Annotated in this window: 41 protein-coding genes and 3 tRNA genes; 23 read left to right on the top strand and 21 right to left on the bottom strand. The window is 68.5% G+C overall.

Translation table 11 applies throughout. The annotated features are described in order from the left end of the window. Positions 1–55 precede the first annotated feature (55 nt). From C516_RS0116530 to purB, 5 genes are read right to left on the bottom strand one after another with little or no spacing between them, the layout of a single operon-like run. On the bottom strand, positions 56–790 hold the full coding sequence (locus C516_RS0116530; protein ID WP_018719531.1) for a secretin N-terminal domain-containing protein: 735 nt from the start codon (positions 788–790) through the stop codon (positions 56–58). Then, positions 787–1281: a DUF7931 domain-containing protein gene (locus tag C516_RS20660; protein ID WP_018719530.1), complete on the bottom strand. Its 495-nt coding sequence runs from the start codon at positions 1279–1281 to the stop codon at positions 787–789. Before C516_RS20660 ends, C516_RS0116530 begins: the two co-directional genes overlap by 4 nt. A gap of 43 nt (positions 1282–1324) precedes the next feature. Beyond that, positions 1325–1768 carry a GNAT family N-acetyltransferase gene (locus C516_RS0116520; RefSeq protein ID WP_018719529.1) on the bottom strand — a complete coding sequence of 148 codons (444 nt, stop codon included), beginning with the start codon at positions 1766–1768 and terminating at the stop codon, positions 1325–1327. Further along, entirely contained in the window at positions 1758–2942 is a 1185-nt protein-coding gene (locus C516_RS19930) for a cupin domain-containing protein (protein ID WP_018719528.1), read from the bottom strand. Before C516_RS19930 ends, C516_RS0116520 begins: the two co-directional genes overlap by 11 nt. A gap of 1 nt (position 2943) precedes the next feature. Further along, a complete protein-coding gene (gene purB, locus C516_RS0116510) occupies positions 2944–4311 on the bottom strand; it encodes an adenylosuccinate lyase (RefSeq protein WP_018719527.1) in 1368 nt (455 codons plus the stop codon). A 97-nt stretch (positions 4312–4408) separates the two neighbouring features. On the opposite strand from purB, the gene C516_RS0116505 reads away from it, so the two are divergent. After that, positions 4409–5803: a class II fumarate hydratase gene (locus tag C516_RS0116505; RefSeq protein WP_018719526.1), complete on the top strand. Its 1395-nt coding sequence runs from the start codon at positions 4409–4411 to the stop codon at positions 5801–5803. Here the strand turns inward: C516_RS0116505 and C516_RS19925 are convergent. Next, positions 5794–6624 carry a RibD family protein gene (locus C516_RS19925; protein WP_018719525.1) on the bottom strand — a complete coding sequence of 277 codons (831 nt, stop codon included), beginning with the start codon at positions 6622–6624 and terminating at the stop codon, positions 5794–5796. The two genes, C516_RS0116505 and C516_RS19925, sit on opposite strands and share 10 nt — an antisense overlap. A 109-nt stretch (positions 6625–6733) precedes the next feature. Here C516_RS19925 and C516_RS0116495 point away from each other — a divergent pair, with 109 nt between their 5' ends. From C516_RS0116495 to C516_RS0116460, 8 genes are all read left to right on the top strand, one after another. Further along, positions 6734–8077: an MFS transporter gene (locus tag C516_RS0116495; protein ID WP_018719524.1), complete on the top strand. Its 1344-nt coding sequence runs from the start codon at positions 6734–6736 to the stop codon at positions 8075–8077. A gap of 91 nt (positions 8078–8168) precedes the next feature. Next, positions 8169–8807, top strand: coding sequence for a UvrY/SirA/GacA family response regulator transcription factor (uvrY, locus tag C516_RS0116490; RefSeq protein ID WP_018719523.1), 639 nt, complete (start codon positions 8169–8171; stop codon positions 8805–8807). Positions 8808–8823: 16 nt separating this feature from the next. Further along, positions 8824–10653: an excinuclease ABC subunit UvrC gene (gene uvrC, locus C516_RS0116485; RefSeq protein WP_018719522.1), complete on the top strand. Its 1830-nt coding sequence runs from the start codon at positions 8824–8826 to the stop codon at positions 10651–10653. An 81-nt stretch (positions 10654–10734) separates the two neighbouring features. Beyond that, entirely contained in the window at positions 10735–11307 is a 573-nt protein-coding gene (gene pgsA / locus C516_RS0116480) for a CDP-diacylglycerol--glycerol-3-phosphate 3-phosphatidyltransferase (RefSeq protein ID WP_018719521.1), read from the top strand. A gap of 51 nt (positions 11308–11358) precedes the next feature. Further along, positions 11359–11434: transfer RNA gene (locus C516_RS0116475), tRNA-Gly, on the top strand. A gap of 134 nt (positions 11435–11568) precedes the next feature. Further along, positions 11569–11642 (top strand) — tRNA-Cys (locus C516_RS0116470). A 28-nt stretch (positions 11643–11670) separates the two neighbouring features. Continuing rightward, a tRNA-Leu gene (locus C516_RS0116465) sits at positions 11671–11756 on the top strand. A 387-nt stretch (positions 11757–12143) separates the two neighbouring features. Further along, on the top strand, positions 12144–12797 hold the full coding sequence (locus tag C516_RS0116460; protein ID WP_018719520.1) for an SDR family oxidoreductase: 654 nt from the start codon (positions 12144–12146) through the stop codon (positions 12795–12797). A 232-nt stretch (positions 12798–13029) separates the two neighbouring features. Here C516_RS0116460 and C516_RS0116455 read toward each other — a convergent pair whose 3' ends face one another. The 3 genes from C516_RS0116455 to C516_RS0116445 all read right to left on the bottom strand — a co-directional run bounded on the left by C516_RS0116455 (position 13030) and on the right by C516_RS0116445 (position 16458). Further along, positions 13030–14271 (bottom strand): MFS transporter, encoded by a 1242-nt coding sequence (locus tag C516_RS0116455; protein WP_018719519.1) that lies wholly within the window; start codon positions 14269–14271, stop codon positions 13030–13032. A gap of 132 nt (positions 14272–14403) precedes the next feature. Continuing rightward, positions 14404–15141, bottom strand: a complete 738-nt coding sequence (locus tag C516_RS0116450) for an SDR family NAD(P)-dependent oxidoreductase (protein ID WP_018719518.1) — start codon at positions 15139–15141, stop codon at positions 14404–14406. A 252-nt stretch (positions 15142–15393) separates the two neighbouring features. Continuing rightward, positions 15394–16458: an NAD(P)-dependent alcohol dehydrogenase gene (locus tag C516_RS0116445; RefSeq protein WP_018719517.1), complete on the bottom strand. Its 1065-nt coding sequence runs from the start codon at positions 16456–16458 to the stop codon at positions 15394–15396. Positions 16459–16667: 209 nt separating this feature from the next. Between C516_RS0116445 and C516_RS0116440 the strand changes: the two genes are divergently transcribed. Together C516_RS0116440 and C516_RS0116435 are read left to right on the top strand one after the other, a co-directional pair. Continuing rightward, positions 16668–17609, top strand: a complete 942-nt coding sequence (locus C516_RS0116440; RefSeq protein ID WP_018719516.1) for an AraC family transcriptional regulator — start codon at positions 16668–16670, stop codon at positions 17607–17609. A gap of 324 nt (positions 17610–17933) precedes the next feature. Beyond that, complete coding sequence (locus tag C516_RS0116435) at positions 17934–18947, top strand: zinc-dependent alcohol dehydrogenase family protein (RefSeq protein WP_018719515.1); 1014 nt, start codon at positions 17934–17936, stop codon at positions 18945–18947. Between the two features lie 66 nt (positions 18948–19013). Here C516_RS0116435 and C516_RS0116430 read toward each other — a convergent pair whose 3' ends face one another. Continuing rightward, the gene (locus C516_RS0116430; RefSeq protein WP_018719514.1) at positions 19014–19874 is read right to left on the bottom strand and encodes a DNA ligase; all 861 of its coding nucleotides are present in this window, start codon (positions 19872–19874) and stop codon (positions 19014–19016) included. 384 nt (positions 19875–20258) lie between these two features. Here C516_RS0116430 and C516_RS0116425 point away from each other — a divergent pair, with 384 nt between their 5' ends. After that, complete coding sequence (locus C516_RS0116425; protein WP_018719513.1) at positions 20259–21311, top strand: lipase family protein; 1053 nt, start codon at positions 20259–20261, stop codon at positions 21309–21311. 80 nt (positions 21312–21391) lie between these two features. Here the strand turns inward: C516_RS0116425 and C516_RS21225 are convergent, their stop codons facing one another. From C516_RS21225 to C516_RS19910, 7 genes are all read right to left on the bottom strand, one after another. After that, the gene (locus C516_RS21225; RefSeq protein WP_156831284.1) at positions 21392–22060 is read right to left on the bottom strand and encodes a hypothetical protein; all 669 of its coding nucleotides are present in this window, start codon (positions 22058–22060) and stop codon (positions 21392–21394) included. An 85-nt stretch (positions 22061–22145) separates the two neighbouring features. After that, on the bottom strand, positions 22146–22610 hold the full coding sequence (locus tag C516_RS0116415) for a hypothetical protein (RefSeq protein WP_018719511.1): 465 nt from the start codon (positions 22608–22610) through the stop codon (positions 22146–22148). A 760-nt stretch (positions 22611–23370) separates the two neighbouring features. Continuing rightward, positions 23371–23799: a hypothetical protein gene (locus C516_RS21220; protein ID WP_156831283.1), complete on the bottom strand. Its 429-nt coding sequence runs from the start codon at positions 23797–23799 to the stop codon at positions 23371–23373. 64 nt (positions 23800–23863) lie between these two features. Further along, positions 23864–24370 (bottom strand): DUF2569 family protein, encoded by a 507-nt coding sequence (locus C516_RS19920; protein ID WP_018719510.1) that lies wholly within the window; start codon positions 24368–24370, stop codon positions 23864–23866. A 25-nt stretch (positions 24371–24395) separates the two neighbouring features. Beyond that, complete coding sequence (locus C516_RS19915; protein WP_018719509.1) at positions 24396–25664, bottom strand: IS91 family transposase; 1269 nt, start codon at positions 25662–25664, stop codon at positions 24396–24398. Positions 25665–25931: 267 nt separating this feature from the next. Then, the gene (gene mtgA, locus C516_RS0116400) at positions 25932–26648 is read right to left on the bottom strand and encodes a monofunctional biosynthetic peptidoglycan transglycosylase (RefSeq protein WP_018719508.1); all 717 of its coding nucleotides are present in this window, start codon (positions 26646–26648) and stop codon (positions 25932–25934) included. A gap of 317 nt (positions 26649–26965) precedes the next feature. Next, positions 26966–27871 carry a GGDEF domain-containing protein gene (locus tag C516_RS19910; protein WP_018719507.1) on the bottom strand — a complete coding sequence of 302 codons (906 nt, stop codon included), beginning with the start codon at positions 27869–27871 and terminating at the stop codon, positions 26966–26968. A gap of 494 nt (positions 27872–28365) precedes the next feature. Between C516_RS19910 and C516_RS0116390 the strand changes: the two genes are divergently transcribed. Further along, positions 28366–29313: a DMT family transporter gene (locus C516_RS0116390; protein ID WP_018719506.1), complete on the top strand. Its 948-nt coding sequence runs from the start codon at positions 28366–28368 to the stop codon at positions 29311–29313. Position 29314: 1 nt separating this feature from the next. After that, positions 29315–30169 (top strand): bifunctional transcriptional activator/DNA repair enzyme AdaA, encoded by an 855-nt coding sequence (locus C516_RS19905; protein ID WP_018719505.1) that lies wholly within the window; start codon positions 29315–29317, stop codon positions 30167–30169. 67 nt (positions 30170–30236) lie between these two features. On the opposite strand, the gene C516_RS0116380 is transcribed toward C516_RS19905, so the two are convergent. Beyond that, complete coding sequence (locus C516_RS0116380; protein ID WP_018719504.1) at positions 30237–30779, bottom strand: DUF6624 domain-containing protein; 543 nt, start codon at positions 30777–30779, stop codon at positions 30237–30239. 36 nt (positions 30780–30815) lie between these two features. Then, complete coding sequence (locus tag C516_RS0116375) at positions 30816–31460, bottom strand: LysE family translocator (protein WP_018719503.1); 645 nt, start codon at positions 31458–31460, stop codon at positions 30816–30818. Between the two features lie 180 nt (positions 31461–31640). On the opposite strand from C516_RS0116375, the gene C516_RS0116370 reads away from it, so the two are divergent. The 7 genes from C516_RS0116370 to C516_RS0116340 all read left to right on the top strand — a co-directional run bounded on the left by C516_RS0116370 (position 31641) and on the right by C516_RS0116340 (position 38694). Next, on the top strand, positions 31641–32531 hold the full coding sequence (locus tag C516_RS0116370) for a heme/hemin ABC transporter substrate-binding protein (RefSeq protein ID WP_018719502.1): 891 nt from the start codon (positions 31641–31643) through the stop codon (positions 32529–32531). Continuing rightward, positions 32518–33579, top strand: a complete 1062-nt coding sequence (locus tag C516_RS0116365; protein ID WP_211210644.1) for a FecCD family ABC transporter permease — start codon at positions 32518–32520, stop codon at positions 33577–33579. The genes C516_RS0116370 and C516_RS0116365 overlap by 14 nt, the downstream gene beginning before the upstream one ends. A gap of 1 nt (position 33580) precedes the next feature. After that, entirely contained in the window at positions 33581–34348 is a 768-nt protein-coding gene (locus tag C516_RS0116360) for a heme ABC transporter ATP-binding protein (RefSeq protein WP_018719500.1), read from the top strand. Between the two features lie 53 nt (positions 34349–34401). Then, positions 34402–35031, top strand: a complete 630-nt coding sequence (locus C516_RS0116355; protein ID WP_018719499.1) for an O-methyltransferase — start codon at positions 34402–34404, stop codon at positions 35029–35031. Positions 35032–35125: 94 nt separating this feature from the next. Then, positions 35126–37129: a TonB-dependent receptor domain-containing protein gene (locus tag C516_RS0116350; protein WP_018719498.1), complete on the top strand. Its 2004-nt coding sequence runs from the start codon at positions 35126–35128 to the stop codon at positions 37127–37129. A gap of 106 nt (positions 37130–37235) precedes the next feature. Then, the gene (locus C516_RS19900) at positions 37236–37784 is read left to right on the top strand and encodes a PadR family transcriptional regulator (protein ID WP_169509159.1); all 549 of its coding nucleotides are present in this window, start codon (positions 37236–37238) and stop codon (positions 37782–37784) included. A gap of 208 nt (positions 37785–37992) precedes the next feature. After that, positions 37993–38694 carry a response regulator gene (locus tag C516_RS0116340; protein ID WP_211210642.1) on the top strand — a complete coding sequence of 234 codons (702 nt, stop codon included), beginning with the start codon at positions 37993–37995 and terminating at the stop codon, positions 38692–38694. An 8-nt stretch (positions 38695–38702) separates the two neighbouring features. On the opposite strand, the gene C516_RS0116335 is transcribed toward C516_RS0116340, so the two are convergent. After that, positions 38703–39077 (bottom strand): hypothetical protein, encoded by a 375-nt coding sequence (locus C516_RS0116335; RefSeq protein ID WP_018719494.1) that lies wholly within the window; start codon positions 39075–39077, stop codon positions 38703–38705. A gap of 508 nt (positions 39078–39585) precedes the next feature. Between C516_RS0116335 and C516_RS0116330 the strand changes: the two genes are divergently transcribed. Then, positions 39586–40719, top strand: a complete 1134-nt coding sequence (locus tag C516_RS0116330; protein ID WP_018719493.1) for a PAS domain S-box protein — start codon at positions 39586–39588, stop codon at positions 40717–40719. Positions 40720–40764: 45 nt separating this feature from the next. Next, positions 40765–41376, top strand: coding sequence for a GGDEF domain-containing protein (locus C516_RS19895; RefSeq protein WP_018719492.1), 612 nt, complete (start codon positions 40765–40767; stop codon positions 41374–41376). Positions 41377–41711: 335 nt separating this feature from the next. Here the strand turns inward: C516_RS19895 and C516_RS19890 are convergent. After that, a partial coding sequence (locus tag C516_RS19890) for a transposase (RefSeq protein ID WP_040409661.1) occupies positions 41712–41980 on the bottom strand: 269 nt, incomplete at its 5' end.

Raw genomic sequence — 41980 nt, 5'->3', positions numbered from 1 at the left:
CCGGTCGCCGGATGCAGCGGAGCTTGTGTGTTTCGGGGGCGAGGGGGTTACACCGCTAGTCCAGCCGGTCCACCCGCAGCTCGATACGGCGGCCGTCACCGCCGGCCCGCCAGGTCTTCACATTCTTCCGGTTGTCGCCGGTGTCCGTGCCCGTGCGGGCGAGTGTCAGCCACTCGCCGAGAGGGCCGGTCACGGTGGTGATGAGGGTGTCGGTGTCGATATCGGCGCCGTCGCGGCGGTCGCGGCGCACCGTGATCCGCACGTGTACCCGCCCGCCGGTGAGCTGGGGTGTCACCGTGAACCCCCGGGGCAGGTCGCGGTAGTCCGGCACCTCGCCGAAGCCGGTGCCGTCGCTGCCCGCCCAGTACCAGCGCTTCGGCTCTGCTTCCAGCCGGCCCGTATCGATCACCGCCCGCCCGCCCTCGCGCACCCGCACGCGCTGAACCGCCGCGGCGGCGGTGCCGGCGCTGTGGCGTTCGGTGTTGCCGTTTGCCGCGGTGCCGGTGTCCGGGGCGATGCGTACGCTTACCCGCAGCTCGGCCAGGGGATGGTCCAGGGCGCTGACCGTGTCGCGCAGGGCGTCGACGGTGGCGGCGGGGCCGCGTATCACCAGCCGGTCGCCGTCGGCGGCGATCCGGGCGTCCTCGCCGGCGATGGTGCGCAGGGTGGGCAACAGCTCGGCGGCATTGCGGTGCTCCAGCGGGATAACGGCGGCGGTGTCCGCGGCGAGGGCCGCGGTGGCGGCGAACAGCAGGGCGAGGACGAGGCCGGTGCGGCGCAGGGCGGTCACAGCGACAGCCCCCGCAGCTCGGTGTCCGGCTCGCTCATGGCGTACGCGGACTCCACTTCCTCGAGGTAGGCCTTGACCCGTGCGGGGGCATCCTCGATGACCACGCCCTCCGGGCGGCTGGCCTGGGGGCGGTAGATGGCGTGGCGATCATCCACCACGAACAGGCTGCGGGGCGAGCGCGCGTGCGTGCGGCTCAGGCGGCGCAGCTCGAAGTAGCTGGTCAGCCGGCGGGCGAGGGGGATGAGGCGGCGGCTGTGGCGCACCGCGGCGTAGGGGTCGCCGACCATGATCCGGATGCGGGCGCCGCGGTGGTCGAGGCAGAAGCGCTCGAGGATGGCGGTGAACGCCTCGCGGTCGTAGAGCCGCGGCTCCAGGTCGGGGGAGATGATCTCGACCTGTGTGGTGGCGTGGCCGCCGAGGCGGTCGGTGGCGGCGGTCAGCGCCTCGAAGTCGGCGAGCTCGCGCTGCTCCCCGGGGGATGCCTCCTGCATGACCGTCTCCTCTGCCGTGGTGTCGTGCCCGTGGACCCGGCGGTCACGCCGTGCCGTCCAGCCGGCGCCGCATCATGCGGTGAGGGATGCCGGCGTCATCGAAGACCCCGCCGTAGGCGACGAAGCCCATGCGTTCATAGAATGGCCCGGCGGTGAGTTGCGCGGCAAGCACGACCTCGGCGGCCCCCCGCGACCGGGCCAGGGATATCGTGTATTCGAGCACGGCGCGGCCGACGCCGTGGCCGCGCCAGGCGGCGGCGACGGCCATGCGGCCGATGTGGTCATCGGGCGTGAGCCGGGCGGTGGCGATGCAGCGCCCGCCGGCGTCCACGGCGACGACGTGGCGGCTCGGGGCGTCGAGGTCGTCCCACTCCAGGGCCTCGGGCACGTCCTGTTCCTCGATGAACACGGTCCGCCGCAGCGGCGCCGCCAGGGCGTGTACGGCGCTCCAGTCGCCGTCGCTGACCGTGAACGGCTCAGTCGTCATCCATCGAGTCCTCGAATTCGTCGTCGAAGAGCAGGTGGCCGGCGCGCCGCCACTCGCCGAGCAGCGCGAGCGCGCCGGTGCGGGCGGTTTCCCCGTCCGGCAGGGACGAGGCCTCCACCGGCTCGCGCGCGGCCAGCCGCGCCCAGAGTGCATCCGCCCCCCCGGGCGGCTGCACCGGCTCGCCCTGGAGGTAGTAGCACGGGCCGTCGGCGGTTTCGGCGCAGAGCAGTCGTGCCGCGGGGTTGAGGCGCAGGGTCGCGCCGGCGTCCAGGCGGGCGGCGAGGGTGGCATCGTCCTCCTCGCCGCCGCCAATCTCCGCGAACGCGCTCTTGGGACGGGTGAGGTTGCGCGCGAGCCAGTCGTCCAGCACCGCGTCCGGCGCCGATGCGGCCTCGCGCATGAGCCGGCGCAGCTGCGCCAGCGCCTCCGCGGGCAGGCGCCCGCGGGCGGCGTCGAAGCCCTCGGGGTCGCGGTATCGGCCGGGGTCGCGGGGGTCCTCGCCGCGCTCGCGCGCCCACTGAGCCAGCAGCTCGGCGCCGGAGGGCGCGCGGAAGCCCACGGAATAGGTGATGCAGTCGTCCTCGGCGATGCCGTAGTGGGGCACGCCGGGGGGAACGTAGAGCATGTCCCCGGGCCCGAGGACCCACTCGTCGGTGGTCTCGAAGTCGGCGAGCAGGCGCAGGTCCGGGTGGCCGCGCAGCCGCTCCGCCTCCGGGGCTGGCCACTGGAGGCGCCAGCGCCGGTGGCCCTGCCCCTGGACGAGGAAGACGTCGTAGCGGTCCAGGTGGGGGCCGACGGTGCCGCCGGGGGCGGCGTAGCTCACCATCAGGTCGTCAATGCGCCACTGGGGCAGGAAGCGGAACGGCGCGAGCCAGTCGGTGAACGCCGGCAGGTGCTTGTCCACGTCCTGCACCAGCAGCGTCCAGTCGTCGTCCGGGGTGTCGCTGAAGAAGGCCGGCTCGAAGGGCCCGTGGAGGAGCATCCAGTCCTCCTGGGCCGTCTCGCCGATCACCACCCGGGACTCCACGTCCGGCTCGGTGGCGAGCCCGGCGAGCTCCTCGGGGGTGATGCTCGCCGGCTGCTCCGGGAAGGCGCCGCGCACGACCAGCGGCCGCTGCTGCCAGTACTCCGCGAGGAAGGTCGCGGTGTCGATGTCGCCGAACAGTCCCGCCATCTCAGACCGCCCGGGCCTGCTCCGCTGCGAGGCCGACGTAGCGCGCCGGGGTGAGGGCGGCGAGCTCGGCGCGCACGGCCTCCGGCAGCTCCAGACCCTTGACGAACTCGGCCATGCCGGCCTGGTCCACCCGGCGGCCCCGGGTCAGCGCCTTGAGCTTCTCGTAGGGGGAGTCGATGCCGTAGCGGCGCATCACCGTCTGGATCGCCTCGCCGAGGACCTCCCAGTTGCCGTCGAGGTCGGCGGCGAGCCGGGCCTCGTCCGCCTCCAGCTTGCCCAGGCCCTTCTCCAGCGCCTGGCAGGCGATGAGGGTGTGCGCGAGCCCCACGCCGAGGTTGCGCAGGGTGGTGGAGTCGGTGAGGTCGCGCTGCCAGCGTGAGATGGGCAGCTTGCGCGCGAGGTGGTCCAGCAGCGCGCTGGCGACGCCCAGGTTGCCCTCGGCGTTCTCGAAGTCGATGGGATTGACCTTGTGGGGCATGGTCGAGGAGCCGACCTCGCCGGCCACGATCCGCTGGCGGAAGTAGCCCAGTGCGATATAGCCCCAGACGTCGCGGCAGAGATCCAGCGCGATGGTGTTCCAGCGTGCCTGGGCGTCGAAGAGCTCGGCGATGTAGTCGTGGGGCTCGATCTGGGTGGTGTAGGGGTTCCAGGCGAGCCCGAGGGCGCAAACGTAGCGTTCGGCAAACGCGGGCCAGTCCACTTCCGGGTAGGCTACGGTGTGGGCGTTGTAGTTGCCCACCGCGCCGTTGATCTTGCCCATGATGCGCACGCCGGCGAGCTGCTCGCGCTGGCGGCGCAGGCGCACGACGACGTTGGCGATCTCCTTGCCCAGCGTGGTCGGCGAGGCCGGCTGGCCGTGGGTGCGCGAGAGCATGGGCAGCTCGGCGAAGGCGTGGGCGAGCCCGCGCAGGTGTTCGTCGACCGCGTCCATGGCCGGGAGCATCACGGTGTCCCGCGCCTCGGTGAGCATCAGCGCGTAGGCGAGGTTGTTGATGTCCTCGGAGGTGCAGGCGAAGTGGACGAACTCGCGGATGGCCGCGAGCTCGGCGTTATCCGCCATGCGTTCCTTGAGGAAGTATTCCACCGCCTTCACATCGTGATTGGTGGTCGACTCGATCGCCTTGATGTGCTCGGCGTCGGTGACGTCGAAGCCGGAGACGATGGCATCCAGCGCGGCGCTGGCGTCCCCCGAGAGGGCCGGGACCTCGGCGATGCCCGGCTCGGCGGCGAGCGCCTGGAGCCACCGGACCTCGACGACGACGCGCTGGCGGATGAGTCCGTACTCGCTGACCAGCGGCTGCAGGGCCTCGGTCTTGCCGCCGTAGCGGCCGTCGACGGGGGAGATGGCGGTCAGTCGCGTCAGGTCCATGGTGGTCTCGGCTCTCCGGTTGGTAACGGGCGGTCGGGCCACGAATTCTACCCCCAGCGGCGGGGTCTCGCATCCGTGTCAGGGAGGCATGAGTTATATGGGTGATCAGGACTTTCGTGTCGAGCGCGACAGCATGGGCGAGCTCAACGTCCCCGCGGACGCGCTCTACGGGGCGCAGACGCAGCGGGCGGTGCAGAACTTCCCCATCAGCGGGCTGACGCTGCCGCGGACGTTCATCCGCGCCCTGGGGCTGATCAAGGCGGCGGCGGCCCAGACGAACGCGGACCTCGGGCTGCTGGAGCGGGATGTTGCCCATGCGATCGTCGCCGCGGCGGGCGAGGTCGCCGCCGGCGAGCACGACCGCCATTTCCCGGTGGACGTGTTCCAGACCGGCTCGGGCACGAGCACCAACATGAACGCCAACGAGGTGATCGCCCGCCTGGCGACGGAGGCGCTGGGCGACACCGTCCACCCCAACGATCACGTCAACATGGGCCAGAGCAGCAACGACGTGATCCCCACGGCCATCCACGTGAGCGCCGCGCTCGCCGCCCGCGAGACGCTGATCCCGGCGCTGGAGCACCTGGCCGGGACGATGGAGACGCGTGCCGACGAGCTCGCCGGGGTGACCACCACCGGCCGTACCCATCTCATGGACGCCATGCCGGTGACCCTGGGCCAGGAGATCGGCGGCTGGGCCGCGCAGATCCGCCACGGTATCGAGCGGCTGGATGACGGCCTCAAGCGTCTCCACGCGCTCGCCCAGGGCGGCACCGCCGTGGGCACCGGTATCAACGCCCACCCCGAGTTCGGCGCCGGCGTGGCGCAGTGGCTCGCCGCGGAGACGGGGATCCCGTTCAATGCCGCGGACAACCGCTTCGCCGCCCTCAGCGCCCAGGACGCCGCGGTGGAGCTCTCCGGGCACCTGCGCACGGTCGCGGTGAGCCTGATGAAGATCGCCAACGACCTGCGCTGGATGAACAGCGGCCCGCTGGCCGGGCTCGGCGAGATCGCCCTGCCGGCGCTGCAGCCGGGCAGCAGCATCATGCCCGGCAAGGTCAATCCGGTGATCCCGGAGTCCGTGGCCATGGTCGCCGCGCAGGTGATGGGCAACGACGCGACCGTGGGCATCGCCGGGCAGAGCGGCAACTTCCAGCTCAACGTGATGCTGCCCGTGATCGCCTACAACCTGCTCCAGAGCGAGACGCTGCTGGCCAACGCCTCGCGCTCGCTGGCCGACGATGCCATCGCCGGCTTCACCGTCAACGAGGCGCGGCTGGCCGAGGCCCTGGAGCGCAACCCGATCCTGGTGACCGCGCTCAACTCCGTGATCGGCTACGAGAAGGGTGCCGCCGTCGCCAAGCGCGCCTACCAGGAGGGCCGGCCGGTGCGCGAGGTCGCCCGGGAGATGACGGACCTCTCGGAGGCGGAGCTGGACCGGCTGCTCGATCCGCAGACGCTCACCCGGGGCGGCCTGCCGGATCAGTCGTAGCGGTCGTAGCGGGCGAACTGCTGGCCCCCTGGGCCCGGCCCGTGGGGGTCGTGGTAGAGCCAGCGCAGGGTCCACTCCCGTGCCGGCTCCAGTCGCCCGCCCTCCAGGATGCCGGCGTAGTCGGTGCCGCCGATGAGGCGGTGGACCGTGGTGACGAACAGGGCATCCAGGCGGTCGTCCGCCACCAGGGCGTGCAGCACCCACGGCCCGGTCACCGAGTACGCCCGGCGGTAACCGCGGCCGGCGAGCGCGTCCATCGCCCTGCCGCCGCTCACGCGGGGGCCGCTGTCGAGCCGGATCACTTCGGCACCGGCGGCCGCGAGACGGCTGGCGCGCATCTCGTCCGCGTCGCGGGTGGTGAGCACCATCACCCGGCGCCCCTGTTCGAGCAGCGTCTCCGGCAGGGTGAAATCCAGGCTCGTGCTGAGCACGGCGACGTCGGGCTGCGGCGCAAGCCCGTGTTCCCGGCGCCAGGCCCGGCAGTCGGCGAAGGCCTCACCGCTGTCCACGGGCAGGACGTCCTGGGCGTGGCCGGCGGCCAGCTCGCGGAAGTAGCGCCCGGAGGAGAGCAGCACGTCCGCTCGCGCGGCAAGCTCCTGGAACAGGCGCCAGTCCCGCGGGTTGGCCACGTTCGCGGGGACACGTTCGCGCCCGTCCGCCCCGCGCACGGAAATGCGCCCGTCCAGGCTGCGTACGAAATTGGCGTAGACGAACAGGCGATCGTCCCCGTCCTCCGGCGCGAGCCCGGCGTCCAGGTAGGTGCCCGCCAGGGGGCGTGGATCCGCGGGCGCGGGGTGGATGCGGTGGATCTCGCGCTCCACGATGTTCTCCCGTTGCCTGTAGTATGGGCGGAGCATGTTAACTGTAGCGCACACCGGCGTGCTTTCGATCAATAACGCCGGGTGCCGATGACTGGGGGGACGACGGGGCTTGAGCATCCTATCCGAACGCCTGGAGCGCGCTTACTACGTGCTCAGCGGCGACGACAGCGACGAGCGCGCCTGTGCCGCGATCCCGGATTCCGCCTGTACGGCGCTGCCGCGCAACTACCTGCTCAATGTCGGCAACGGCGCGTGCACCAAGCTCGCCGAGCAGATTGCCGGTCCGAACCTGGTGCTGCCGTGGCTGCTGGGGGCGCTGGGTGCACCGGCGTCCATCATCGGGCTGCTCATGCCGGTCAAGCAGTTCGCCGCGCTGCTGCCCCAGCTGTTCGTGGCGGGGCGCATACGCAGTGTGGCGCGGCGGAAATGGGTGTGGACCGCGGCGGGGCTGATCCAGGCGGTCGCGCTGCTGGTGATCGCCGCCGCGGCGCTGGTGCTGCCGCCGCTGGCGGCCGGCGTGGTGGTGCTCGCGGTGTTCGCGCTGTTCAGCGCGGCGAGCGGTACCGGCTCCGTCGCGTTCCAGGACGTGGCCGCCAAGACCGTGCCCAAGGGCCGGCGCGGGCGGATGCTCTCCAACCGCGCGATGATCGGCGGCGTGCTGACCATGGCCGCCGGGCTCGTGATCCAGCGCTGGGTCGGCGCCGACAGCGCGGTGGTGACGTACACCCTGCCGGTGGTGGTGGCCGCCGGCCTGTGGGCCCTGGCGGCGGTGCTGTTCGCGGCGATCCGCGAGCACCCCGGCGCCACCGAGGGTGGCCGGCGGCTCGCCGACGAGATCGGCGCCGGGGTGAGGCTGTTCGCACGGGTGAGCGGCTACCGGCGTTTCCTCGGCGTGCGCGCGCTGCTGCTGTCCGTGGAGCTGGCGATGCCGTTCTACGCGCTCTACGCGCAGTCCCTGTTCGATAATGGCGCCGCGGTGCTCGGGCTGTTCGTGCTCACCGTGGGGCTCGGCAACGTGCTGAGCTCGCCGGTCTGGGGCCGCTTCTCGGACCGCTCCAGCCGTACCGTGCTGATCGCCAGTGGTTGCCTGGCGGCGGCGATTGCCGTGGTCGCGCTCGCCATCGGTGCGCTACCGCAAGCGTGGCGCTCGCCGTGGCTGTACGCGGTGGTCTTCGTGCTCCTCGGCATCGCGGAGCAGGGCGTTCGCCTCGGGCGCAAGACCTATCTCGTCGACGCCGCGCCGGCGGACGACCGTCCGCTGTATGTAGCCTTCGCCAACACCGGCGTGGGCGTGCTGGCGCTGGCGGGCGGGGTGGTCGGTGCGGTGGTGCAGTTCCATGGCGTGGAGGTAGCGATCATGGTCCTGGGCGTGCTGTCGGTGCTCGGGGCGCTGCTCGGGCTGATGATGCCGGAGGCGGAGCGCATGCTCGCTGGCACGGCTGACGCTGCGTAATGATAGTATTTTTCGTCGGCTGTCCGCCTTCGGGTGCTGGAGAAGAGGGCAGAGATATGGATACAGTCGCTCAACGGGAGTCCGGGTCGGGATGACCAGGGTGCTGCTGGTTGACGACCACCAGCTCGTGCGCGCGGGCATCAACCGCCTGCTCGCCGACGCGGAGGACATCAGCGTCGTCGGCGAGGCAGGTTCGGGCGAGGAGGCGCTGCGCCTGGTCACGAGCGAGCGCCCGGACGTCGTTCTAATGGACGTCCACATGCCCGGCATCGGCGGGCTGGAGGCGACGCGCAAGCTCCTGCGCGCGGACCCGGAGCTGAGGGTGATCGCGCTGACGGTGCACGTCAGCGAACCGTACCCGTCCAGCCTGCTGGAGGCGGGCGCGATGGGGTATGTCACCAAGGGCTGCGACGAGCGCGAGATCGTGCGCGCGATCCGCACGGTCATGCGTGGCGAGCGCTACCTCGGGGCGGACATTGCCCAGCGCATGGCCATCGCCGGCCTGGATGGGGCGGACAAACCGTTCGAGAAGCTCTCGCGGCGCGAGATGCAGGTAATGATGATGATCACCGAGGGCCACCGCCCCCAGGAGATCTCGGACCGTCTCAATCTCAGCCCCAAGACGGTGAGCACCTACCGCCACCGGCTCTACGAGAAGCTGGGCGTGAGCAACGACGTGGCGCTGACGAGGCTGGTGATCCGCTACGGTCTCGTCGACGAGAGCGGCTGACCGCGGCAGTGATCCCATGAGTGAATCCGACCGTCCGGCCTTCGACGCCCGGGCCTTCATCCGCACGCTGCCCCAGTCCCCGGGCGTTTACCGCATGCTCGACGCCTCGGGGACAGTGATCTACGTCGGCAAGGCGCGCAACCTAAAGCGCCGGGTGTCGAGCTACTTCACCCGCCAGGCGCACAACGCCAAGACCCAGTCCATGGTGGCGCAGGTCGCCGACATGCAGATCGCGGTGACCCACACCGAGGCCGAGGCGCTGATCCTCGAGAACAACCTCATCAAGGAGCTGCGCCCGCGCTACAACGTCCTGCTGCGCGACGACAAGAGCTATCCCTACATCCACCTCTCCACCCACCAGCGCTTCCCGCGGCTGAGCTTTCACCGCGGTGGCCGCCAGGGGCAGGGGCGGTATTTCGGGCCGTTCCCCAGCGCCAGCGCGGTGCGCGAAACGCTCAACCACCTGCAGAAGGTCTTCCCCGTGCGCCAGTGCCGGGACAGCTTCTTCGAGAACCGCTCCCGGCCGTGCCTGCAGTACCAGATCGAGCGCTGCACCGCGCCGTGCGTGGGCTACGTCAGCGAGGAGGACTACGCCCGCGACGTGCGCCACGTGGAGATGTTCCTGGACGGGGACAGCAACCGCGTGATCGATGAGCTGGTCGCCCGCATGGAACGCGCCTCCGAGAACCTGGCGTTCGAGGAGGCGGCGCGGCTGCGCGACCGCATCGCCGCGCTGCGCACGATCCAGGAGCGCCAGTACGTCGCCGGCGCCAAGGGCGACGTGGATGTCGTCGCCTGCCGCATCCGCGAGGCCGTCGCCTGCGTGCAGGTGTTCGTCATCCGCAACGGCACCAACCTCGGCAACCGCACGTTCTTTCCCCGGGTGCCGGACGCCACCGATGCCGGCGAGGTGCTCTACGCCTTCATCGCCCGCCACTACCTTGGCGGCGGGGCGCCGCAGGAGCTGATCGTCAGCGACGACATCGAGGATCGAGAGGTGCTGGAGGAGGCCTTGAGCGGCGATGCCGGCCACCGCGTGCGGATCAGTCCGCGGGTGCGCGGCGAGCGCCGGCGCTGGCTGGACCTGGCCCTGAGCAACGCGGATCACGCCCTGTCCGCGCGCATGAGCACCCAGGCCAGCATGGACCGCCGCTTCGAGGACCTTCAGGACGGTCTTGCGCTGGACGCCATCCCCGAGCGCATTGAGTGCTTTGACATCAGCCACACCCAGGGCGAGGCCACCGTGGCCTCCTGCGTCGTCTTCAACCGCGAGGGGCCGGCAAAATCGGATTACCGGCGCTTCAACATCGAGGGCATCGAGGGCGGTGACGACTACGCTGCCATGCGTCAGGCGCTGGAGCGGCGCTACCTGCGCGTCAAACGCGGCGAGGCGCCGGTCCCGGACCTGCTGCTCATCGACGGCGGGCGGGGTCAGCTCGCCCAGGCCGTGGCCGTGCTCGGCGAGATCCAGCTCGACGACGAGATCACCGTTGTCGGCATCTCCAAGGGGCCGCGCCGGCGCCCGGGCGAGGAGGTGCTGCACATCGCCGGGCGGGAAGGGGAGTACCGCCTCGCCCCGGACGCCCCGGGCCTGCACCTGCTCCAGCAGGTGCGCGACGAGGCGCACCGCTTCGCCATCACCGGCCACCGCGGCCGGCGCGGGCGCAAGCGCACGCACTCCGTGCTCGAGGACATCCCCGGCCTCGGACCCAAACGCCGCCAGGCCCTGCTCAAGCAGTTCGGTGGCCTGCGCGGCGTGCGCCGGGCCGGCGTCGAGGACCTGGCCCGGGTACAGGGCATCAACCGCGCGCTCGCCGAGCGCATACACCAGACGCTCAACGGCTGAAATACCCCCGGCACGCGGCCGCGGGGCGTGTTAGCGTGAGCGCTTGAAGGACGCACCGGACAAACCCCCATCAGGACCCCAATGAGCTGGAACCTGCCGAACATCCTTACCCTGCTGCGCATCGCCATGATCCCCGTGCTCGGGCTCATGTTCCTGCTGCCGTATCCGTGGTCCAACGTGATCGCGGCCTCGATCTTCGCGCTGGCGGCGGCCACGGACTGGCTCGACGGCTATCTGGCGCGCCTGTGGGGCCAGACCTCGGCGTTTGGTGCCTTCCTCGACCCGGTGGCGGACAAGCTCATCGTGGCCGTGGCGCTCATTGCCGTCCTCACCTCCCATCCGACGGCGGCGCTGGCGCTGCCCGTGGCGGTCATCATCGGCCGGGAAATCGCGGTCTCGGCGCTGCGGGAGTGGATGGCGGAGCTCGGCCTGCGCGCGAGCGTGGCGGTGGGGCTGCTCGGCAAGCTCAAGACCACCGCCCAGATGCTGGCGATCCTGCTGCTGCTCTATGCCGGGCCGGTGGCGGGGGTCTCGGCCTTCACCGTCGGATTCTGGCTGCTCTACATCGCCGCCGTGTTGACCATCTACTCCATGGTTCTCTATCTTAACGCCGCGTGGCACGCGCTCGACGGTAGCGCCGAAACGAACCGGTAACACGGGGTTGACGGCAACGCAGAGCGCTGTAGAATACGCCTCACAACGCAAGCGGGAATAGCTCAGTTGGTAGAGCACAACCTTGCCAAGGTTGGGGTCGCCGGTTCGAGTCCGGTTTCCCGCTCCAAGGTTCCAGAAAAGGCCCCGGCATCGCCCGGGGCTTTTTCGTGGCGGCCTCCGCACGCCGTTCAGGCGTCACGCCACCCTGGCTGCGGCAGGCTCGCCAACGAATACGCATGCTGCTATGATGCGTCGCGCAGAGGCTAGGTGGCAGAGTGGTGATGCAGCGGCCTGCAAAGCCGTGTACACCGGTTCGATTCCGGTCCTAGCCTCCACTTCCTTTCCCGCCTCGATCGCCCAATCGCCCGGGTGGCGGAACTGGTAGACGCAAGGGACTTAAAATCCCTCGGGTTTTACCCGTCCGGGTTCGAGTCCCGGTCCGGGCACCATCATCCCCCGCGGTTTTCCCGCCTTCTTTGTCCCTGTAACGCGTTTGATCCGTTTTGCGTTTCTGTTGCTTCCGCAAGGAAGAAACGGGATGCGGGTGGGCGTGCGGCGACGTGGGTATTCCCCTGCATGAACGTCCCGGTTCCTGGATGTCCCGCGGCCGCCGGCGGTGTGTGTCTCCTTGTCCCCGCTTGGCCTGTTCGCTACTGGATCAATGGAGGCGGCGACCGGGTCGGAGGTCTGGCAAGCGTGGGTGCCGAAGTCGACATCGTGGACGTGGTTCCCAAGGTCGTGCGCGGTACACGGTGTGACTTGGTACGTTGTTACACTATGTGCCAGCGAACGGTTTAGGTTGAATCTGTTCACCATGGCCAGAAGCGGAGGGCCCCATGAGTAACGTCTTTATTGTCGGTGTTACCGGCGGCATCGGTTCCAGGCTCGCCCCCAAGCTGATCGAAGCGGGGCACCGGGTGTCCGGGCTGCATCGCAGGCCCGAGCAGGATGCGGCGCTCCGTGAGGTGGGTGTCACGCCCTATCCGGGCGACCTGATGGAGGTCACCACGGAGGATCTCGTCGAGGCCACGAAGGGGCACGACGCCATCGTGTTCTCGGCCGGTGCGGCGGGAAGCGGGGCGGACCGGACGACGGCCATCGATTACGGGACGCCGGTCAAGCTGATCGAGGCGGCCCGAATCAACGGGATTTCGCGTCTGTACCTGGTCTCGGCCTTCATGGATGCGGGGCGCGACCGGCCTCGCAAGGAGGGCTTCGAGCACTACATGAAGATGAAGCGCCAGGCGGATAATGCCGTCGTTGCCTCGGGCCTGGACTGGGTCATCGTGCGGCCCGCGACGCTGGTTACCGAGGACGGCAACGGGCGGGTCAACCTGGAACGTGCCATTCCGTACGGGAACGTGGCGAGGGGGAATGTCGCCGGTGTGCTGGCGGCATTGATCGACCGTCCTTCGGTCAACCGGGAGATTCTCGAGGTCACCGACGGCGAGACCCCCATTTCCCGGGCGGTTGAAGCCATCCGCCACTGACTGGAACCCCGAGGCCCCCGGGGCTGCGGCGGGTCTGGACGGCTTGCGCGCCCGGTGCCCGGCAGTAGCGGCGGTCATCGGGCGTTGTCGTGTCCGGGCGGCCTTGCGCCGGTGGTCACGCGTCCAAGGTGAGCGCCGACGACGCCCGTCCCACGCGCATTCGCCGGGGCGGGCGGTCGGGTCTTGCCGGGCTTCCGTTTCGCGGTTCTGCCTCGGGCCGCCGGTCCGCCATTCAGTCGGTGGACGACGTACAGGCGATCGAGCCGGCCCGTGCCTGCAGGTCCCTGTGTTTTTCCATGGTCCGTCCGGCGGCGAAGATCGTGATCGCCAGGAATGCCAGCAGGGTCCCGATCAGGCCGGTGGCCGACCAGACGAAGCCCATCTTGATGGCCACGCCCGCCAGCCAGGCGCCCAGGGCGTTGGCCATGTTGAAGGCGGCGTGATTGAGCGAGGCGGCCATGGTCTGTGCGTCCTCGGCGACGTCCATCAGTCGGGTCTGCACCGCCGGGACGACGGCGACGCTGGTCCCCACCAGTGCCACGAACGGCAACCCCGTCCAGACCGAGTCGGCGGCGAAGTAGAAGCCGCCCTGCACGAGCCCGATCCAGAGCAGGATCAGCGGAATGGCCCGCAGGAGATCCCAGTCGGCCACGCGTGCGCCCACGTGATTGCCGAGAATGGTCCCGACCCCGAAGATCATCAGCACGAGCGGGCCCAACGATTCCGCCATCCCTGCCTGTTCGGTGAGCGTGGGCATGACGTAGCTGAACACGGCGAACATGCCGCCGCCGCCGACACACGCGATAGCGAGCGTGAACAGCACTCGCGGCTTGATCATGGCGGTTATTTCGCGCCTGGGACTGGCCTGATGGTCGACGGGCAGATGCGGTATCCAGAGACGAATCATCAGTGCGGTCACAAGCGCGATGCTCCCCACGCCGGCAAAGGCGATCCGCCAGCCGAGCAGGTTGCCCATCCAGGTCGCCAGCGGCGCGCCGAGCAGGATGGCCACCATCAGCCCGCTCATGACCCGCGCCACCGCCTGGGCGCGTTGGTCGGCGGGGGCCGCCGCCGCGGCGACCAGCGCGGCGACGCCGAAATAGGCGCCGTGGGGCAGGCCCGCGATCAGTCGCAGGCCCACGAAGGCGTGGAAATACGGTGTCATGATGCTGGCGAAGTTGCCTGCGGCGAAAAGCAGCATCAGCCCGATCAGCAGTGCCCGCTTGGGCACGCGCGCGGCCAGGGCGGAGATGAGCGGGGCGCCGATGACCACACCGAGCGCGTAACCGCTGATGGCGTAGCCGACGTCGGGCGCTACGACGTGGAAGTCCCGGGCGACGTCCTTCATGAGCCCCATGATCACGAATTCACCGGTGCCGATGCCGAAACCGCCAAGCGCCAGTGCCAGCTCGGCGAGGCGCAGATGCGTGGCGCGGCCGGAGCGGGACGGTGGCTGTTCCGGGGCTGGACTCATGTTTCGTTCCTGTTTTTCCGCTGTGTTTCCGCTACTGACGTGTCTGCGGCGTGAACGGCGGAGATTCATGGGGGATCGGGCAGTATATCCGGGTGCGGTGCGGGCGCCCCGCACATCCTGTTACCCGGCGGCTCATCGTGCCGTCAGGTGAACCCCGGTGTGCTCGGTGAGCGCGCTCAGCAGGCGATCCTGGAATTGCGGGTCCTGCACGGCGGGGTGGGACGCAAAGCGGCGGCGATGATGCCAGTACCCGCCCGTCGTGCGTGCCTCCGTGTCGTCGCTGGTGGCGAGCCAGGTCTGGGTTTGATGGCCGAGTTGCAGGTCGTCGGAGGCGGCGGGGCCGCCCATCCGGGTCGGGACCCATCCGGGGTCCACGGCGTTGCTGAACACGTCCGGCCAGAGCCGGGCAACGGCGGCGCTCAGGACGGTGACGAGGAGCTTGCTGTCCGAGTAGGTGCAGGTCTCGCCCTGACCGCTCCAGTCCAGTCCGTCGATTTCCGCGCGGCCGCCGCGGTGCATGCTGCTGCTGAGGTAGATCAGCCGCTCCGGGGGCTCGATGTGTGTCGTGAGCAGGTAGGGCGCGACCACGTTGACCGGGAGCAGGCCAGGCCCGGATATGATGCCGGCGTTGTGGATGACGGCGTCCATGCGGCCGAGCCGGTTGACGTCTTCGGCCAGGGTCCGGGTCTCGTCCGGGTCGGAGAGGTCGCCGACGAGGGCGATTGCGCCCTGGTCCTCCAGGTCCCGCACGGCGGAAATCCGTCGCCGGTTGCGTGCGTGGATGACGACCTGGTGGCCGTCGCCGAGCAGATCGGCCGCGGCGGCGTAGCCGAGGCCCTCCGTCGATCCGGTGATGAAAACACACGCCATAACGCCTCCTGTTACATGAAATCGCCCGTGCGGTCCGTCGGTCTGCGCAGAGGGGGCGTGCCCCGCGCCAGCGCGGCGTTGCACCGTGTCGCGTTGGACACGACGTGCCGGCCCCACGACGGCGATGGCGCCGGGTGCCGGATCGGCACGCGGCGCCGGAAGCCCCTGTCCGAAGGGGGCGGGCGGAGCCAGGGCCGCCCGTGTGCCTGTCCGCGGGGTGCGGGCGGGGCGGCCCTGCTATCCGTTACCGGGCTATCCCTGGTCCGCGGCGTTCAGCGTTGCCATGTCGATGACGAAACGGTAGTGCACGTCACCGGCCTGCATTCGCGTATAGGCCTCGTTGATGTCCGCGATGTCGATCATCTCGACCTCGCAGGTGATGTCGTGCTCGGCGCAGAAGTCGAGCAGTTCCTGCGTTTCGGGGATGCCACCGATCAGCGAGCCGGCGAGCACACGGCGTTTGAAGATGAGGTTGGCGCCCTGGATGGCCGGTTCGACGGGGTCGATGAGCCCGACAAGGATGTGGGTGCCGTCATATTTCAGCGCGGCGAGGTATGGGTTGAGGTCATGCTGGACCGGTACCGTGTCGAGCATGAAATCGAAGGTCTCGGCGACGGCCGCCATCTGCGCCGGGTCCGTGGACACCACCACGTGGTCGGCACCGTTGCGCCGGGCCTCGTCGACCTTGGCCTCGGAGCGGGTGAATACCGTCACCTCGGCACCGAGGGCCCGGGCCAGCTTGACGCCCATGTGGCCGAGCCCGCCCAGGCCGATAACGCCCACCTTGTGGCCGGCGCCCACGCCGTGCTGTCGCAGCGGGGAATAGGTCGTGATGCCGGCGCACAGGATCGGCGCGGCGGACGCGGGGTCGAGTCCCCGGGGCAGGCGCAGCACGAAGTGCTCGTTGACCACGATCGCACCCGAGTAGCCACCCTGCGTGAAGAGGCCGTCGCGACGGTCGTCACTGCCGTAGGTCATGGTGAATCCGTTGAGGCAGAGCTGCTCGAGCCCGTCCCGGCAGGGCTGACATTCCCGGCAGGAATCGACCATACAGCCGACGCCGACCATATCCCCGACCTGAAAGCCCGTCACGTCAGTGCCCACGGCCGATACCCTGCCGATGATCTCGTGGCCTGGAACGATGGGGTAACGGGTCATCCCCCAGTCGTCGCGTGCGAAATGCAGGTCGCTATGGCAGACGCCGCAGTAGAGGATGTCGATGGCGACGTCGTCCGGCCGGGGCGTGCGGCGCTCCAGCGTGAACGGGGCGAGTGGTGAATCAGCCGAATAGGCAGCGTAGGCGGCGACTTGGTCCATCAGTGGGACTCCTCTGCGGTGGATGTGTCCTCGCATCCGAGGATCGCCCCATTGTCGTTGTGCACTGCGGTCGTGGCGATTCACGTTTCTCGACCGTTTTTGCCCGATCCTCCATGGTCTGGCGTGCAGAGGTCCATAATCGGGTGGAAATTGGCACAATCCCACGGTGCGGGCAACAGCTCACTCCCGCGGCCCCTGGAGAGCGGATCATGCAGACCACGAACACCCGGCATGCGGCGCTGATCGAGCCCCTCGTGGAGCGGGAAGGGCGCACGGCCACCGGACTGCCGGCGGTGTCGCTCGTGTGTGTGCGCACCCCGGAAGAGCGCCAACCGCTGATCTACGAGCCCAGCCTGGTCGTCATCGCGCAGGGCCGGAAGATCGGTTACCTCGGCGATCGCGAGATTCACTACGATCCCGGGCACTATCTCGTCCAGACGCTGCCGCTGCCCTTCGAGTGCGAGACCCACGCGTCCGCCGAGGAGCCGTTGCTGGGCGCCTTCGTGCATCTGGACCCGGCGGTGCTGGGGGAAATGGTCACCGCGATGGCGGGGCAGGCAGAGACGAAGGCCCCGGCGCGGGACCCGCAGCCGATGGCCTCCGTGGCGATGACCACGGGCATGCAGGAGGCCGTCACACGGTTGCTGCGCGCCCTGCACGATCCCGCGGAGCTGGAGGCGATGGGGCAGGCCCGGGTCCGGGACGTCATTTTCGAGGCCCTGAAGGGGGAGCAGGGGCCCGCCCTGCGCGCCCTGGTCCTCAACCACGGGCATTACTCGCGCATCGCGAAGGTGCTCTCGGATCTGCACAGGAACTTCACCGGGGACTGCTCCGTGCCGGTGCTGGCCCGTCAGGCGAATATGAGCCCGTCCACTTTCCATCAGAATTTCAAGGCGGTCACCCGGACCTCGCCGATCCAGTACATGAAGCGTCTGCGCCTGATCAAGGCGCAGCAGCTGCTCACCCAGGACGGGTTCAACGTCAATCGGGCGGCCATGTCGGTCGGCTATCGCAGCGTTCCCCAGTTCAGCCGGGACTTCAAACGCTGCTTCGGCGTGTCCCCGCTTCAGTATCGTCAGCAGTGGCGGCCGCAGCTGGAGTCGGCCTTTCGGGAGGCGGCCGGTGACCGTGCCGGTGGTGGCAGCGTCTGAGCGCGGCCGCGTAATCAGGGCGCGCGTAACCGAGGCGGGGCCCGGCCCATGTCGACGGGCGGTTCGGGGCGCCGACAGGCGCGTTGCGAGCGACTGCGAGGCGGCATGACCACGTCGATCCACGATCGCCGGCCTCCCACGGCGGGGGATGCGGCCCGAAGCCGTCACGACGGGGCGGCGAAACCAATTATTGACCTCATTGCCAGAATGGCGATGAGGATGCCCGCGACGGGCCCGCCCGAGCCGGGCGCAGGACGACGGGCCGCTCACCGGCGGCGAGGTCCGTCGCGGTACATGAGCACAGCCATCAGCGAGGACACAACGATGCAGAACAGAACGGTCTATCTCGCCCCCGGCGGCGGCTTCGACAACGTCTCCATCGGTGACGGTAGGGCGGTGCCCGCGCCGGGGCCCGGCGAGATCAGCGTGCGCCTGCGTGCGAGCTCGCTCAATTTCCACGACTACGGCGTGGTCAAGGGCGCGACGGCACCGAATGAGACCCGCATCCCCATGTCGGACGGCGCCGGCGAGGTCACCGCGGTGGGCGAGGGCGTTACCGAGTTCGCCGAGGGCGATCACGTGGTCAGCACCTTCTTCCCGGACTGGCTTGACGGCGAGCCGGAGCAGGAGGGGTTCGTCCGGGTCCCCGGTGACGGCATCGACGGCTACGCCCGCGAGCAGGTCACCCGGCCCGCCACCGCGTTCACGCGCGCCCCGCTGGGCTACAGCCATGCCGAGGCCGCCACGCTCACAACGGCGGGGCTCACGGCCTGGCGCACACTGATGGACGACGGCGCGCTCAAGGCCGGCGAGACCGTACTCATCCAGGGGACCGGTGGCGTGTCGATCTTCGCGCTGCAGTTCGCGCGCATGGCCGGTGCCCGGGTGATCGCCACGTCCTCCAGTGACGAGAAGCTCGAGCGGCTTCGCGCCATGGGCGCCGAACACCTCATCAACTACCGCGACGACTCGGAGTGGGGCAAGACGGTGCGCCGGCTGACCGGCGGCCGCGGCGTGGATCACGTCGTCGAGGTGGGCGGCCCGGACACCCTCGCGCAGTCCATGGTCGCCGCCCGGGTCGGCGGGCACATCGCCGTCATCGGCGTGCTCACCGGCGTGAAGGGCGACTTCCAGGTCCGCCAGGCGCTGTCGCGCCAGCTGCGGTTGCAGGCGGTGCTCGTGGGTAGCCGCCGCCAGCAGATGGAGATGGTGAGCGCCGTCGAGGCCAACGACGTGCGCCCGGTGATCGACCGGCACTTCCCGCTGGAGGAGATCGTCGACGCCTTCCGCCATCAGGAGAGCGGTGCCCACTTCGGCAAGATCTGCCTGGACATCTGACCGGCAAAAGGCCGACGGATCGTTCGAAGGGCCGTGCCCCGGGGCAGTGCGCCGGGGCGGCCCCTGTCACTCCCGCTGTTCGGCCGGCATCTGCGGGCGCACGCGCAGGAATCGTGCGAATCGCGGCACGCCGTCGGCGGTCAGGCCGTTGTAACGGTAGGTGATGCGGCTGCCCACTGGCGGCGGGTCGGCCCGTTCGGCATCGGTGAACCCCGTGCCGATGCGGAATCGCAGCCCGTCCGGCCGCTCGACCACCAGGGCGCCGAGCATCCCCTCGTACTTGCCCTCACCCTCGGTGTAGGCCACGACCCGCGCCTCCGCGTCGCGGTAGGGCTTGTACTTGAGCAATGCGTCGCTGCGGCCCGTCTCGTGGATGGCGTCGCGACGGTGCAGCATCAGCCCCTCGCCGCCTTTGTCGACGATGTCGGCAAGGCGCTCGTCGAGCGCCGCCGCATCGTCGACGCGGAACTGGCGGACGGGCCGCAGCCAGGGGATGTCCGGGTCGTCCAGCAGGCGGCGCATGGCGAAGACCCGGGCCTCGAACGGCCCACCGTGGGCCGGCAGGTCGAAGACCATGAAGCGGACCTTCCGCCACGCTGCGTCCACGGGCTCCTCGGTGCGCACCACACCGCTCACCGCCGCGAAGTGCCCCCGCCCCATCCACAGCTCGCCGTCCATGGGGCGCTTCGGCCATCCGGCCGTGAACCAGTCCGGCGGATTCACCGGGTGGCCACCGCGGGTCAGCAGCCGCTCGCCATCCCAGTAACCGCGCACCCCGTCGAGCTTCTCGCTCACCCAGTATTGGGAGACGTCGGCATCCCCCTCGTACACATTCGCGAGCAGGAGCGGGGGCGGTGCGACCTCCGCCTGCGCGACGGCCGGGGCCAGGAGACAGAAGAACAGCAGGGCGAGCGTTCGGGCAGACATGATTCCCTCCGTGGATTGCCGAGTGGTGAGCGTGCTTCCGGTGCACGACAGGGGAGACTCTAATGGATTGGTCACCGGTGCGACAGGAGCGAGTGCCGGGGGCGGTTCTTTCACAGCCTGAGGTTGTATTACGCAACCGTGCTTGGAAGGCGGACAAAGACGGCGAGGATTGATTTTTCTCCTGGTTGCGCACGTTTTGTAATTCAAGAATCGGATAGATGGACGCCCCGGTGTCCAGGCTGCATATGCCGTATGCCTGACTTCCGCCCTGTCCGGAAAATTCCCGGCTAATTCCGTTTGACAAACAGAGCGTCGGCGCGCGCTAATGTGAATCACAATAAAGTCAAAAGCCGCACCATGGTATTCAAATACAAGGAGGGGGTGATGGCCGATTTCTTTGTTTCTACTCAACTTCTGGAACGGCCACCAATCACACGGGCCGCATACTCGGATCGTACGGCGTGGATCATGGCGGAGATCGCGCGACTGGTCTACGAGCCGCTACCGTCCGAGGTGTCCGTGGACAACCTGGCGGAAGAGATTCGTGAAGCGGTCGTTTCCGGTCAGGCGGCGGACGCCGTCGAAGCACTGGTGAGACGGGCGGTGGAATCGGAGTCAGGGGTGCCGACACATACGGTGGAGGCCCTGCGTGCGGCGAACTTCGAGCTGCTCGAGACATTTGCCCACGATGGCACCGAGGCGCTGCTGGCGCGCCTGAGCAAAACGGAGGACAGCGAAGAGGGCATGCTGATTCTGGCGTTTCGGGGAACCCAGCCGGGAATCACGGATGTGCTCACGGACGTGAAGGCGGATCTGGTGACAGCGCCTAAACAGGGACGTATCCACCGGGGCTTCCTGGAGGCGTTCGAGCGAGTACGCGACGCCATCGAAGAGGCGCTTGAAAAACATGCGGGTCCGCCCGTCTATATCACGGGCCACTCCCTGGGTGGGGCATTGGCGATAGTCGCAACTCGGTATCTGGAGCGCAATGGCACGGGCGCGTGCTACACCTTCGGGGGCCCCCGTGTTGGGGACGATGCGTTTTTCGAGGGGATAAAAACCCCGGTATACCGTGTCGTCAACGCCGCCGACGGTGTGGCCAGGGTTCCATTCGGGTATGGGTTGAAGATCGTCCTGGGTGGGCTGAGACTCATTCCGCTCAATGGGACGTTGGCGATCTCCGAGTTCCTTCGCAAGCGCTTCGCCGGCTACACGCACTTCGGCAATCTGGTCTTCCTCTCCGACGCACCCAACACACCCGATGCCCGGGGCTTCCCGTTTGCGAAGCTTCAGGTTCGAAAGAGTCCCAACTTCTTCTGGAAGTCGCAGCAGGTGCTTTGGCGACTTATCGGGACGTATGCGAAGGCATCGGGCACCGATCACAGCATTCGCGAGTACGCGGGCAAGCTCGAGGCGCACGCGTTACGGCGCAATTAGGACGGGAATACGCATCCGAAGAACGCACGCCATAAGGGAGATAGACGTGAAGGGAACCAGTGCAACGCGAGTTTATGTGACTATGATTCGAGTACAAAACGAGCAAATCGCTTTCCCAGCGGCGTAAGCTCGATTGGGTAATTTGCATAGTTTGTGGTGCGGATTGTCGGAGTATTTCCGCGATGCAGAAGATTTGCCGCGTCGAGCTCACCCACCAACCCCATCAGCAAGTGTGGAGAAAGATGGTTGAACTGATCATTAATCTGCGAGAAATTCACCCGGAATGCTGCCTCATCACCGTCGGCTCGGCCCTCGCTGCGAGCTTCCCTCACGACAGCCCCTAATACCTCGACCGCACCACCCGATAATGTTTCTACGCAACGAGCAAAATGATCCAGTTCGGTGTAGGTTAGCTTTTCAGCATCACCCTCTTCCAGAAGCAAATTCGCCAATATCGCTGTCGCCCCCCTCAGCTTGCTCTCGTTGTGGCTTCTAACAATTGAGAGATATGATGACTTAAACAGCTCAGCGAACTCATCTTTATCAACAGCTTCAACGTCGAGTCGACCCTCAAGTTTTCTTAGGCGTTCTGATAGAAGTTCGATTGCCCGATCAATTGAGCGTTGGGTAGCTGTTGGCACATAGTCGCCGATCAAGCTTGCTATCGGACCGCCAACCACGGGTACCCCGGCTATACCGGCCTTGATGAGTGACAATGCATGCTCAGACGTATTGGATTCCGCTGCCACTAGGGCTGCTCCACTTAACGCCGCGCTTGAGCCGCCGACCGAAAGCCGCCGCGCGGCTTTTGGCCGGTCGGACTCCAATCGCTAGTTATGTGCTACTACGCCGCTGCACGACCGTCTGGTTGAGGATGCGGCGGTTTATCTTCTGCTTCCACGCAAGCTGTTTCGGCGACAGCTTCCGCTTGCGGCGGGTGTCCATGAGGAACTTGTACTCGAACTCATAGATGTAGCCGAACCTGTAGGCGTGAATTATCAAGTCCTCGTTGGCATTCGCCTTGTCGTCTTGTGCCACACGCTTGAGGCCGGCAAACAGATTCCCCGTATCTATACCGATGAACCTGTTGATGCAGACGTTGCCGACATAGGTGGTGTTTCCGTTGAGGTCATTGCGAATGTGGCAGTGTTCCTTGATGTCCTGCCCACACGGACAATTGTCGAACTCCTCGCTCACCTCGATGCCGACCAGGGTCCACTCTCGCCTTGCAGCGTCGAAGTCATCAGCATTCGACAAAGGGAGGATATGGGCTTTTAGACGTTCGAAGTTGTGCTCCATCCTTCCCCCATGGCTCTTGGCACATAACGCCAACCATCAGCCGCGCGAGGCACGAGCGTCGGCTGCATGGTTTTGTTGGGATTTGCCCGGATCACAAAAGATCAAGGTGTTCAAGGGGTCAGGGCCGTTAAAACCGACATCCCGGTCCCATCGGAACCGGCTTAAAGTACTCTGCTCCCTTGATTTCCCGTCCAAGGCGAGAAACGTAGTCTTTCTCCTATTGTTCACGCCTTCAAGGGCCTCCGCCGCTACCCTGTTTCACCCAGCCTTTCAATCGTGCAACCGCCAGCGGGATCAGGACCAGTGGCACAATGATTTGTAATGGGTGAAATTCGGCCTCATTCGAGATGGCTGCCGCGATTGGCCCGATCAGAAGCAATATTCCCATTCCAACTGCAACGCACCAGCAAACCACACGCTCATGATCCATGAGCCGGCTCGTAAGGAGGCTTTTCAGGCATAAACCGATGCTCCATTATTACGCTCTTATCGCACCCACGGGCCAAATCAAGGACAGACCACGAAGATGGCTCCCGCTGGAGCGGAAGAAATGTGGTCTGTCCCCTATTACTCCCTATTACTGTCTGTCCCCTATTACTGTCCCTATTACCTATCAAACACCTTAGTCTCTATCTCTGGCTTAGACAGTGCATGCCAGCGACCTCTATTCGTATCCACAACTGAGTACTAACGTTCAGCTTAACAGGCGCATTTGGAGCGGGCACAGCGAGCGAAAAATGCGTCCTGATTGAAGCTATTGTTAGGTGTCATTGCTCGTATTCAAAGAGCGCTGGAATGTAAATGCGCCCAGAATTCCCTGTATAAAGGCATAGCCGAAAATCGCGATCCATATAATCTGACGTGTTGCCGCCTCGATAAATGTATTTTGCTGTTCTGGGGACAGATCGACCCCCAACAAGGGAAGAAACAAGCTTGCTTTTCCTAATAAAAAAAGGACGAGTAGAGCAATAGATGCAGCACGACTTTTTCCTTTCAGCAACCAGAATGCGAGCGCCAACATAATGATTGGGTCGGCCAAATAAATAATTACATCTTCCATCGAAGAATTTCCATCGGTAATTGCCAGAACTCTTAAGCCCCCATTTATTACGACGAGAATGACCGCTGCCCAGAAGGCAGTTTTTATTTTGCTAAGGGCTTTTTCTTGATTTGTCTTTATCTCGCTCATTTTAGACTCCTAATGCCCTGGCTCGAGCCGCCGCGCCGAAGGCGACGTCGGCTCGAGCCAGATGTTAGGGCTGCCCCTCGGTTTCAGATTCCGCCCGAGGCGCCAATGGACGCTTATAGGTGTTCTGCACCCGCCTTGACCGCAGCAGATAAGCAGTCCATATGGACGCAACGATCAGTGACCCCAGCAGGCCGCCGACCATCTTAGGACCTGCGGTGGCGGCACGCCCCCCGAAAACGATCACCATCACGACTGCCTGCGCAATGGTGGCACCAGGTCCGATGATCCAGAGGGCCAGGACAGCGAAGCGAACCGACTCAACCGCATGAATCTTCCAAAGCCGATAGCCGGCACAGAAACTGATGACTGCCGCAATCCCTGCAACCCACCACGAATATTCCTTGTACTGAAGCCACTGAGAGCTCGTGGCTAAGCCGGGGTTCATCTTTTCAGCAGCCTGAAACTCCCCAGCTAAGCGGCCAAGGCCCATCAGAGGACCGAGAATGGTAAGCCCGACCGTCAAAAGCAAAAGCCAACCCCCGACACCAACGAGGTGAGAATTGTTCTTCATTGTCGCTCCTTCCCCTAACGAATAGTTAACCGGCCCGCGTCGAGGCCAAAAAAAGAGCGCTGTCTGCTCGGGTTGTCTCCGCGGGCGGATCGTGACTCGGTGCGGGTCCGGTTGAACGGCTCGTTGTACAAAGTCCGCTCCACCTTGATTGGGAATTTTGTCGCCGCCGCTGTCGGTGGGCAATCGCGGCTCCGCGCACCAGCGCCCGCCCGCAGTGAGGACAGCGCGTCGTCGCCCCGTGGCCGATCGACGCCATGTACGCCTGCCAGCTCTGGCGCTGGTGCGCCTGCGAGCCCGTCGTGCGCGGATCGATCAGGGTGCGGCAGCGCTCGCGGCGCTCTTTGCAGGCATGCGCGTAGAGCCCCACATGGCGCACGGTGTGCTGGCCGGGCTCGGGGACGTGCCACAGCAGATGCTCGACGAGGCGCGGCGCCTCCAGGCAGCGGACCCGGTACTTGCCGTCACGGTGGTCCTTGTAGCGGAACCGGACGTGGCCATCTCCGGCGCCGACGACCCGGGTGTTGGCGAGCGGCCCGCCGCGCACGTAGCGCGAAAGGTACTTCGCCACGCCCCTGCCGTGGCCGTAGCGGCTTTCCAAACGCACGTTCCACTTCTTGGCGGCGGCGGAGCGAAGATGGTCCTCGATGGAGGTGCCTTCGGGCGCGCGCAGACGCCCGGCGCGCATGGCGTCCGAGAGCTTCGCCAGCAGCTTGCCGCGGTAGACCGGCTTCACAACCCCGGCGGGCAACAGGTAATCGCCGGTCACGTGGCGCCACTCCCCCTGCGGGGTCAGGCCGCCGGCGGTGACCAGGCAGTGGATGTGCGGATGCTGGTTCAGGGTCCGCCCCCAGGTGTGCAGCGCCATGAGGATGCCGGGCGTCGCGCCAAGGTGGCGCTGCTGGCCGAGCAGTTGCAGCAGCGTGTCGCGGCATGCACCGAACAGCGCATCGGTGAACGCGCGGCGGTTGTAGCGCCACAACGGCAGCAGTTCGTGCGGGACGGTGAAGATCACATGGAAGTGATCGCAGGGCAGCAGCCGCTGCTGCTGCTTGTCGAGCCACTCGCCCTTCGCCTTCTCGGCACAGGTCGGGCAACTGCGGTGCCTGCAGGAGTGGTACTGCGTGCGCACGAAGTGTCCGTCGGGACAGCGCTGTTCGTGGCCACCCATCGTGTCGGTGCGGCAGGCGACAATCGCTTGCCCGGCGCGTTGCTGTGGCGCGGACAGTTTGCCGCCGCGTCGCACCTCATCGAAATGGTGCACGAACACCTCCTGAATCGTCGGCTTCCCTGCCATTGCATGCCTCCTTTTGCGGCGCACACCGCAGCGTCCGTCACATCTCCATCGGCGAACCAGTGCCGATCACGTCAAAGCTTCCTTCCTGCCGCGCAGCGGCTTTGTGCAACAGTAATTAGACGGATCAAGTCCGTGTTATAACGCGGACGTCGTCCGCCTAACATGAAAGCCTTGTCCCGTATGTCGTTGTCGAGAAAGCGGTCCCGCAGCGTCGGGGGCGTGATTGACGGACCGGTTATTTGGCGGTCTACAGGACGATTGCGGTGATTATAGCCGCTTCAAATACCCTGTGCCCCCGAGCTGCTGCATCTGGCGCATTATCCAGCGCTGCCGTTCACGAACGTAGCCGGAGGGCCGACGAGCGTTGTATTCGTAGGGGTTGGGGAGTACCGCGGCGAGGAGGGCGGCTTCGGCGGGGGTGAGCCGGGTGGGGGATTTGTTGAACATGCGCTGGCTGGCGGCGGTGGCGCCGAAGGTGTTGGGGCCGAATTGCGCGATGTTTACGTAGACTTCCAGTATGCGCTGTTTGGGCCAGCACAGTTCGATGAGGGTGGTGAAGTAGGCCTCCAGGCCCTTGCGGATGTAGTTGCGCCCGGGCCAGAGAAATAGATTCTTCGCGACCTGCTGGGAGATGGTGCTGGCGCCGCGGAGGTCGTCGCCGCGGCTGTATTCCCGCAGGGCCTTGGAGATGGCCTGGAAGTCGAATCCCCAGTGGTCGGGGAAGCGCTGGTCCTCCGAGGCGACGACGGCCAGGGGGAGGTTCGGGCTGATGTCCGGCCAGTCGGTCCACTCGTAGGCGGCGGCGGTCCAGTCCGGGTGGGCGTCCACGAGGACGTTGTGGCGGATGATGAAGGCGCTAGTGGGCGGGTCGACCCAGCGCAGGGTGATGACGACGAGCAGGCTCAGGGCGACGAATCCGGCGACGATCGCCGCCGTGATCCGTGCGGCCTTCTTCAGCAGTGTTCGGCGCCGCGACCGGGTCATCGCGCGCGGGTTCCCGTTGCCATCATCGCGTTCCCCCGTGTTTTGGCAGCTCGTTGAAGGGCGGCGTGCGATTCCCGGGGTGTGTCGTTTCGTTCGCTCGCGTCGGCCTCATGACCCGTCCCGCCGGATGATCAGTTCGGATTCTGCGTAACGGCGGTGTGGCCGTCCAGTGTGCCGTCATGTCGTCGGGCGGTGTCCCCTGGGGGACGACGCGGTCCTGCGCGTTCTTGTGGCCCGCATGCTTCATCGCTGTCCTGGGCGTCGTCCCTTGTGTGTCGTGTGCTCCTGGAGGGCCGGTCCCCGGTCTCCCACCCGGATCACTGACAGGCGGAGCGGGCGGTGTGGATGTGGGTGGGCCGTACGTCCCGGCCGTCGAGGACGCGGAACGCCACGGTGCCCTTGCCCTGGCGTTTGACGTCGTACATGAGGGCATCCGCCGTTGTCAGGGCCGCCTCCGGGTACATGCCGGTGTTGCGCAGGGTGACGACACCGATGCTGCAGCCGACGTCCCAGTCGTTGGTGGCGAATGTCTGATGGAGCGTGGCGTTGAGGCGGTTGACGAGCTGCCTGGCGCCGCCGGCGTCGGTGCGCGGCAGGATCAGGGCGAACTCGTCGCCGCCGAGGCGGCCCGCGGCGTCCGAGGTGCGCAGCGAGCGGGCGAGGACGTCGCCGATGCTCCACAGAAGGCGGTCGCCCTCGGCGTGGCCGCGGCTGTCGTTCAGCAGCTTGAAGTCGTCCACGTCGATGTAGGCCAGGGTGATCGGGTCGCCGTGGCGGCGGGCCAGGGCGAGGGTGCGCTGCAGCTGGTCGTTGAACGCCCGCCGCACCAGCAACCCCGTGAGGCCATCGGTGCGGGCGAGCCGCCGCTGGGCGTCGAAGCTCGTACGCAGGGCGTCCAGCAGCACGCCGGTGACGACGAGAAAGACCAGCCTTACGACGGTGTTCCACACCGCGACCGCCTCGTCGCCGGCGGGGCGGCCGGCAGCGGTGTCGGCGACGTACCAGGAGGTGCAGCACAGTGCCGCGATGATCACGGCGGCGAGCCGGCCCTTGTACCACGCGGCCACGGTGAGCGGCAGCAGGTAGAACTCGGAGACGGAAACCTCGTAGCCGGTGACGTAGTCGATCATGCCGATGAGCGCGACACCGGCGAGGGCCAGCAGCATCACGCCGATGGTGCCGAGGCGGGAGAGGGGACGGTCCAGGGCGGTTACGACAGACATGCGGTCTCTCTCGGTGTGTGCCGGTTGAATCGTCCCTGCGGTGGTTGTCCGTTGTCGACTCCGGAGCGGTCGGTTATTGGTGATGATACAGGCATGGCGCCACGGGGCGAGTCGGTGGTCTCCCAAATTGGCCTAGGCGCATTCCTAATGGCCGTGCCGGGAGGGGGTGTGGTGACGGCACGGCGGGCCGGGCTTCGACCACCGGCGCACGCATCGCCGCGCCGTCCGGGGAGTGTGCAGTACTGGTGGCGGGGACGGTCGGAATGCCCACGGCTGGTAATCGCGCCGGAGCGCCCCGGTGTGGGGAAGGTGTCGGGCCGGGATGACACCACCTCCGGCTCCCGCCCGCGCCACGTGCGCGCCGTGCGGTGTCGTCGGCGTCATGGACGCGATGCTCGTCCGCCGCCGCCCGAATTGCCCGTGCCAAACCGGGATGTGGCGGGGCGACTGCCGTTGCATGCTCCTGTCCGGGACCACAGACGGGGGATACGACGATGACGCCATCCACGATCACGCCGCGCATGAACGCCGCCGCCTGGGGGATGCTGCTTACCCTCTCGGTGCTGTGGGGCGGCTCGTTCTTCTTCGTTGAAGTGGCGGTCGACGCCATCCCGCCGCTGACACTGGTGCTGCTGCGGGTCGGCGGCTGTGCCGTCGTGCTGTGGGCCGTGGCGCTGGCCGGTGGTGGCGGGATGCCGCGCCGGGCGGGGGTCTGGCGGGCGTTCCTGGTGATGGGGCTGCTCAACAACGCATTGCCTTTCAGCCTGATCGTGTGGGGGCAGGCGCATCTTTCCTCGAGTCTCGCGGCGATACTCAACGCCACGACGCCGCTGTTCACGGTGGTGGTGGCCGGCCTGGTGCTGGCGGACGAGCGCCTGACGCCGGGCCGGGTGGCCGGCGTGGGGCTCGGGTTCCTGGGCGTGGTCGTGCTCGTGGGGGAGGGGGCGTGGGGCGCCGGTAACGCCTGGCCCTATCTCGCCTGCCTGGCCGGGGCGGTGTCCTATGCCTGCGCCGGGGTCTTTGGCCGGCGGTTCCGGCGGCTCGGGGTGACGCCGTTGCAGACGGCGGCGGGGCAGGTGACCGGCTCCACCGCCCTGCTGGCGCCGGTCGCGCTGACAGTGGATCACCCGTGGACGCTGCCGGTCCCGTCGGTGGCGGTCGTGGGCGCCGTGGCGGGACTCGTGGTGCTGTCGACGGCGCTGGCCTATCTTCTCTACTTCCGCATCCTGGCGGTGGCGGGGGCGACGAACCTGCTGCTGGTGACCTTCCTCATCCCCGTGAGCGCGATCCTGCTCGGGGTGGGGATCCTGGGGGAGCGCCTCGGCTTGCGGGACGTCGCCGGCATGGCGATCATCGGTCTTGGCCTCGCGGCCGTGGACGGCCGTCCGGCCCGCTGGCTGCGCAGAGTCGCCGCGGGCGGACGTGGGGAGGAGGGCACCTGAGATGACCCGGAAGGACGTTGCCACGGATGACGGACGCTGGCGTGCCGTCATCGGCAACGACACGGCCGCCGACGGCCGGTTTATCTACGCCGTGCGCACGACCGGTATCTACTGCCGGCCCTCCTGCCGATCCAGGCCGCCGCGGCGCGGCAACGTGGCCTATTTCGATACCCCCGCGGACGCCGAGGCCGCCGGATTCCGCCCCTGCAAGCGCTGCCGCCCGGCGGGCGGCGCCGATCCGGCGTCGGGCGCGCTGGTGGCCGCCTGCCGCGTTCTCGAGCAGGCCGAGAGGGAGCCGGCGCTGGAGGAGCTCGCCGGCCGCGTCGGCCTGACGCCCGCCCGGCTGCGCCGCCTGTTCCAGGCCCGCCTCGGTATTACCCCCAAGGGCTACGCCAAGGCGCTCAAGGCCCGGCGTCTGGCGCAGAGGCTGAAGGCCGGGGCGATGGTGACGGAGGCCCTGTACGAGGCCGGCTACGGCGCCCCCAGCCGCGCCTACGAGGCCGTCGCGCAGCGGCTCGGCATGACACCCACCGTCTACGCCGGGGGCGGGCAGGGGGAGCGTATCCGCTACGCCACGGTCCCGTGTGCTCTCGGTTGCCTGCTGGTGGCGGCGACGGAACGCGGCCTGTGCGCCGTGGCGCTGGGCGCCGGCGATGCGGCGGTGGTGGCACGGCTGTGCGCCCAGTTCCCGAAGGCGGTGCTGGCGGAGGACGTCGGCGGCCTCGCCGCCGTGGTGCGGGCCGCGGCCGCCCATGTCGCCGTGCCCCGCGCCGCCCCCGATCTGCCGCCGGATATCCTGGGGACCGCCTTCCGGGAACGGATACGCACCGCGCTCCGCCACGTTGCGACGGGGTAGCCGGCGGGTGCGCCGCCATCGCGCGTGATTGCCGTGGGTGCGCCGCGTGGGTCGCGCGGCAGGCGGTTTACTCCCGGGACGGGCCGTCAGGCCGGTAACGCCGCTGGATGCGCGCCGTCGCCTCGGCGAGGGGGTCCAGCCCCACGGCGCGGCGGCGTTCGTCGACGCCGGCCGGGTCCTCGATGGGCAGCGGGTAGGCACGGCCCCCGGCGTCGATGTCGTGCTGCGTGCCGTAGCGCTGGGGCCGGTCGGCCAGCGTCCGCAGCCGATCCTCCAGATAGGCGAGGCACCAGCCGTCCGCGTCGCCGTCGTCGACGGCCGCGGCGAGCAGGGGCAGGGCGCGTCTCATGAGCCCGGGATCGAGCACGGCGTGCTGGACGATCAGCCACGCCGCGCGGGCGCCGTCGTCGCCGACCAGCCGCCCTCCCGGCCAGCCGTGGGTGTCGAGGATGGCGCGCATGCGGGCGTTGTTGCGTTCGTGCACGGCTCGCATGCGCGGGTGATAGGCGTGGCGTTCGAGCTCGCCGGTCTCGATCAGTGTTTGCAGGAGGTCCTGGTCGGCGGCCTGCATCGCCAGCAGCTCGTGGCGGAGGGCGTCGTTCACGGCCATCCTGTACCTCCGCCGGCGATACCGGGGTTACGTAGTTCAGCCACGCCCGGCCGTGGCGAGCCGTATGCCCAGCGCGATGAACAGCGAGCCGAGCGTTCGGTCCATCCAGCGGCCGAGGCCCGGGCTCGACTTCAGCGCCCGCGCGAGGCGCCCGCCGGCCAGGACCAGCAGCGGCTCGACCAGTGCGGCCACGGCGATGATGAGGCTGCCGTGGAGGAAGAGCTGGGCACTCGCCGGCCCGGCGCCCGCGGTGACGAACTGGGGCAGGAAGGCCAGGAAGAACACCGCCACCTTCGGGTTCAGTGCCGCGACCAGGACGCCCCGGCGCAGCACGGTGGTCGCCGTCACCGTGGTGGGGGTGCCAGCGGTGTCGGTCTCGCCGCCGGCGGCCTCGCCGCGCCAGGCGCTCAGGCCGAGCCAGATCAGGTAGGCCGCACCGATCCACTTGACCACGGAGAAGGCGGTGGCGGAGGCCGCGAGGATCGCGGACAGGCCCAGCGCGGCGAGCAGCACGTGCAGGAACGCGCCGATCCACACGCCGAACATCGCGGCGAAGCCCTTGCGTACGCCGTGCCGGGCGGCCTGGCCGACGATGAAGGCCATGTCCGGGCCGGGGGTGAGGTTGAGCAGCACCGCGGCGCTGAAAAACGCCAGCCAGTGCGCGAGGGTGTAGTCGAACATGGCGCCTTCCGGGCGGCACGTCCGGTGCCGCCGTGATGGGTTGCGGGATGCCCATAGGCTGCCTGCTCGCGGTGGAAAAGGGAACGGGGCTGCCGCCGGAGTGCTTCTTTTCATCCACGCAATTGACAACGATTCGCATTCAACATATCGTACGATAAATTAACCCCGAAGGGCCGGATCATGCGCCGCATACGACACGCCTCCGTCCGCCGATGGCCGGGCATCGACGCCGCCGCGCTTGGCGCGGCCCTGGTGATGCTGCTCGTGTCGGTGCCATCGATCGCGGCAGACCCGGCGAGCCGCATCGCCGTGCTCGACCCGGGCCACGCGGAGATCCTGCTGGCCCTCGGCCAGGGAGAGGCGCTGGTGCTGGTGCCGGAGGACCAGGCGCTTGCCGGCCGGATGCCGGGGGCGGCGCGCTACCATCGCATGCCGTCCGCGGAGGGGCTGCTCGCCCAGCGCCCGGACCTGCTGATCGGCGGTAATCCCGCCCGGGACCGGGAACTCATGACCCAGGCGGGCCGGCTCGGGATCGACAGCGTGATGATCCCGCGGACGCTGCCGGCGACGGAGCGGATCGGCCGCATCGCCGGGCGTGTCGGGCGCGAGGCCCGGGGGCGCGAGCTCGTCGCGGGGATCGAGGCGGACTACGCCGCGGCGCGGGAGATCGTCGACGGCGCCGCCCCCGTGCGCGTGCTCCACGTCTCCAGCAGCGGGGCAGGGAGCAGCGGCGCCGTGACCGGCGCCGGGGCCGGGACCCCGGCGGACGGGCTCATCCGGCGCGCCGGCGGCGTCAACGTCGGGGCCGAGGCGGGCCTGGAGCGCTACCAGAGCCTGAGCGCGGAGGGCGTGATCGCCATGGCGCCGGAGGTGGTGCTGGTCTCCCGCCAGGAGCTGGCCGCCCTGGGCGGACGTTCCGGTATCTGGCAGCGGGTGTCCGGGCTCGCCCACACCCCGGCGGCGGCGGAGCGGCGCCTGATCGTGCTCGGCCACAGCGCCGTGAAGTTCGACGCGGTGACCAGCGGCGAGGCCACCCTGATGCTGGCGAGGGCGCTCCATGGCGACGACTGACGGCGTCACCGGCGGACCCTGGCCGGGCCGTGGGCGCCCGCCGATGGTTGCGCTCTACGCGGGGCTGACCCTCGCCATCGCCGCGGGCCTGGCCGCCGCCGTCTCCACCGGCGTGGTCGCGGTGGAGGCGGGCCAGCTGCTGGCGGTGATGCTCTCGCCGCTGGAGGCGGCGGAGGGACAGCCGGTCGCCCACGCGGTGTTCTGGGACCTGCGCCTGCCGCGGGCGCTCATGGCACTGCTGGTCGGGGGCTCGCTGGCGATGGCTGGGGCGGCGATGCAGGGGCTGTTCGGCAACCCGCTGGCCGATCCGGGCATCGTCGGGGTCAGCAGCGGGGCGTCGCTGGGCGCGGTCCTCGTCATCGTCATGCAGATCAACGTGCTCGGGAGCTGGACGCTGCCGGCGGGGGCGTTCCTGAGCGGCTTCGTGACCACCTGGCTGATCTACCTGCTGGCGCGGCCCTCGCAGACCGGTGGCGATAACGCACGGCTGCTGCTGATCGGGATCGCGATAAACAGCATCGCCGGCGCGCTCACCGGCTATCTCACCTACCTTGCCAGTGTTGAGCAGCTCGAGAGCCTGCTGTTCTGGTCCATGGGCTCGCTCTCCCGGGTGGCGTGGGCGCCGGTGTTCACCATCGCGCCGCTGGCCGTCGCCGGGCTGGTGCTGCTGCGCCGTCAGGCGGTGCCCCTGGACCTGCTCGCCCTGGGCGAGCGCCAGGCCCAGCACACCGGGGTCGACGTGCGCCGCCTGCGCCGTCGGCTGATCGCGCTCACCGCGCTGCTCACCGCCGCGGCGGTGGCGTTCACCGGCACCATCGGGTTCGTCGGGCTGGTGGTCCCGCACCTGGTGCGCACCGTCATCGGTCCGGGCCACCGCCACCTGCTGCCGTTCAGCGCCATGGGCGGGGGCCTGCTGCTGATGCTCGCCGATATCGGCGCGCGCTCACTGGACCCGCCGAACGAGATCCCCATCGGCATCCTCACCGCGACCCTGGGCGGGCCGTTCTTCCTGTGGCTGGTCTCGCGCCGGCAGGCGGCGGGGGGCTGAGATGCTGGAGATCGAGGACGTGAGCCTGCGCATCGACGACCGCGAGCTGCTGCGCGACGTCTCGCTGGCGTGTCCCGGCGGGAGCCTGACCGCGCTGATCGGGCCCAACGGTGCCGGCAAGTCGACCCTGCTCGGGCTGATGGCGGGGGACCGCGCGCCCACCGGTGGCGCCGTGCGCCTGGCCGGGCGGCCGCTGGCGGAGTACGGGGTGCGCGAGCTCGCCGGGCTGCGTGCGGTGATGCCCCAGGACAGCGTGCTGCGCTTCGCCTACCGAGTCGACGACGTCGTGCGCATGGGCCGCGCCCTGCGCGACCTGCCGCCGCAGGAGGACGAGGCGAGCGTGCACATGGCGATGGCGGAGGTGGAGATCGCCCCGCTCGCCGCGCGCAACGCGCTGACCCTCTCCGGCGGCGAGCAGGCACGCACCACGTTCGCGCGGGTGCGGGTGCAGTCGACGCCGGTACTGCTGCTCGACGAGCCCACGGCGGCGTTGGACCTGCGCCACCAGGAGCGGCTGCTGTCGCTGGCCGCGGACTGGGCGGCGGCGGGGCACTGCGTGGTCGCCGTGATGCACGACCTCAACCTGGCCGCCGCCCACGCCGACCACCTGGTGCTCCTGGACCAGGGGCGGGTCGCCGCCCAGGGCACGCCGTGGGACGTCCTCCTGGCCGGGCAGCTCCGGCGGGTCTACCGCCAGCCCGTGTGCGTGCTGCCGCACCCCGAACGCGACTGCCCGGTGGTGGTGACCACCGGCGACGGTCCGCCGTAACCCCAAGCAATCCACCCACCCGTGCGGGCCGGAGGGCCCGGGAGTTCACAGCCATGACCGCCACCATCGACAGCGACAGAGTCACCCGGGTGCTGGCCCGGGAACACGCCGCGGCGCGTGCCCAGCGCGACGCCCGGCGCCGTGCCGGTCCGGACGCCCCGTTCGATCGCAGCGAGGCGTATCTCGCGATCGGCCCGGACCAGGGGGCGACGCTCTACATGCTCGCCCGTGCCGCCGGGGCGCGGCGGATCGTCGAATTCGGCAGCTCGTTCGGCATCTCCACGCTCTACCTCGCCGCCGCCGCGGCGGACAACGAGGGCCACGTCACCGGCAGCGAGCGTTACGACAACAAGCGCGCCCACGCGCTCGCCAGCCTGGAGGAGGCGGGGCTCGCACGCCACGCGGAGATCCGCGCGGGGGACGCCCTGGAGAGCCTGACCGGCGTCGAGGGGCCCCTCGACTTCGTCTTCCTGGACGGCGACAAGTCCGCCTACCGCGAGGTGCTGGACGCGCTCACGCCGCGGCTGCGTACCGGGGCGTGGGTGGTCGCGGACAACCTCGACCACTTCGACGGCGAGCCGGGGGACTTCCGGCACTTCATCACCCATTCGCCGGAGCGGTTCACCACGCGGCTGATCGCCGTGGGGCCGGGCCAGTTCAGCGTCTCCCGCTTCCGGGGGTAGGCCGGCGGGGCGCCGCCCGAACCTGCCCGGGCGGTGCCCATCCAGCCCCGTCAGGGGCGTGAGAAACAACACCATCGATCAAGGGGGTTCAGTGATGGCGTTCAACGCGATCAACAGGTTCCGTGTGTCCGGAGCAAACCGCACCGGTGGCATGTCGCTGTGCATGGCCGCCGCGTGTCTCGCCGGCGGCGAGGCCCTGGCGCAGCAGTCCGGCGGCGAAGTGCCGACGGTGACGGTGACCTCGTCGTCCGCCTCGGGGCACGCGGTGGACCGGGCCAACGCGCCCGCCAGCGTCTCGGTCATCACCCGCGAGGAGCTGGAGGACCGCTCCTACCGGGACATCACCGACGCGCTGCAGGGCGTGCCCGGGGTCTACGTCAACGACGGCCCGTCCAGCAAGGGCGGCACGGGGGAGATCTCGATCCGGGGCATGGACCCGAAATACACGCTGATCATGGTCGACGGCCAGCCCCAGGGCTCGGACCAGGCCTACTACAACGGCTTCGGTTCCGGTGCGGAGTACGGCTGGCTGCCGCCGATCTCGGCGATCGAACGCATCGAGGTGATCCGCGGGCCGATGTCGTCGGTGTACGGCTCCGGCGGTCTCGGCGGCATCATCAACGTGATCACCCGTGACACGCCGGCGCGCTGGGGCGGCTCGTTCACCCTGCAGGGCACGGCCCAGGAGAACGAGGACGCCGGCGACCGGGGGCAGGGCGACTACTACGTCAGCGGGCCGATCGTCGACGATCACCTCGCGGTGTCGGTTTTCGGCTCGACGTTCCGCCGCAACGAGGACGACATCGATAACGGCTACCGGGAGTACGACCGCGACGACACCACCGCGCGGGTGAAGTGGTCGCCGAACGAGGCGAACGACGTCTCCGTGGAGGCCGGCTACGCCACCCAGGACACGGAGGGCCACGCCGACCTCACCGGCAGCGACTCCGAGCTGGAGACGGTGCGCCGCCACCAGAGCGTCTCCCACGACCTCGCCTGGGGCGGCGGCGTGCGCACCAGCAGCTACGTCCAGCACGCGGAGATGGAGAACCTGACCCAGGAATCGCTCTACGAGCGCACCACCGGCAACACCCGGACCGTGCTCCCCCTCGCCAGCCACCTGCTCACCGTGGGTGCGCAGTACCGCGTGCAGGAGACGGAGAACCCGGTCCGCGCCCAGGAGCACTCGAACCTGGAGCGCTGGGACATGGCGCTGTTCGCCGAGGACGAGTGGATGCTCGGCGAGCGCTTCTCGCTGACCACCGGCGCGCGCTGGGTGCGTGACGAGAACTACGGCAACGAGCTCGTACCCCGCCTGTACGGCGTCTACATCGCCAGTCCCCGGCTGACCGTGAAGGGTGGCGTGAGCGCCGCCTACCGCACGCCGGACCTCAAGGAGGGCGACTCCAACTGGGTCGAGGGCGGCGGTGGTCCGCGCCGCGACGGTGCCGACGTCGGCAACTCCGATCTCGAGCCCGAGGAGAGCATCACCTACGAGCTCGCGGCCCTGTGGCGGGGCTACGACGGCGTGGAGGCGGGCGTGACCGTGTTCTACACGGACTACGACAACAAGATCGAGAAGCCGACCATCTGCGACATCGATCAGGGCGATCCGGCCTGCACCTACCTGGGCGAGGACTACGAGATGATCGCGCAGTACCGCAACGTCAGCGAGGCCCACGTCCAGGGCGCGGAGCTCAGCCTGGGCTTCCCCGTGGGTGAGCGCGTGGAGGTGAACATGAGCTACACCTTCACGGACAGCGAGCAGGATTCCGGCGAGAACGCCGGCCACCCGCTCAACGACCAGCCCCGCCACCGCGCCGTCCTGGGCGTGAACTACCGGGCCAGCGAGGCCGCCCGGCTATGGGCGAAGGCCCGCTACAAGGGCACCGCGGAGCAGGTCGTCGGCCGCGGCGGACTGAGCGAGGCGTACCCGAGCTACACCCTCGTGGACGCCGGCCTGAGCTACCGGGTCAGCGACCGGGTGCGGGTGTTCGGCGGCATCTACAACCTGCTGGACAAGGAGATCGCCTACGAGGACTACAACCGCGTGCTCGACGGCCGACGTTACAACGCCGGCGTGACGGTGACGTTCTGAGCCGTGGCGGCGCCCCCGGGCTGCGGCGGGCGCCGTCGTGTTACCCTCGCCCGCGTATCACTGACGAGACACGACAGCGGCGGGCAGGCGCACGATGACAGCGAGCATGAGGCCGGACCTTCCCATGGGCATGCCCGCCGCCCGCAAGCTCTCGGGCGACGAGCTTGGCCTCGTGCTCCTCACCCTGCTGGCGGACGCCGACGGTTACGGCACCGAGCTCGGCGACCGCATCGAATACCTCTCCGGGGGCTTCTACCGCCCCAGCCCCGGCAGCCTCTATCCCGTGCTCACCGCCCTCGGCCGCGACGGTTACGTCGCCCAGCAGCGCGAGGGCCGGCGCAAGTACTACCGCCTCACCGACCGTGGCCGTGACTATCGGCGGGAACACGCCGGGACCGCCGAGCGCGTCGTCGCCCGGCTGGAGCGGGCCGGGCGCAAGTACCGTGCGCTGCGTCAGGCCATGGCGGATATCGCGGATAGCGACGAGGAAGGCGCCAGCCTTGCCCAGGACCTGCTGGAGGCGCGCATGGAGCTCAAATCGATCCTCCACCGCAGCCTCGACCGGCCCCCGGCCGTTCAGCGCCGGATCGTCGCCCTGCTCGATGAGACCGCGGAACGGCTGAATGCCATCCTCGATGAGGCCCCGAAGGGGTAGGTCATCCCGCCGCGCTAAACTCCGGGTGAACGTTGCCGATGACTGAACTATCCAATATGAGGCGTGGTTCTCAGTCTTGATTACATTCGGGCGTTTCGGTAAACAGCATTCAGCTTACGACATTACATACTGAAACGGATACGGAACCGGAAGGCGGCGCCGTGAATCCGGCACACGCAGGCGATCGCACAGAGACCTTGCTACCCGCATGAATGCCAGGAGTCAGCCACCCACCGCCGTGCCCGGCCTGCCCGCGGACATGCACCGCGTGCACGTGGTGCTCGCGGACGACCACGCCCTCGTGCGTGCCGGGCTGCGCCGCCTGCTCGAGCTGATCGACGGGGTGAGCGTAATGGGTGAGGTCGGGGACGGCCGGACGCTGCTTCGCCTGCTCGACGACGTTCCCGCCGATGTTGTCCTCCTGGATGTCGAGATGCCCGGCATGAACGGCCTCGAGGTCCTGAGGCGGTTGCGCCGCGCGTATCCCGCCGTACCCGTGTTGATGGTTTCCATGCACGAGGAGGTCGCCACCGTGGCGCGTGCGTTGCGGATCGGTGCCCGGGGGTTCCTGCTCAAGACCGCGCGCCCGGAGGAGCTCGAACGGGCGGTGCGCGCGGTTCACCGGGGACAGCGCTACCTCAGCGAGTCACTGTCCGCCGCGGAGGTGCAGGCCGAGCTCGACCGCATCGAAGCGGAGGAGGGCGATCCGCTGTCACGGCTTACCGATCGGCAGAGGGAGGTCCTGCAGCTCATCGGCGAGGGCTACGGTACCCGGGCGATCGCCGAGCGTATGTTCGTCAGCGTGAAGACGGTCGAGACGCACCGGGCGGCGCTCCTCCAGCGCCTGGGCGTGCGCGACGTGATCGGGCTGGTGAAGACGGCGATCCGCCTTGGCCTCGTTCGGGTATAACCGCCGCCTCAGCTCCCCGGACGTGCCACGACGGGCGGTGCCACCAGGGCGGCCTCTGCCTCGATCAGGCCGCTGGCGAGCATGAAAAGGCCCCACGGCCCGGTGGCCCCCGGGGCGGCCACCGGCTGCTGCGGCGGGTCCTGGTCACGCCGACCGAGGTAGATCGTGGCATCGGTGGCGCCGCGGGTTACGCCGAGGAAGCCCGCTGTCGCCCCCGGTTCCGACCAGTCGTCGAACGCTGCCGATACCGGATGGTTCGCGCCCTGCAGCGCCGCGAGGTAATCGACCCGCGAGTCGAGAAGGTGCACGCGGCAGCCGTGTTCCCGGAACCAGGCAAGCCAGCGCCGGGCAAGCGCCCGCGCCCCGGTATGCAGTATGACCATGGTTCCCTCCTGGCCGTCCGTCGCGCGCGGGTCTGCGGGCATCGGTGGCGTGCCTCTTGTGTTTCTATTGGTCGTTGGTGCGGGCGAGGTGCCGCCGTACTGGCTCTGGCGGCCAAACAAACACAATAGGAGGCACCATGCCCGCTGCCTATCGGGGGAAACCTGAAATCCGGTCGGGTGGAACCGGGGATGCCTTGATGGCGATCCCGCCGCGTCGCGCCGGCATGTGTGCCCGATTTGGCATTTCCGCACGGTCGTGTTGCGTCACTGCTTTGACTGTGTCCCCGAGTGTCCTAAATGTTGCAGTGACGGTATCTGTTCAGGATCTCCGTCCGGGCAGATGCTGCTCCGGTGGCACTCAGGAACGCCCAGCTTTATCAGTGTCAGCGCAAGTGATGCGGCGCGCTCCTTCCGGTCTCCCGGGGTGGAGCGAGAGAAGACGGCGATGACAGACAGTATTGGTCCCGGTAACCGGCCGGGTGACACACCCGTCGGCGGTGACCGCCATATGGACCGGATCGCCACCCTGGGCGCCTGCCTGGCGGGGTGTGATGTGGCCCTGGTGATTCGCAGCGGTGACGACGGGTGTCTGGGCTGGGGGCGCTCCTGGCCCGGCGGGGACCTCCGCGCGGTGGATTACCCGCGCCTCGCTGCGGTGGTCCAGGCCGCGCCGACGGACGACGATGGCGTCGTCATGGCGGACGCGGCGGCCGCCCCCGAGGGCGATGTGACCGCTGTCGCCCTCAGGGGGATGGGGCTGGCTTTCGCCGCCCGTGTCCCGCTATCGATGGGGGGACGTATCTCGCTGATCCTGGCCGGCTGCCAGGCCGGGCCGCAGGGTTTGCCGGGGCATGTCGTCTGTGGCCTGCGTGTGCTCGGCGACCTCGTGCGTGACGGCGTGAATACCGCGGTAACGCCGCTCGCCATGCCGGCCTCGGGGCTCAGTGCGGATCTGATCCCGGTCATGAAGCGCGTGGTCGGCGTGGGGTTCGCATTCCTCGATGAGGACGGGGTCTTCCTGGACCTGAACGGATATGTCGCCCGTCTCCTCGGAGGCGAACCCGCCTCGCTAACCGGTAGCTCGTTCCTGGACCTCACGCCGGTGCATTACCGTGAAGACGTCGCGGAGAGCTTCCGGCGTGTCATTCACGACGGGCTGCGCGTGCGCGGGGAATGGCCGATCCTCACCACAGAGGGGGTGTTGCGACGTACCTCGGTGAGCAGCGAGCGGTTCGAGTACGGTGGCCGCCCGGTGTGTCTGTCCGTGATCGCCGACGTCACCCATCAGTACGCGGATCACGCCCTGCGCCAGGCACAGGCGAGGCTGCTTAAACAGGTGGTGCTGGAGAAGCCGCTGCCCGAGCTCCTGCGCGGTGTCGGCGAGGTGGTGCGCACCCATCGGCCCCGTGCCGGTGTGCTGGTGATGCACCGGCACAACGACGGACTCGACGTCGAGAGTGCGGTTGCCGGCAGTGACGGCACTCAGGCGTTCATCGATGCGCTGGCCACGGATGACACCCGCGCCCCATGGGCGACGTCCGTCACGAACAACCGTCAGGTGATGGCCGCGGATCTCGGGGCGGACGAGTGGCGCGGTGAATGCGCCCGGCTGGCCCGGCATTGCGGTGTCCGCGGGGTGTGATGCTGGCCCCTGCGCGCACAGGACGGCGGCGCGCTGGGGTGCCTGGTGGTTCTGCTGGAGCGTACGGGACTGCCGGTGGAATGGGAGGCGGAGTTTCTCGACGAACTGTCCGACCTTACCGGCTTCGCCCTTGAACGCCAGGACCGCATCGAGGGGCTGCGCCGGAGCGCGCTCTACGACGATCTCACCGGCGCGGCCAACCGCACGCTGCTGGACGACCGGCTCGCCGCCCTGCGCGCCGGTGATGCCCGTGCCGGCAGCCGCACGGCGGTGCTGCTGCTCGACCTCGACGATTTCAAGGCGATCAACGACACCTATGGTCACGCCTGCGGTGATGAGCTGCTGGTTGCGGCGGTCGCGCGCATCCGCAAGGCCCTGCGCGCGGACGACACCGTGGCCCGGGTCGGCGGTGACGAGTTCGTGGTGGTGCTCGCGGACGCCGACGAGGCCACCGCACGCGGTGTTGCCGGCCGCGTGCTGGAGCAGTTCGACGAACCTGTCCAGCTCGGCACGCATTCGGTGGCCGTACGCCCGAGCGTGGGCGCGGCCGTCGGTCCCGCTGGTGGCGGTGATCCCGAGGCGCTGCTCAAAGCGGCGGATCAGGCGATGTACAACGCCAAGCGCGCCGGAAAGGGAACCTATTACCTCAGCGCCTAGTAGACGCGCCGCCTCGAGTCAGGCCCTGGAGAGGCGGGTGCCGCCGGACAGCCTTGAGCGGGGATGTCGGCTGCCAGGAGCAGCCGACCTACCGCCACGTCATACTCCTCTCCCCTCGCGGGAGAAGGGTCGGGGGAGAGGGTTCTTCCAGGGACGGCGGGTCTTGTGGAATCGCTGTGCCGGATGCACTGCCGCGTAGGTTGGCTGCTCCTGGCAGCCAACATCCCGTCCCGCGATGTCGGCTGCGTCGATTGCCTTGAGCGGCCGATGTTATAACCCCGATGTACGTGCGTTCCGCCAACGCTGCGCAGGGCAAGATTCCAGTAGATACCGTCTTACCCCTGTGCTTGCAAGGGGATGTTGGGATCGAAGGATTTGCCGGACTTGAGCACGCCGTGGATGAGGTGGAGGAGCTTTCTGGCGGCGGCGCACACGAGGGATTTGCCTCTTACGCCACGCTGTTTGAGCCGCTCGACATAGGCGCGGATCACGGGGTTGTGTTTCATCGCGCACAGGGTGGGGAAGTACAGCGCCTTGCGCAGGGCGGCGTCGCCGCATTTGGAGATCCGGCGCGGGGCACGCACGCTGGTGCCTGACTCGTAGG

It is taken from the genome of Arhodomonas aquaeolei DSM 8974 (assembly GCF_000374645.1).
Taxonomy (GTDB): Bacteria; Pseudomonadota; Gammaproteobacteria; order Nitrococcales; family Nitrococcaceae; genus Arhodomonas; species Arhodomonas aquaeolei.
This window is presented reverse-complemented; position numbering and strand designations above follow the sequence as displayed.

Excerpts from the sequence above, each read along its gene's own strand:
- C516_RS0116335 (WP_018719494.1), bottom strand. The coding sequence starts at position 39,077 with ATGGTCATACTGCATACCGGGGCGCGGGCGCTTGCCCGGCGCTGGCTT.
- C516_RS21220 (WP_156831283.1), bottom strand. The coding sequence starts at position 23,799 with ATGAGCGAGATAAAGACAAATCAAGAAAAAGCCCTTAGCAAAATAAAA.
- C516_RS0116520 (WP_018719529.1), bottom strand. The coding sequence starts at position 1,768 with ATGACGACTGAGCCGTTCACGGTCAGCGACGGCGACTGGAGCGCCGTA.
- C516_RS0116360 (WP_018719500.1), top strand. The coding sequence starts at position 33,581 with ATGCTGGAGATCGAGGACGTGAGCCTGCGCATCGACGACCGCGAGCTG.
- C516_RS0116435 (WP_018719515.1), top strand. The coding sequence starts at position 17,934 with ATGCAGAACAGAACGGTCTATCTCGCCCCCGGCGGCGGCTTCGACAAC.
- C516_RS19930 (WP_018719528.1), bottom strand. The coding sequence starts at position 2,942 with ATGGCGGGACTGTTCGGCGACATCGACACCGCGACCTTCCTCGCGGAG.
- C516_RS0116445 (WP_018719517.1), bottom strand. The coding sequence starts at position 16,458 with ATGGACCAAGTCGCCGCCTACGCTGCCTATTCGGCTGATTCACCACTC.
- C516_RS0116365 (WP_211210644.1), top strand. The coding sequence starts at position 32,518 with ATGGCGACGACTGACGGCGTCACCGGCGGACCCTGGCCGGGCCGTGGG.
- uvrC (WP_018719522.1), top strand. The coding sequence starts at position 8,824 with ATGAGTGAATCCGACCGTCCGGCCTTCGACGCCCGGGCCTTCATCCGC.
- C516_RS0116430 (WP_018719514.1), bottom strand. The coding sequence starts at position 19,874 with ATGTCTGCCCGAACGCTCGCCCTGCTGTTCTTCTGTCTCCTGGCCCCG.
- C516_RS0116375 (WP_018719503.1), bottom strand. The coding sequence starts at position 31,460 with ATGTTCGACTACACCCTCGCGCACTGGCTGGCGTTTTTCAGCGCCGCG.
- purB (WP_018719527.1), bottom strand. The coding sequence starts at position 4,311 with ATGGACCTGACGCGACTGACCGCCATCTCCCCCGTCGACGGCCGCTAC.
- C516_RS0116460 (WP_018719520.1), top strand. The coding sequence starts at position 12,144 with ATGAGTAACGTCTTTATTGTCGGTGTTACCGGCGGCATCGGTTCCAGG.
- C516_RS0116425 (WP_018719513.1), top strand. The coding sequence starts at position 20,259 with ATGGCCGATTTCTTTGTTTCTACTCAACTTCTGGAACGGCCACCAATC.
- C516_RS0116380 (WP_018719504.1), bottom strand. The coding sequence starts at position 30,779 with ATGGCCGTGAACGACGCCCTCCGCCACGAGCTGCTGGCGATGCAGGCC.
- uvrY (WP_018719523.1), top strand. The coding sequence starts at position 8,169 with ATGACCAGGGTGCTGCTGGTTGACGACCACCAGCTCGTGCGCGCGGGC.
- C516_RS19915 (WP_018719509.1), bottom strand. The coding sequence starts at position 25,664 with ATGGCAGGGAAGCCGACGATTCAGGAGGTGTTCGTGCACCATTTCGAT.
- C516_RS19905 (WP_018719505.1), top strand. The coding sequence starts at position 29,315 with ATGACCCGGAAGGACGTTGCCACGGATGACGGACGCTGGCGTGCCGTC.
- C516_RS0116440 (WP_018719516.1), top strand. The coding sequence starts at position 16,668 with ATGCAGACCACGAACACCCGGCATGCGGCGCTGATCGAGCCCCTCGTG.
- C516_RS19920 (WP_018719510.1), bottom strand. The coding sequence starts at position 24,370 with ATGAAGAACAATTCTCACCTCGTTGGTGTCGGGGGTTGGCTTTTGCTT.
- pgsA (WP_018719521.1), top strand. The coding sequence starts at position 10,735 with ATGAGCTGGAACCTGCCGAACATCCTTACCCTGCTGCGCATCGCCATG.
- C516_RS0116370 (WP_018719502.1), top strand. The coding sequence starts at position 31,641 with ATGCGCCGCATACGACACGCCTCCGTCCGCCGATGGCCGGGCATCGAC.
- C516_RS19900 (WP_169509159.1), top strand. The coding sequence starts at position 37,236 with ATGAGGCCGGACCTTCCCATGGGCATGCCCGCCGCCCGCAAGCTCTCG.
- C516_RS0116455 (WP_018719519.1), bottom strand. The coding sequence starts at position 14,271 with ATGAGTCCAGCCCCGGAACAGCCACCGTCCCGCTCCGGCCGCGCCACG.
- C516_RS0116415 (WP_018719511.1), bottom strand. The coding sequence starts at position 22,610 with ATGGAGCACAACTTCGAACGTCTAAAAGCCCATATCCTCCCTTTGTCG.
- C516_RS0116350 (WP_018719498.1), top strand. The coding sequence starts at position 35,126 with ATGGCGTTCAACGCGATCAACAGGTTCCGTGTGTCCGGAGCAAACCGC.
- C516_RS0116340 (WP_211210642.1), top strand. The coding sequence starts at position 37,993 with ATGAATGCCAGGAGTCAGCCACCCACCGCCGTGCCCGGCCTGCCCGCG.
- C516_RS0116355 (WP_018719499.1), top strand. The coding sequence starts at position 34,402 with ATGACCGCCACCATCGACAGCGACAGAGTCACCCGGGTGCTGGCCCGG.
- C516_RS0116505 (WP_018719526.1), top strand. The coding sequence starts at position 4,409 with ATGGGTGATCAGGACTTTCGTGTCGAGCGCGACAGCATGGGCGAGCTC.
- C516_RS0116450 (WP_018719518.1), bottom strand. The coding sequence starts at position 15,141 with ATGGCGTGTGTTTTCATCACCGGATCGACGGAGGGCCTCGGCTACGCC.
- C516_RS0116390 (WP_018719506.1), top strand. The coding sequence starts at position 28,366 with ATGACGCCATCCACGATCACGCCGCGCATGAACGCCGCCGCCTGGGGG.
- C516_RS19910 (WP_018719507.1), bottom strand. The coding sequence starts at position 27,871 with ATGTCTGTCGTAACCGCCCTGGACCGTCCCCTCTCCCGCCTCGGCACC.
- C516_RS0116330 (WP_018719493.1), top strand. The coding sequence starts at position 39,586 with ATGGACCGGATCGCCACCCTGGGCGCCTGCCTGGCGGGGTGTGATGTG.
- mtgA (WP_018719508.1), bottom strand. The coding sequence starts at position 26,648 with ATGACCCGGTCGCGGCGCCGAACACTGCTGAAGAAGGCCGCACGGATC.
- C516_RS20660 (WP_018719530.1), bottom strand. The coding sequence starts at position 1,281 with ATGCAGGAGGCATCCCCCGGGGAGCAGCGCGAGCTCGCCGACTTCGAG.